This is a genomic window from Mesorhizobium sp. M0410 (genome assembly GCF_040321435.1).
Lineage (GTDB): Bacteria > Pseudomonadota > Alphaproteobacteria > Rhizobiales > Rhizobiaceae > Mesorhizobium.
In genome coordinates this window covers 114,324-162,509 of sequence record NZ_JAMYRN010000014.1, presented here as the reverse complement: position 1 = coordinate 162,509, position 48,186 = coordinate 114,324, and the positions used below count along the sequence as shown (strand labels likewise).

General features: G+C 60.9%; 50 protein-coding genes and 8 pseudogenes (1 of these 58 cut by a window edge). 33 read left to right on the top strand and 25 right to left on the bottom strand.

The genetic code is table 11. The features are described 5' to 3' along the window. Positions 1-584: 584 nt before the first annotated feature. The 3 genes from NKI63_RS21380 to NKI63_RS21370 form a co-directional block, all read right to left on the bottom strand. Positions 585-794 (bottom strand): hypothetical protein, encoded by a 210-nt coding sequence (locus tag NKI63_RS21380; RefSeq protein ID WP_352466276.1) that lies wholly within the window; start codon positions 792-794, stop codon positions 585-587. A gap of 25 nt (positions 795-819) precedes the next feature. Further along, on the bottom strand, positions 820-1,092 hold the full coding sequence (locus NKI63_RS21375; protein ID WP_352466277.1) for a PDZ domain-containing protein: 273 nt from the start codon (positions 1,090-1,092) through the stop codon (positions 820-822). Between the two features lie 266 nt (positions 1,093-1,358). Continuing rightward, on the bottom strand, positions 1,359-1,571 hold the full coding sequence (locus NKI63_RS21370) for a DUF982 domain-containing protein (RefSeq protein ID WP_352466278.1): 213 nt from the start codon (positions 1,569-1,571) through the stop codon (positions 1,359-1,361). Positions 1,572-2,562: 991 nt separating this feature from the next. On the opposite strand from NKI63_RS21370, the gene NKI63_RS21365 reads away from it, so the two are divergent. The 4 genes from NKI63_RS21365 (at position 2,563) to NKI63_RS30765 (ending at position 4,454) form a co-directional block, all read left to right on the top strand. Further along, positions 2,563-3,279, top strand: a complete 717-nt coding sequence (locus NKI63_RS21365) for a pentapeptide repeat-containing protein (protein ID WP_352466279.1) — start codon at positions 2,563-2,565, stop codon at positions 3,277-3,279. Positions 3,280-3,831: 552 nt separating this feature from the next. Next, positions 3,832-4,029 carry a hypothetical protein gene (locus NKI63_RS21360; RefSeq protein WP_352453312.1) on the top strand — a complete coding sequence of 66 codons (198 nt, stop codon included), beginning with the start codon at positions 3,832-3,834 and terminating at the stop codon, positions 4,027-4,029. Positions 4,030-4,051: 22 nt separating this feature from the next. After that, entirely contained in the window at positions 4,052-4,255 is a 204-nt protein-coding gene (locus tag NKI63_RS21355; protein ID WP_352453311.1) for a hypothetical protein, read from the top strand. Next, on the top strand, positions 4,209-4,454 hold the full coding sequence (locus NKI63_RS30765) for a Y4oE-related protein (RefSeq protein ID WP_502898602.1): 246 nt from the start codon (positions 4,209-4,211) through the stop codon (positions 4,452-4,454). Before NKI63_RS21355 ends, NKI63_RS30765 begins: the two co-directional genes overlap by 47 nt. Positions 4,455-4,651: 197 nt before the next feature. On the opposite strand, the gene NKI63_RS21350 is transcribed toward NKI63_RS30765, so the two are convergent. Together NKI63_RS21350 and NKI63_RS21345 are read right to left on the bottom strand one after the other, a co-directional pair. Then, the gene (locus NKI63_RS21350) at positions 4,652-4,903 is read right to left on the bottom strand and encodes a toxin-antitoxin system HicB family antitoxin (protein WP_352466280.1); all 252 of its coding nucleotides are present in this window, start codon (positions 4,901-4,903) and stop codon (positions 4,652-4,654) included. Continuing rightward, the gene (locus NKI63_RS21345) at positions 4,900-5,328 is read right to left on the bottom strand and encodes a putative toxin-antitoxin system toxin component, PIN family (protein ID WP_352453315.1); all 429 of its coding nucleotides are present in this window, start codon (positions 5,326-5,328) and stop codon (positions 4,900-4,902) included. Before NKI63_RS21345 ends, NKI63_RS21350 begins: the two co-directional genes overlap by 4 nt. 193 nt (positions 5,329-5,521) lie before the next feature. On the opposite strand from NKI63_RS21345, the gene NKI63_RS21340 reads away from it, so the two are divergent. Both NKI63_RS21340 and NKI63_RS21335 read left to right on the top strand, forming a co-directional pair. Further along, positions 5,522-5,752, top strand: a complete 231-nt coding sequence (locus NKI63_RS21340; RefSeq protein WP_352466281.1) for a hypothetical protein — start codon at positions 5,522-5,524, stop codon at positions 5,750-5,752. A gap of 23 nt (positions 5,753-5,775) precedes the next feature. Further along, positions 5,776-7,449 carry a recombinase family protein gene (locus NKI63_RS21335; protein ID WP_352466282.1) on the top strand — a complete coding sequence of 558 codons (1,674 nt, stop codon included), beginning with the start codon at positions 5,776-5,778 and terminating at the stop codon, positions 7,447-7,449. A 57-nt stretch (positions 7,450-7,506) separates the two neighbouring features. Here the strand turns inward: NKI63_RS21335 and NKI63_RS21330 are convergent, their stop codons facing one another. Continuing rightward, positions 7,507-8,409: a LysR substrate-binding domain-containing protein gene (locus tag NKI63_RS21330; protein ID WP_352466283.1), complete on the bottom strand. Its 903-nt coding sequence runs from the start codon at positions 8,407-8,409 to the stop codon at positions 7,507-7,509. A gap of 100 nt (positions 8,410-8,509) precedes the next feature. Here NKI63_RS21330 and NKI63_RS21325 point away from each other — a divergent pair, with 100 nt between their 5' ends. The 7 genes from NKI63_RS21325 (at position 8,510) to NKI63_RS21295 (ending at position 15,911) form a co-directional block, all read left to right on the top strand. Further along, on the top strand, positions 8,510-9,724 hold the full coding sequence (locus NKI63_RS21325; RefSeq protein WP_352466284.1) for a trans-sulfuration enzyme family protein: 1,215 nt from the start codon (positions 8,510-8,512) through the stop codon (positions 9,722-9,724). 24 nt (positions 9,725-9,748) lie between these two features. Then, positions 9,749-11,347, top strand: a complete 1,599-nt coding sequence (locus NKI63_RS21320) for an ABC transporter substrate-binding protein (protein ID WP_352466285.1) — start codon at positions 9,749-9,751, stop codon at positions 11,345-11,347. Positions 11,348-11,356: 9 nt separating this feature from the next. Then, complete coding sequence (locus NKI63_RS21315) at positions 11,357-12,292, top strand: ABC transporter permease (protein ID WP_352466286.1); 936 nt, start codon at positions 11,357-11,359, stop codon at positions 12,290-12,292. A 2-nt stretch (positions 12,293-12,294) separates the two neighbouring features. Next, entirely contained in the window at positions 12,295-13,188 is an 894-nt protein-coding gene (locus NKI63_RS21310; protein ID WP_023680719.1) for an ABC transporter permease, read from the top strand. After that, positions 13,185-14,183: an ABC transporter ATP-binding protein gene (locus NKI63_RS21305; RefSeq protein ID WP_352453305.1), complete on the top strand. Its 999-nt coding sequence runs from the start codon at positions 13,185-13,187 to the stop codon at positions 14,181-14,183. Before NKI63_RS21310 ends, NKI63_RS21305 begins: the two co-directional genes overlap by 4 nt. Further along, positions 14,183-15,169, top strand: coding sequence for an ABC transporter ATP-binding protein (locus tag NKI63_RS21300; RefSeq protein ID WP_352453304.1), 987 nt, complete (start codon positions 14,183-14,185; stop codon positions 15,167-15,169). The genes NKI63_RS21305 and NKI63_RS21300 overlap by 1 nt, the downstream gene beginning before the upstream one ends. Before the next feature lie 448 nt (positions 15,170-15,617). Beyond that, positions 15,618-15,911 (top strand): oligopeptide/dipeptide ABC transporter ATP-binding protein, encoded by a 294-nt coding sequence (locus tag NKI63_RS21295; protein ID WP_352453303.1) that lies wholly within the window; start codon positions 15,618-15,620, stop codon positions 15,909-15,911. Between the two features lie 209 nt (positions 15,912-16,120). Here NKI63_RS21295 and NKI63_RS21290 read toward each other — a convergent pair whose 3' ends face one another. Continuing rightward, positions 16,121-17,176, bottom strand: a complete 1,056-nt coding sequence (locus NKI63_RS21290) for a methyltransferase domain-containing protein (protein ID WP_352466287.1) — start codon at positions 17,174-17,176, stop codon at positions 16,121-16,123. 16 nt (positions 17,177-17,192) lie between these two features. Here NKI63_RS21290 and NKI63_RS21285 point away from each other — a divergent pair, with 16 nt between their 5' ends. Continuing rightward, positions 17,193-17,783, top strand: coding sequence for a TetR/AcrR family transcriptional regulator (locus NKI63_RS21285; protein ID WP_352453301.1), 591 nt, complete (start codon positions 17,193-17,195; stop codon positions 17,781-17,783). 151 nt (positions 17,784-17,934) lie between these two features. Here the strand turns inward: NKI63_RS21285 and NKI63_RS21280 are convergent, their stop codons facing one another. Beyond that, positions 17,935-19,380, bottom strand: coding sequence for a hypothetical protein (locus NKI63_RS21280; RefSeq protein ID WP_352453300.1), 1,446 nt, complete (start codon positions 19,378-19,380; stop codon positions 17,935-17,937). A 158-nt stretch (positions 19,381-19,538) separates the two neighbouring features. Here NKI63_RS21280 and NKI63_RS21275 point away from each other — a divergent pair, with 158 nt between their 5' ends. Then, entirely contained in the window at positions 19,539-19,877 is a 339-nt protein-coding gene (locus NKI63_RS21275) for a hypothetical protein (protein ID WP_352453299.1), read from the top strand. A 48-nt stretch (positions 19,878-19,925) separates the two neighbouring features. Here the strand turns inward: NKI63_RS21275 and NKI63_RS21270 are convergent, their stop codons facing one another. From NKI63_RS21270 to NKI63_RS21250, 5 genes are all read right to left on the bottom strand, one after another. Then, complete coding sequence (locus tag NKI63_RS21270; RefSeq protein ID WP_352466289.1) at positions 19,926-20,675, bottom strand: amino acid ABC transporter ATP-binding protein; 750 nt, start codon at positions 20,673-20,675, stop codon at positions 19,926-19,928. Positions 20,676-20,719: 44 nt separating this feature from the next. Continuing rightward, positions 20,720-21,775 carry an amino acid ABC transporter permease gene (locus NKI63_RS21265; protein WP_352453297.1) on the bottom strand — a complete coding sequence of 352 codons (1,056 nt, stop codon included), beginning with the start codon at positions 21,773-21,775 and terminating at the stop codon, positions 20,720-20,722. Between the two features lie 39 nt (positions 21,776-21,814). Further along, positions 21,815-22,930: an ABC transporter permease subunit gene (locus NKI63_RS21260; protein ID WP_352466290.1), complete on the bottom strand. Its 1,116-nt coding sequence runs from the start codon at positions 22,928-22,930 to the stop codon at positions 21,815-21,817. A gap of 68 nt (positions 22,931-22,998) precedes the next feature. Next, positions 22,999-24,033 (bottom strand): transporter substrate-binding domain-containing protein, encoded by a 1,035-nt coding sequence (locus NKI63_RS21255; protein ID WP_352466291.1) that lies wholly within the window; start codon positions 24,031-24,033, stop codon positions 22,999-23,001. 29 nt (positions 24,034-24,062) lie between these two features. Continuing rightward, positions 24,063-25,277, bottom strand: a complete 1,215-nt coding sequence (locus NKI63_RS21250; RefSeq protein WP_352453292.1) for a trans-sulfuration enzyme family protein — start codon at positions 25,275-25,277, stop codon at positions 24,063-24,065. Positions 25,278-25,356: 79 nt separating this feature from the next. Between NKI63_RS21250 and NKI63_RS21245 the strand changes: the two genes are divergently transcribed. The 10 genes and pseudogenes from NKI63_RS21245 to NKI63_RS21195 all read left to right on the top strand — a co-directional run bounded on the left by NKI63_RS21245 (position 25,357) and on the right by NKI63_RS21195 (position 34,206). Continuing rightward, positions 25,357-26,253: a LysR family transcriptional regulator gene (locus NKI63_RS21245; protein WP_352453291.1), complete on the top strand. Its 897-nt coding sequence runs from the start codon at positions 25,357-25,359 to the stop codon at positions 26,251-26,253. Between the two features lie 358 nt (positions 26,254-26,611). Beyond that, positions 26,612-27,325 (top strand): annotated as a pseudogene (locus NKI63_RS21240) (IS6 family transposase). A 1,279-nt stretch (positions 27,326-28,604) separates the two neighbouring features. Then, on the top strand, positions 28,605-28,871 hold the full coding sequence (locus NKI63_RS21235) for a hypothetical protein (RefSeq protein WP_023680946.1): 267 nt from the start codon (positions 28,605-28,607) through the stop codon (positions 28,869-28,871). A gap of 349 nt (positions 28,872-29,220) precedes the next feature. After that, positions 29,221-29,648: pseudogene (locus tag NKI63_RS21230) on the top strand (UbiA family prenyltransferase); the annotation flags it as partial. A gap of 184 nt (positions 29,649-29,832) precedes the next feature. Then, complete coding sequence (locus NKI63_RS21225; RefSeq protein ID WP_352453290.1) at positions 29,833-30,861, top strand: sulfate ABC transporter substrate-binding protein; 1,029 nt, start codon at positions 29,833-29,835, stop codon at positions 30,859-30,861. Beyond that, positions 30,858-31,604 (top strand): annotated as a pseudogene (cysT, locus tag NKI63_RS21220) (sulfate ABC transporter permease subunit CysT); the annotation flags it as partial. The gene NKI63_RS21225 and the pseudogene cysT, both read left to right, overlap by 4 nt. A gap of 47 nt (positions 31,605-31,651) precedes the next feature. After that, positions 31,652-31,810: a hypothetical protein gene (locus NKI63_RS21215; RefSeq protein ID WP_352466292.1), complete on the top strand. Its 159-nt coding sequence runs from the start codon at positions 31,652-31,654 to the stop codon at positions 31,808-31,810. Between the two features lie 131 nt (positions 31,811-31,941). Then, positions 31,942-32,982, top strand: coding sequence for a sulfate/molybdate ABC transporter ATP-binding protein (locus tag NKI63_RS21210; RefSeq protein WP_352466293.1), 1,041 nt, complete (start codon positions 31,942-31,944; stop codon positions 32,980-32,982). Positions 32,983-33,279: 297 nt separating this feature from the next. Further along, on the top strand, positions 33,280-33,426 hold the full coding sequence (locus NKI63_RS21200) for a hypothetical protein (RefSeq protein ID WP_352453916.1): 147 nt from the start codon (positions 33,280-33,282) through the stop codon (positions 33,424-33,426). Between the two features lie 177 nt (positions 33,427-33,603). Then, positions 33,604-34,206 (top strand): sulfotransferase family protein, encoded by a 603-nt coding sequence (locus tag NKI63_RS21195; RefSeq protein ID WP_352466294.1) that lies wholly within the window; start codon positions 33,604-33,606, stop codon positions 34,204-34,206. A 166-nt stretch (positions 34,207-34,372) separates the two neighbouring features. On the opposite strand, the gene NKI63_RS21190 is transcribed toward NKI63_RS21195, so the two are convergent. From NKI63_RS21190 to NKI63_RS21175, 4 genes and pseudogenes are all read right to left on the bottom strand, one after another. Further along, positions 34,373-36,199 carry a heavy metal translocating P-type ATPase gene (locus NKI63_RS21190; RefSeq protein ID WP_352466295.1) on the bottom strand — a complete coding sequence of 609 codons (1,827 nt, stop codon included), beginning with the start codon at positions 36,197-36,199 and terminating at the stop codon, positions 34,373-34,375. Between the two features lie 281 nt (positions 36,200-36,480). Further along, a pseudogene (locus NKI63_RS21185) lies at positions 36,481-36,771 on the bottom strand (ABC transporter permease subunit); the annotation flags it as partial. Between the two features lie 58 nt (positions 36,772-36,829). After that, on the bottom strand, positions 36,830-36,976 hold the full coding sequence (locus NKI63_RS21180; RefSeq protein ID WP_280952151.1) for a hypothetical protein: 147 nt from the start codon (positions 36,974-36,976) through the stop codon (positions 36,830-36,832). Next, positions 36,940-37,593: pseudogene (locus tag NKI63_RS21175) on the bottom strand (Tn3 family transposase). Before NKI63_RS21175 ends, NKI63_RS21180 begins: the two are co-directional and overlap by 37 nt. A gap of 138 nt (positions 37,594-37,731) precedes the next feature. On the opposite strand from NKI63_RS21175, the gene tnpA reads away from it, so the two are divergent. From tnpA to NKI63_RS21155, 4 genes are all read left to right on the top strand, one after another. Continuing rightward, positions 37,732-38,199, top strand: a complete 468-nt coding sequence (gene tnpA, locus NKI63_RS21170; protein WP_352466296.1) for an IS66-like element accessory protein TnpA — start codon at positions 37,732-37,734, stop codon at positions 38,197-38,199. After that, positions 38,196-38,549 carry an IS66 family insertion sequence element accessory protein TnpB gene (tnpB, locus tag NKI63_RS21165; RefSeq protein ID WP_352466297.1) on the top strand — a complete coding sequence of 118 codons (354 nt, stop codon included), beginning with the start codon at positions 38,196-38,198 and terminating at the stop codon, positions 38,547-38,549. Before tnpA ends, tnpB begins: the two co-directional genes overlap by 4 nt. A 48-nt stretch (positions 38,550-38,597) precedes the next feature. Then, positions 38,598-40,172: an IS66 family transposase gene (tnpC, locus tag NKI63_RS21160; protein ID WP_352466298.1), complete on the top strand. Its 1,575-nt coding sequence runs from the start codon at positions 38,598-38,600 to the stop codon at positions 40,170-40,172. 71 nt (positions 40,173-40,243) lie between these two features. Continuing rightward, positions 40,244-40,774, top strand: coding sequence for a UPF0149 family protein (locus NKI63_RS21155; protein WP_352466299.1), 531 nt, complete (start codon positions 40,244-40,246; stop codon positions 40,772-40,774). A gap of 11 nt (positions 40,775-40,785) precedes the next feature. Here NKI63_RS21155 and NKI63_RS21150 read toward each other — a convergent pair. From NKI63_RS21150 to NKI63_RS21130, 5 genes and pseudogenes are all read right to left on the bottom strand, one after another. Further along, positions 40,786-41,256, bottom strand: a pseudogene (locus tag NKI63_RS21150) (Tn3 family transposase); the annotation flags it as partial. A 177-nt stretch (positions 41,257-41,433) separates the two neighbouring features. Next, on the bottom strand, positions 41,434-41,592 hold the full coding sequence (locus NKI63_RS21145) for a hypothetical protein (protein ID WP_352451994.1): 159 nt from the start codon (positions 41,590-41,592) through the stop codon (positions 41,434-41,436). 135 nt (positions 41,593-41,727) lie between these two features. Further along, positions 41,728-42,852: a DUF2333 family protein gene (locus tag NKI63_RS21140; RefSeq protein ID WP_352451995.1), complete on the bottom strand. Its 1,125-nt coding sequence runs from the start codon at positions 42,850-42,852 to the stop codon at positions 41,728-41,730. A 340-nt stretch (positions 42,853-43,192) separates the two neighbouring features. Then, positions 43,193-44,143: a DUF1402 family protein gene (locus NKI63_RS21135; RefSeq protein WP_502896191.1), complete on the bottom strand. Its 951-nt coding sequence runs from the start codon at positions 44,141-44,143 to the stop codon at positions 43,193-43,195. Positions 44,144-44,333: 190 nt separating this feature from the next. Then, positions 44,334-44,671, bottom strand: a pseudogene (locus NKI63_RS21130) (transglutaminase-like cysteine peptidase). Between NKI63_RS21130 and NKI63_RS21125 the strand changes: the two are divergent. The 3 genes and pseudogenes from NKI63_RS21125 to NKI63_RS21115 form a co-directional block, all read left to right on the top strand. Then, positions 44,663-44,974, top strand: a complete 312-nt coding sequence (locus NKI63_RS21125) for a transglutaminase-like cysteine peptidase (RefSeq protein WP_352451997.1) — start codon at positions 44,663-44,665, stop codon at positions 44,972-44,974. The pseudogene NKI63_RS21130 and the gene NKI63_RS21125 overlap by 9 nt on opposite strands. Further along, positions 44,958-45,146, top strand: a complete 189-nt coding sequence (locus NKI63_RS21120) for a transglutaminase-like cysteine peptidase (protein WP_352452070.1) — start codon at positions 44,958-44,960, stop codon at positions 45,144-45,146. The genes NKI63_RS21125 and NKI63_RS21120 overlap by 17 nt, the downstream gene beginning before the upstream one ends. After that, positions 45,118-45,204, top strand: a pseudogene (locus NKI63_RS21115) (transglutaminase-like cysteine peptidase); the annotation flags it as partial. The gene NKI63_RS21120 and the pseudogene NKI63_RS21115, both read left to right, overlap by 29 nt. Positions 45,205-45,292: 88 nt before the next feature. On the opposite strand, the gene NKI63_RS21110 reads toward NKI63_RS21115, so the two are convergent. From NKI63_RS21110 to tatB, 3 genes are all read right to left on the bottom strand, one after another. Continuing rightward, entirely contained in the window at positions 45,293-46,120 is an 828-nt protein-coding gene (locus NKI63_RS21110) for an undecaprenyl-diphosphate phosphatase (RefSeq protein ID WP_352452071.1), read from the bottom strand. 265 nt (positions 46,121-46,385) lie between these two features. Then, on the bottom strand, positions 46,386-47,318 hold the full coding sequence (locus NKI63_RS21105) for a CDP-diacylglycerol diphosphatase (RefSeq protein WP_352451999.1): 933 nt from the start codon (positions 47,316-47,318) through the stop codon (positions 46,386-46,388). Then, positions 47,293-47,661 (bottom strand): Sec-independent protein translocase protein TatB, encoded by a 369-nt coding sequence (tatB, locus tag NKI63_RS21100; protein WP_023680209.1) that lies wholly within the window; start codon positions 47,659-47,661, stop codon positions 47,293-47,295. Before tatB ends, NKI63_RS21105 begins: the two co-directional genes overlap by 26 nt. 226 nt (positions 47,662-47,887) lie before the next feature. Between tatB and NKI63_RS21095 the strand changes: the two genes are divergently transcribed. Continuing rightward, positions 47,888-48,186, top strand: partial view of a hypothetical protein gene (locus NKI63_RS21095; RefSeq protein ID WP_352452000.1) — the 5' portion only. It continues 268 nt past the right edge of the window; the window shows 299 of its 567 coding nt (coding positions 1-299); its start codon is at positions 47,888-47,890; its stop codon lies beyond the right edge, outside the window.

Sequence of the window (48,186 nt, the reverse complement as noted above, 5' to 3'; positions counted from 1 at the left end):
CCGACACCGCCAAACTGTCCGCGACTTAATGAAACAGCTGTCCGCGACTTAGCGGAATCACTGTCCGGCTTTTGCGAAATGCGCAGCTGGTGCGATGGAGGACCACTGCTGGCGAAACCTTACGATCACACGCTGCTTGTCAATTGATCAACCGCCTGCTCAGCACGCGGGAGCGTCTTCGAGATAGGGGAGCCGCTTGAGAGCAGTGACTAACGAGCCGGAGGAGTGTGCCCGGCACGAGTAGGGGGTCGGGCGGAGCATCGTGCCGGGCCTGGGCAATCCCCAGCAAGCGTCGGCTCCATGCGCCTATCTCAAAAGGTGACCGTCACAACGACAATATCCGTATAGGTGCCGGACGGCGGCGTCGACCATCCGCACCGCTATTTGAGACTGTAGTGCACCCTGCCAGAGATATGCTCGATATCAAAGGCCCGATGGCCAATGCGTTGCTTGCGAATGATCGCTGAATGCCAACCTGATTCTGTTTCATACCCGTCACCTCAACTGACAATAGTGCAGGCTAGATGGGGATACGGCGCGAAACAAGGGAGCGCCTCTTCTTTGGTTCGGCCGATCGCTTCTAGTCAGCAGCCGCGGGCCAGCCGCATCGCCTGCAAAGCCAAATCGTACGTGATAGGCTGATCGCGCAGCCATGGTCCGAACTCGCCATGAGGCACTGACGCCTTGACCGCGAGCATCCTCTTGCCGAGTGCGATCAGTTCCTCGCGGCTGCGCTGGCGCTTGGTGAAGCCCTGCCGGCCCTTTTCAGCCTCGCTGGCGTCCGCCTTGGCCATCCGGGACCGAATAGTCTCCTTTGCGTTAGCGAGCTCTCCCGGAGGCGCCGGTAAGGATCCCAGCTAGCGCATGCCCCTGTTGAACGCGGCCGCGCAGCTCATTGACGATCGCCATGTATGCGCCGAGCGGGATCGCGTCGAAAACCTCGAGCACGGCGGCCATGCCCTGCTCCACTAGGTCCGGACCGGCCAGCAGCAAGTCAGAGACGGCCGTCAGGCTGCTTTCTTCGGTGAGCGCGTGGTTCGCCGCGGCCCTCAGCCAGGACACACAGGACCAACCGTGCATGCTCAGCGCCATGATTGTCGATCAGCCGGCGCATGGAGCCGACGGCGCGCGTCTGGCCTTCCTTTCGGATAGCGGCCCTTGGGGACGATCTCTACGTGGAATTCGCCACAGAGCGCGTCAACTCGCGGGTCGACGTAGAGTGCAGATCCGCGGCTCCAGCCTTCTCGCGCAAGCATTCGGCGTCTCCGCATGATCGACGCACGATGTTTGCACAAATGTAATGGCCGCTGCAAGAGTGATGCACGATGGACAGTGGTGGGGCACGCGTTGACGAGATGTCAAGCAGTCAGGATTTTCGCTTCCTTGGCGGCGTTGAGAAATGCCACGCGCGCTACCTCCGGTGCGCTGCCGCCGCCGAGCACCTTCATGCACGCCATGCGAGCCTGGATGCGGCGCCCGGTTTCTCCAATGGGCCAGCGGTAAAGCAGCATTTCGGCGGCTTCGCGGGTGCTCGAAACACTGACTTTGCCCGAGGACAGCAAAACGGTCACGGGCTCTTCGAACGTGCCGACGTCTCGTTCGCAGGTCATATGCTGGTCTCCTTTCGCAATCTCCCCAAGACCTTACGGGTGAACCATCCGTTCCGTTGCGTCACGTTTGGCCCGGTGGGCGAACATTCTGTGAGGATGGGACCTCGTCCAGAGCGCGGGCTTGATCGCTCAGACTAGACTCGCCAACCCGTTGCGGTCCTCAAATGGCGAGAACCGTCCTTATCGTTACGAGCCCGCTATGCCTTGGTCAGTTGCCGGCGCTGATATCGGAAACGAAGCGCGGAAGGGCACTCTGCCGCCCAGAGTAACCGGCCTGCACGGTGAAGACGAGAAGGACGCTCTTCCAAGCGCGGAGTTCGAATCCTCCCTCACCGCCATAAGTCATTGTTTACATCAATAAAAATACAAGAATAGGTTGGGCGTCCGCCATAAAGCCCGGCTACCGAAAACGGGTATTCGCGGCACGTCAGCTTACGACACAAATATGCGGGGTTGATGGTTCGACCTGGGGGATGGCAGAGATCAACTTCGGCCTCGCTAAGCGAAGTCGTGGGGTTCATGCGACAGCGGAATCAGGATACGCGACGAGCACCCCGTGCCGGGTCAACCTCGCCGTCGGGAAGTACCGATCGGTGCGGAACCAAGCGGATTCACGCTTGTCGGCAGCGGACGCCGGCGGTGGCGGTCAGCACCCGAGCAGGCTCCTCATTAGCGAGACAAACGTCCAGAGCGGAGGCCAATCTTGGCACGCGACCGCGCCATCCTGAACGACCGCTCTCCTCGGCTTAGTCAAGCATACCTGCGGAATGAAGCGCCTGGCCTGTGACAAATGAATCTCTGCTGGACCGCCGATGATATGGGGAGCCGCTCGCAAATCGCGCCCTACGCGCGGGTTGATCGGCGCTAACTGTGACGGCGGTGGTCACCGTGGCTCGAGTGTCAGCAGATGTGGTAAGGTTGAGTGTCGGCGAGTAGCAGAGGTCCAGCAACAATGACTTTGAGGCGAACCAGAGCTTACGGCGCATCCGGCTTGGTTCTAGCGGTTTGCACTGTGTTTGCTTGGCAGAACGCCACTGCCGCTCAAAATTGCGACGCAGCCGCGACGCCTGGCGTCAATTGGCACGAGTGTGACAAGAAGCTTCTCATCCTAGAAGGACAGGACCTGAGCGGGGCGAACCTGTTCGGTGTTGATTTCACTTCGACCGACCTCAGGAACAGCAATCTCGTTGCCGCAAATCTTGAGAAGGCAACGCTTGTGCGTGCTTCCCTGGCCGACTCGACCGCCAAAGGCGCCCGGTTCGACAGAATCGAGGCCTACAGGACCGACTTCAGCCGTATGGACGCGCAGGGCGCTGTGTTTGCGAGCGCGGAAATACAGCGCTCGAATTTCCAGGACGCCAATCTGACCAATGTTGATTTCACAAAGGCAGAATTGGGGCGTGCGCAGTTCCATGACGCCGATATCAGCGGCAGCCGCTTCTCGTTTGCCAATCTCGCACGGGCGGACTTCCGGGGAGCGACGTTCACCGCGCCGATAGACTTTGACCGCGCCTTTTTCTTTCTGACCCGTATCGAGGGCGTCGACCTTTCCAATTCGGTGGGTCTGTCCCAGTGGCAGCTCAACATGGCTTGCGGAGACGCCCGGACCGAGTTGCCTTCTGGCTTGACGAGGCCTGAAGATTGGCCCTGTCAATTCCAGCAGGAATAGTTGTCGGCAAGCGAACTGCGGCAATGCTGCGCCCGACAGGATGAAACTGAGAACCCCTATGTCATCGTTTGCGCTATATAACTTTTGCGACAGCCGGGAGCGGATGAATGGAATCGGGCCGTATTTCTCCCACTACCCACGCGGTCCGAGGCGGCAGAAATGGGGCCGAGCAGACCGTCCGCTGCTAGGGTACCCAGCACGCGAGCGGACATGCGAGAGCTCGGTGCGAAGGTCCGGGATCAGGCCCATTGCGGACGTACGTGTTGGTTCGCCTGTTGGCGCTGAAGCGCCCATTTGGGCCGCTAGCCGCAAATGTGCGGCGGCTCAAAAAAGCCGATTGTCATGCGCCAGCGGAACGCTGTGACAAGCGAACACCAGCGCCGCCACCGTTCTCTGGAATGAATTCGATCCCGGCCGCTTCAGGCTCGCTGGGATGCAGCTGCCGAGGAGGCTGGTTACACCGCCGCGCTCAAGGCCGAGTGCGAGGCTGGCGACCGGGCACAGGATCTGCTGGAAGCGTTCTCAACGACCCCCGCTACGACTCTCGCCGGTGTGGCGGGCAAGCTCGATGCCGTGTTGCGCGAGGGCGAAGCCTGGGAGGAATGCTCCGTGTTCCCTTGGCCGCAAATCCGCTCGGCGCTCAGCGATCTGGTGCTCATCGCCGAGCAGACGATGCCGGAACAGTTCATTCGCGGCGAGCAGCGTCGCAAGCTCGGCAAGCGGCGGGCTGGCTGCTGTTTCCGCGCCTGAAAGACGAAGAAGGAGGCGAGCTATGAAGCCCATCCAACCCAACTTCCGGCTTCAGCCGAGAACCCCTCAACTTGCGCGAAGCGTCTGCCTCACGTCACCCTTCAACCGCCAGGAATTGCCAGCACAGAGCACTCTTGCGGCATCTCACCATCCGGCGGTGAGCGATCCCGATCTGCTGGATGCCTTCAACCGCGATGCCGCCGTGCACAAATGGACCGTGGCCTGAAGCTGCAGAGGCAGCGACAGCCCTGTGGGGAAAGACAGCCGCAACCGCAATCGCCTGGGGCGCCGTGTCGGCGCGTTGCGACGGGCGGACACAGGAGTATCGATTCTGGTTTCGGGTATTCGCCCATCTTCAAGCGGGTTCGCCCAATGCCGTGGCGGAAGCAGCGTCCGGCAAGGCTCGTCCAGACTCTTCCCGATAGATGGGGAGATTATGTCCGGCAAGAGAACTGCCCGCTAGTCGAGACGAAGCCGGACCGAAGCCAGCCCGTCAAGGCCAGAGCCGCTTCGCGGTGGCGCGTGCCGCGCCAGCCTTGACCGGCAGTTTTCGGCCCGGCGGACGCTTTGGACGCAGGCAAGCCTCCGGCACGAGCGATGCCGCTCCAACCCTCAGGGTGCACTACTCCGGCAGTTCGTCGCCCTTGATCGGCACCTTCCCTTTGCCGGCCCGCTTCAGGATGTCCAGCGCCTTGGGGATGTCGGCACGGGCAGCGCGTTCCTGAAAGTAGCTTTCCGTGCGCAGCGCCGAAAGCTTCTCGGCGACTGCCACATTGATGAACTGATTGAGCGGCACGCCTTCGCTCTCCGCCACCTTGCGCGCTTCATCGAGAAGCGAGAGCTGAAGCCGCAGTGCGAAATTGCTTCTCCTCATGTCTTTCTCTCCAATCGTCTCAGCGCCTCACCAGGCGACAGGACCATGATACCGAAGCGCTCGGCCACCTTGCCGAAGTCGCGTAGGTTGAACGTCACTATAGCATCCGCCCGTCCGTTGACCGCCGCTTCCAGCACCATGTCGTCGTCCGGGTCGCGAACGGCGGGTCGCCAGAGGAAGACAAGGCGAACGGGCTCGGCGACGGCCGCCACGGCATCTAGCAACGCGTTCACATCCTCAGCCGACAGGCCGGAAGCCTCAAGGTGCTCGGGCCTTGTCATGACCGCCTGGTACTCGATCATCAACGTCACCGAAGCGATGAGCGTCAGCCGGCGTTCCAAAGCCGCCACCAACAGTTGGCGCGAGGCTCCAGCGTCACTTCGGATCGCCGCCACCATGGTCGCCGTATCGAGAAGCAGTCTCATGCAAGCATATTGGATATCGCGTGCGATATTGCAATAGGCTCAAGCTTTGACAATTTGGCTTGGTTTCGGAATTCCCAAATCGCAGCGCGCAAGTATTTGCACGCCACCGTACGGACCGCGCTGCAACTGAACTTGTCTTGCCGATCATCACGCCGCTCAATGCCCTTGATCTACACAGAAGAGCGAGCATGCCATGGTGGACGAGGCCAAACCTGGGAACGACAGCGCAAGCCATGATTACAGTGCTGACACGTCGGCACCAGACATGGCTGAACGAGCCGTCCTGTCGATCGCCCGTTTGTTGGGTCGGCGGGTTGCTCGGGAGCATTTCGAGGAATTGCCGGCGGCCAACGACAACAAAGTTCATCCTCCTGAGAAAGCACCGTCAGAAGGGGAGGGTGGGGATGGCGGCGGCGGACATTAGCAACAGAGGCATAGGAGCGGTCCATGACCCGTGTCGCGCTGTATGCTCGTTACTCATCCGACAACCAGCGCGAAGCCTCTATCGAGGATCAGCTGCGGCTTTGCCGAGAGCTCGCGGCCAGGGAGAAGTGGACTGTCGTTGGAACCTATGCCGATGCCGCCCTATCCGGCTCAAGCATCATCCGTCGACCAGACATCCAGCGGCTTCCCGCCGATGCTCAAAGCGGGCAATTTGAGATCGTTCTAACCGAGGCACTCGATCGCTTGTCACGCGACCAGGAAGACGTAGCCGGCCTCTTCAAGCGGCTGCGCTTTGCCGGTGTCAAGATCGTCACTCTCTCTGAGGGCGCCGTGGACGAACTGCACGTGGGCCTGAAAGGAACGATGAACGCGTTGTTCCTACGCGACCTAGCCGCCAAGATCAGGCGGGGCCAAAGCGGCCGCATATTGAACGGCTACAACGCCGGCGGCCTCTCCTACGGCTATCGCGTGGTCAAAAAACTCGATGAACGCGGCGAACCGATCCGCGGTCTGCGCGAGATCGATGAGGATCAAGCCGAGGTCGTGCGTCGGATTTTTCGGGAATTCGCGGCTGGTCAATCGGCGGGTACGATAGCTGCAGGCCTCAACAGGGAAGGTATCCCATCACCCTTTGGGGGTGCGTGGGGCGCCTCGACCATCAATGGCAATCTCAAGCGGAGAAGCGGCTTTCTCTACAACGAAGCCTATATCGGGCTGCTCGTCTTCAATCGTCTTCAAATGCGCAAGGATCCCGAGACTAGGAAGCGCATCTCGCGGCCGAATCTGCCGGAAACCTGGCAGGTCGTTGAAGTGCCGCATCTGCGTATCATCGACGATGAGCTATGGGATGCAGTGCAAGCCCGCAAGAAGCTTTATGGAGGCATGAAACTCCATCACCGCCGACGGCCGAAGCACATGTTCTCGGGGCTCGTGCGGTGCGGCTGCTGTGGCGCTTCCTATACGGTGAAGAACAGGAACCAGCTTGCTTGTGCCGCGCACCGTGAGAAAGGCACTTGTACCAATAACAGAACGATCCGTGTTGGCGAGCTTGAGAAGCGTGTGCTGGAAGGCATCCAGCGGCGCTTGCTGGCGCCAGATGCCATTGCGGGCTTCCTTGCTGAATATCATGCTGAGCATAAGCGACTGAACGCCATGAACCGCGAGCGGCAAAGGGAAGTCGAAAGGCGGCATGCCGGCATCGACAGGCAGATCGCTAACATCGTCGATGCCATCGCTGAAGGTGTCGCGACGACCAGCATGAAATCGAAGCTACTGGACCTCGAGCGCGAAAAGGAGACTCTAGCCCGAGAGCTTCAGGCGATGGCGGCCGCGGAAAGCATTGTGGAGTTTCATCCGGCTGCGGTAACGGTTTACCGTCGGCAAGTATCCGAGCTCCAGGACGCGTTGCAATCCGACGAGTGTGAGCGGCACGAGGCGGCGAGGATCATCCGCTCACTGGTCACGGGGATCGAGATCATTCCGACGGAGGGTAGGGGACAGGTTGAGCTGAAAGTTCGCGGTGCGCTGGCGGAGCTTCTCAACCTGCCAAATCGTAAACCAGGAACAGCGCCTAGCGCTGCAGTGATGGTACCGGGAGAGCGCTGCCGCCTTCCCCACACTCATCGAACTCCCAGTTCCAATTTCGCTGCTGCGGCTGAGCGAGGCGCGCTATCCTAATTGCGGCCTGGCGGGTGACGGCATGGGGCCCAGAAGCCGACGTTCACGAAAGTGAAGTCAAGTTTGGACAGCCCCATCAATTTCCAATGCGATACGCATCAGCTGCTCGATAAAGTCGCTAACTACTCTCGATGGACGTCGGTTGGGTGGCAACAACAGAAGGGTTCGGAAGGAGATTCCCGGGAGAAATGGACGGAGGCTGAGGTTTCCGTTGAGATAGGGAAGGGCAGTTAAAGGATTGACCATTCCGCATCCAAGCCCCGCATTGACCATCGAGCAGATGGTGGTGGAATAGGGGGTTTCTAGAACCACTTTGGGCTTGATGCCGTGATCAGCGAAGATGGCCTCTGCTTCCCGTCTCGTAGTGTCCTCCGGAGCCAACGCGATGAAGGCCTGCCCATGGAGATCGGCGGGACGGATCACTTCCCTCTCCTCTAGCGGATGGCCCTTGGGCATGGCGATCGCGACCCGGTAGTTCCGGAATGGGTGGGCTTCGACGCCCGCAAGATCGATCTCGTCCGCCGCCAGGCCGACGTCGAACTGGCCGGAGGCGACGAGTTCTTTGACTTCCGAGGATAGCCTTGCCTGAAAGGTGATCGCAACGTCAGGGTGACGGTGTTGAAATGCCTTTAATGCCTTTGGCATTACATTCGTACTTAATGCGGAGAGACTTGCGATCCGGATTTCCCCCGAACCGAAGTCGCGAATCCGCGCCGCGGCCCCTTTCAAATGGATGAGGCCGGAGAATGAGGTCTCCACTTCCCTGAAAAACAGGTTGCCTTCTGCCGTCGGCGACATCCGTCCTTTGATGCGGTGGAAGAGCGCGAAACCGATGTCGCGCTCCAGTTCTTGGACGGCCTTGCTCACCGCAGGTTGTGAGATGCGTAGTATCTCCGCGGCGCGTGAGGCGGTTCCAATCGTCATCACGGCGTGGAAGACCTCGATCTGGCGAAGATTCATGGCGCACCTATAACCTGAGAGAATAGCACATCCCGATCTTGATATTGGACGGAATAGGTTTTGTCATGCTGTAACTGTCTCCAACACATGAGGAGCAAGCATGAACGATCTCACCCAATGCGTTGTGACCCCCAAAGTCAAAACAGACGGCTTCGAGGCTCTGGGTGCAGCCGTCCATCGGGCTTCGACGATCGTATTCGCGGATGCCGCAGCCTACGCCACTCGCGGCCAGCGAGGGCCTGACGGCTATTCCTACGGCCTCTACGGCACCCCGACGACGCGTACACTGGAGCAAAAGATCACTCAGCTCGAGCAGGGTCACCGGACGCTTCTCGCGCCATCGGGCCAGGCCGCAAACGCAATCGCAATGCTCGCCGTCCTCAATGCCGGAGACAAGGTACTGGTGGCGGACACGGCCTATCCCCCGGTCCGTGATTTTGTGAACACCGATCTGGCAAAGTTTGGCGTCCGAGCGGAGTACTACGATCCCACTTCGCCCGAGGGGCTCGAACGTCGGATCAACGGGAACACGAAACTGGTGTGGTGCGAGTCCCCCGGTTCGACGACCATGGAAGTCCAGGATCTGCCGCGGATTGCCGAGATCGCGCATCGGCACGGCGCGCTCGTCGGATTCGACAACACCTGGGCGACCCCTCTTAACTTCAAGCCCCTCGTACATGGGGCCGACATCGTGACCGAAGCGCTCACCAAATATATCTCGGGCCATTCCGACGTGCTGATGGGATCGATCACGGTGGCTTCCGAGCAGCTTTTCAACGCGCTCAAGGCGACTATGGGGCGCGCCGGGATCGGCGTTTCCCCCGACGACGCCTCTTTGGTGTTGCGGGGCATGGAGACTCTTGGCGTGCGAATGAAACACGCGCACGACGGCGCGACGGCGATGATCAACTGGTTCCGCGGCCACCCAGCCGTCGAGCGTGTGCTCTACCCCGCCCTGCCGTCTTGTCCCGGGCACGAATTCTGGAAGCGCGACTTCCTCGGCGCGAGCGGAGTGTTCAGCGTGGAATTGGTTCCCGAAGCACTGCTGCACGTGCCGGAGGCCCTCAATACGCTAGAGACGTTCGCCATCGGCGCCTCGTGGGGTGGGACACGCAGCCTCGTTGCCCCCATGCCCGTGAAGAGCAACCGCTCCGCGACGACCTGGAGTGGGCAGGACCTCCTTCTGCGGTTCAGCGTGGGGTTGGAATCGCACGACGATCTCATGGCCGATCTCGAGAAAATGTTGGCCCAAATCCAAGCACGGATCGACGACGAGCGGTTCGGCAAAGAAAACATCCGGCAATCAATGCTGTGAGTGAACACAAAAAGGGGAATGACAATGAACAACAACAACGAATTCATGCGAATAGACAGGCGCTCCTTCCTGGCGGGCGTCTCAAAACTGCTGGGAGTTTCGGCGCTATCCTCCATCCTGCCGTCAATCGTTGCGGCATCAGAGGTTAAGGACACGCTTCGCATCGCGATCGCCAAGCCCGCCGGGGATATCAATCCTCACAAATACACCGGCCTGTGGGGCGTTCAGGACCTCGTTTTCGAGCCGCTGGTTAAATACGGCCATGACGGTAAGATCGAGCCAGGGCTGGCGACCGAATGGTCGGTCGAAGACGGGGGCAGGCTGCTTAAGCTCACGTTGCGCAAGGGCGTGACTTTCCACGACGGCACTCCGTTCGACGCCGCGGCGGTGGAATGGAACCTGAAGAGGTGGATCGGACTCGAAGCGAACAACTGGATGAATTCGTCCCGGCTTTACGCCGGAACGGACATCGTCGACGACGATCACGTCAACGTCCGGTTCAAGGAACCGGTCCTCGGCCTGCTCCAGGAGTTCGCTTACGTCCGGCCAGTCAGGCTCCTCAGCCCCAAGTCGGTCTCTGGGGACGGTAGCTATAAGGCACCCGTCGGCACGGGACCGTGGCATCAAGCGACTGCCGGGAATGAGGGCAGTGCCTTCGAGCGCTTCGACGCCTACTGGGGTGACAAACCCTCTTTCAAATATCTTGAGGTAAAAGTCCTTCCGGACTCGCGCGGCCGCATGGCAGCGTTGCGCGCGGGCGACGTGGATCTGATCGGCGGAGCGTTTGTGTCGCCTTTGACCGCAACGGAAGCAGAGACGCTGAAGGGAGCGGGCATCGACGTCGTCATCGATCCCGGCACCACCACAATGATTATGGCCTTCAACACTTCCCGCGTCGAAGCGCTGAGGGACCCGAAAGTCCGCAAGGCGATCAACCTCGGCATCGACCGGGCTGCGATCTCGCAAGTGCTTTACCGCGGTCTGGCGACCTCCACTGGCAACCTGTTCTCCGAAACCGTTCCGTATTCGGGGAAGCGCTTCGATGTGCCTAGGCGGGATACCGAGACCGCAAAGTCGCTGCTCGAGGAGGCAGGCTGGGTCGGGGGGCCTGTCAGGCAGAAGGACGGCAAGGACCTTGCCATTGAACTGGTCGTTAGCGAGGAGCAAGTACCGGGGTCCCGATCCGTCGCGGTAGTGATCCAGTCCGAGCTCCAGGAGATTGGCGTCACGCTCACGATCCGCTCGGTGGATCATGCGTCGCGGCACAGCGACATTCCGGAGCGCAAGTTCGATCTCGCTTTCTTCCAGACGTTCGGCGCGCCATACGAACCTTTCGGGACTGTGGTGGGCCTGTTCCTATCCACCTATGACAACGGCGTGGACGGCAAGCTCTTCATCGACCCCGAGCACCTCGATCCGTTGGTGCTCGCCGCGATGTCCGCGCCCGAAGGCGAGATGGAAGCAGCTCTACAGAAGGTCTATGACTGGCTGCACGACAACGACGCCATCGCGCCGCTGCTCTTCGTTCCGGGCATATGGGCGCATGCCGCTCGGGTGAAGGGCTTCCAGAGCCCCGCGACCGAGTACGACATGCCCTACGAGAATATCACACTGGCGGAGTAGGATACGGCCGTGTTCGCCTTCATCGCTAAAAGGGCCCGCAACGCAGTCTTGTTGCTGTTTCTGGCGTCCGTTCTATGCTTCGCGCTCGTGGTATCCGCTCCGGGCAACGTGGCGATACTCATCGCCGAGCTGCGGACGCCGACGGCCACCAAAGCCGATATCGCCAAGGTCGAGGAGGAATTGGGGCTCAACAAGCCGCTTCTCGAACGCTACGGCTTCTGGCTGAACGGAGCGATCCACGGCGACTTCGGCATTTCCTACAAGACGGGCGAGGCGGTCGGCGCGTCCCTCAAGAGCCGCCTTGCCGCGACCGCCACCCTCGTTGCGGGCGGAGCGGTCGTGGCTTTCTTGCTGAGCCTGTTCGTCGGCTTCGTAGGCGCGCTCTGGGCACATAGGGCGCCAGACGTGGTCACCCGAGGGAGCGCTCTTCTGGGCGCTTCGACTCCGTCCTTCTTCGTCGGAGCACTGCTGGTCTACGCCTTTTCGGTCACGTGGCACGTCTTTCCGACCTTCGGGTTTGCCGGACCCGTCAGTTGGGTGCTTCCATGGCTCACTCTGGGATTTCTTCCCGCAGCAGTTCTGAGCCGCGTCGTCCGAGTTGGCTTCGAGGAGGCGATGGCCAAACCCTATGTCCTAACGGCCATGAGCAAAGGACTGTCAAGGACGAGTATTCTGGTTCGCGACGCGATCCCGAACATCGCGCCGACGTACTTGAACGCCTTGGGAACGCAGATCGGGACGATGGTCGTGGGCGCGGTCGTTGTCGAACCTCTGTTCGCTTGGCAGGGCATCGGCGACCTCTTCCTGACCGGGGTGAGATTCCGCGACTTCATGGTCGTGCAGGCCTGCCTTCTGGTCTTCATCACGTTCTTCATCATCCTGAACGTCGTGGTCGACATCTGCATTACGCTGACCGATCCGCGCCTTAGACTTCAAAGGAGCTGAACATGCAGCCAGTCAGACCACTCCTGAAGGCCATTGGCGCCTTCCCGCGCTCGGCGGTATTTACTATCGGCGCGTTCGTTCTGTTGGGACTGCTCGCACCCTACATCGCGCCACATGATCCCAATGCGCAAGACCTGCTGATCGCTGGCCAGGGCCCGACGCTCGCCCATCCCTTCGGAGTCGACCATCTCGGGCGCGATACATTGAGCAGGTTGATTGTGGCGGCTCGGACGTCGCTGGTCGGAGTCTGTCTCGTCCTTGTGTGCGCGCACGCCATCGGCATCGCCATCGGCACGATTGCCGGATACCGGCGGGGCTGGACGGACGAACTGCTGATGCGCATCGTTGACGTCGGCCAGGCAATCCCCAGCCTCATCGTCTCACTTGCGGTGATCGGCATTGCCGGAGTCAGCTACTGGAACATGATCCTCGCGCTCGCGCTCGCCTGGTGGCCGGGTAGCGCCCGCATTAGCCGGGCCGTGGCTGTCAACACCATGAACAAGCCCCACATGGAGGCCCTAAGAGTATTGGGCGCAAGTCCCGTTCGCATTTACTTTGTCCATCTTCTTCCCACGACGATCGGGGCGGTGCTCGTATATGCCACGGCCGACGCCGGAGCAGTCGCGCTCGCAATCGCAACGTTGAGCTTCCTCGGGCTGGGCATCCAGCCGCCGACGCCTGAATGGGGACAGATGTTGGTCGACGCGCTTCCATATCTCGAGTCCGATCCGCGCCAGGTCATCCTGCCGGGACTGACCCTGACTTTAGCTGTCATCGGATTCAACATCCTCGGTGAAGCGGTCGCCCTCAACAGAGTTCCGAAGCCGCTGACCTCCCGGATGCTCGCGGCCCGCCGCCGGGTAACCGCATTCTGGGCCAAGGAGGCACGGCCATGAGTTCTGAACCGATACTCCGCGTCAAAGATCTGACCATAGACCTGCTGACGGCGCATACCGTGGTCCGCCCAGTCGACGGAGTAGCCTATGAACTGAGCCGCCGAGAGACCCTCGCGATTGTGGGAGAAAGCGGTAGCGGCAAAACGGTCACCTGCTTTGCGCCTCTCGGCCTGATGCCCGTGGGCGTCCAGGCGGATATATCGGGCACCATTTTGTTCGACAGCCGCCAGCTCGTCGGATCGGACAATGAAACGCTTCGCAGCCTGCGCGGAAAATCCATTGGCTTCATTTTCCAGGACCCGATGAGCGCGCTCAATCCCGCCCGCCGGGTCGGACGGCAGATAGCCGAAGTAGCCGAGCTTCACCTCGGCATGACCGCAAGAGCTGCGGAAACCCGGGCGCTTGAACTTATCAAGATGGTCGGGATGTCCGACCCCGAAATACGCCTCAAGCAGTATCCCCATGAGCTTTCGGGCGGTCTCCGACAGCGTGTCATGATCGCAATCGCCATTGCCGCCGAGCCGACACTTCTCGTAGCCGACGAGCCGACCACCGCGCTCGACGTGACGGTCCAGGCGCAAATCCTCCGACTGCTGAAGGAAATCCAGTCCAGAATGGACATGGCCATGATCTTGATCACGCATGACATGGGTGTCGTGGCGGGCTCGGCCGACCGCGTAATGGTGATGTACGCGGGGCGCCACGTCGAAACCGGACCGACCGAGCGTGTACTCTCCCAGCCGCAGCATCCCTATACGATGGGCCTCATCGACGCAATTCCGAGGAAACAGGACGCAATCGGATCGCGTTTCCGTGGATTGCCGGGCGTTCCGCCCATCCTTGGCGCGCCGATCACAGGGTGCGCTTTCATGCCCCGCTGCGGATACGCTGTGGATGCCTGCGGCGAGCGGCGACCGCCGTTCTTGCCGACGGCAGTTCCGGGTGTGTCAGCCGCCTGTCCCGTTCTGAATATTCGGGCGAAGGAGTGCGCATAATGAGCGCGGTACTCGAAGTCGAGCATCTGGTCACCAGCTTTCCAAGCGCCAAACGTGGCCAAACGATCAAAGCGGTAAACGACGTCTCAATCCACCTCAATCAAGGCGAGATCGTCGGCTTGGTGGGGGAGTCTGGCTGCGGCAAGTCCACGCTCGGCCGTTCGATCGTCGGCTTGGAAAAACCCCAATCCGGACGTGTCGTTTTTGATGGCATCGACCTCGGCTCCTTGAGTGGACGCCGTCTGCGGGAAGCGCGTCGGGCAGTTCAGTACGTGTTCCAGGACCCCTATGCATCGCTGAATGATCGCCAAACTGTGGGCGAAGCCATAAACGAAGCCCTCATAATTGCAGGTTTGCGTTCGCAAACGGAACGCGAGGGGAGGATCGCTGAGCTCCTCAACCAAGTCGGTCTGGCGACGACGGTCCGGGACAGATTCACCCGTGAACTCTCAGGCGGCCAGAGGCAACGCATCGCGATCGCGCGCTCGCTGGCCGTAGAGCCGCGGGTTTTAATCTGCGACGAACCGGTCAGCGCGCTAGACTTGTCTATACGGGCGCAGGTCATGAACCTATTCCTCGACCTCAGAGAGAAGCTCGGCGTGTCCTGCCTCTTCATCGCGCATGACCTCGCGCTTGTCCGGCAGGCGGCGAGCCGGGTCTACGTGATGTATCTCGGCAAGGTGGTGGAAAGCGGTAGCTCGGAAGAGGTCTACCGGAATCCGAGCCATCCCTACACCCAACTCCTTCTCGCGTCTGTCCCCGAGGCTGATCCTGCCACCGAACGTCGGCGCAACCCTCCGTTGATCACGGGCGAAATCCCAAGTCCGACGAATCCGCCCTCCGGCTGTTTCTTCAGGACGCGGTGTCCCCTTTCAGTGGAAGCTTGTGCGGAGGCTGAGCCTGTGTCGCAAGAAGTAAGCTCAATGCACAAGGCGGCGTGCAGGTTCGCCGGCGACCTATTCGCGAAGCGGGTCTCGGCCGCATGATTAAACGTCAGATCTAGCTGAGCGTGCGGGACCTGATGCGTTGCGCATTCTGGTGGCGAAGCAGAGATTTGCGCTCCTTCCTTCCGGTACCGGGCCGGCAGTGAGTGGGAAAGCGCTCTGTCGGCAGCCCTGGTTACTCAGGCGGGCCGAGAGGAACCTCTTGCCGGTTATTATTCCGCTTCTTGTAGCGTTGGCTTAAGTGCCTGCCATTGCTCGTGAGACATGGTTGGCAGGTCAAACTGGTGACCGCGCTCAGACAGATATGAGATTCTTGCAGTTGAGGAGGGGTTCTCCGTAACTCGGGTTGCGAAGCTCGAATCATAGGAGAACCCCATGCAGGTTTTTGGCCTGCCCGGTATATTATACGCAACGCCGGCCGGGCGTCGCGGCTTCTCGGCGCGAAGACCCCAACTATCGAAGCAGAGAGAAGACGCGACGCGGTGGCGCGATGGCGGCGCGCGATGCGGGACGGACTGGATGCCGGGCAGGCAGCGCGGGCCGTCGGAGTGCCGCGTTCGACCCTCTATCGCTGGGAAAGCGCATTGAGGCCGACCGCCGCCGCATCATCCTCGCAGGCGACCCGCCGAGCCCGAGCAATCCACCGCCGGGCTGCCGGTTCAACACGCGCTGTCCGGTGGCGATGGATATCTGCCGGTTGGACGAGCCCCAACTGCGTCCCGTTCCTCATGGCGGCGTCGCCGCCTGCCATCTGGCTGAGAGTGATCACCGCCCGGTGATCTGACAACGAATGGCAGTTGGTCTTCCGAGAATAACGTTAAGCGCCGTCTGCCAGCGTCTGATCTCGCTGCGACGGGATTAGATTGGCCTACCACCACCCTCGCAAGGCGGGGAGACCGGAGCGGACGCGCGATTCGCGTCCGGGTGTGAAAGGTGAACTCCTGCGTGTCCAACAAGCCGTAGCGAGACGCGATGTCGTAATAGCAAGCGGCCTCAACGCTGGCGGCGGCCTCTGCTCCACCGATGCAGGCCACCGAGCAATCCGATCTTGAAGATTACGAAAAGGGCCACGAGTGCAATCACTGTGTAAGAGATCGGATTTGAGGCGTCGCTTAGACCGCGCCACGATAGCCACCAGGGCGCGCCTGCGTGCATGGCGATCAGCGCGACGATGCCTAGCACCAGGCCTATGGTGTGCAGGTGGCTCATGGCTGCAGGCCGTGCCGGGCCTGAGGGTTCTTCCGTGCCGAGAGCGACAAACCTATCGCGAATACGGGCAACGTCGGCGGCCGCCGTGGCTAGCACGAACTGCAGGTTCTTCGTGCCAACCGCGCCGCTAGCGACGATGTTGAGACCCGAGTCCCGGAATTCCGTTATGATGTCGTCGACTGTGCTGACGCCGTGATGGTGGAAGCGATCGATGAAGCCTCCATCCTGTGGCGCTTGCACGAAGTCGACGGCGAGTACGCGACCGGATGGCTTCAGGACTCTGTGTATCTCATGAGCCATCTGATTACGTCCATCGGCAGAAAGATGATGGAGCATCAGCGTCGTCGTTACGACATCGAATTCGGCATCCCGGAACGGTAATGCCTGGGCGGCGGCCTTTTCAAAGGTGACCTTCAGACCGACTCTTCGAGCCTTCGCACCCGCCCTGGTGATCATTTCCGGTGACGCATCGATCCCGTGCACGGTGCCCGTCGGCCCGACCTGCTGCTTGGCAAGTATAGCGAGCGTTCCCGTCCCGCACCCTATATCGAGGACGGACTCTCCAGGTTCGAGCTGCGTCAACCGGAGGATCTTTTCGCGAAAGGCGCGTTCGCGGCCTAAGGTGAACAGCCAAGTCATCAGATCGTAGCGTGCTGCCCAATGTATGATGCGGCCGGGCGCGCCGGCTCCGCTGTTGTTATGCCCATGTTTTCTCATCAGAGACTCCTTGGCCACTCTCGCCGGTTGATGGACATCATGTTCGGAAACTGACATGATATCCGGGAACGCGTCAACGACCATTCGCGGCAGAATGTCCGGTACCGCACGGTCCTCTGCCATCTGACCGGAAAAGCTCATGGTAACGGAAAAGACGATAGACCGCCGTGTCGCCCGGACCCGGTCGACTCTTCACCATGCGCTGATCACTTTGATCCTGAGAAAGGGATATGAAGCAATTACCGTCGAGGACATCTGCAATGAGGCAAACATCGGCCGATCGACCTTTTACGCGCACTTCACCAGCAAGGACGACCTCAAGCGCAGCGGCCTGGACGATCATCTGCGCGCCATGCTGGTCGAACGCCAGCGGCATGCGCTTGCAGCGCCAGGCGAGCTGAAAGATCGCAGCTTGGGGTTCGTGCTCGGTATGTTCGAGCACGCGCGTGAACATATAGATCTCTACCGAGCTCTGGCCGGGGGCCGCGGTGGGACTATTGTGCTCGGCAGCATCCGCGAGATTCTATGCGATCTCGTGCGCGCGGAGCTTGCCGCAAAGAAGGACAGGAAGCTCCCCGATGTCGTGCCGAACGAACTGATCGTCCAGTTCGTCGTGGGTGCCTTTCTGTCGGTGCTGATCTGGTGGCTCGACGGCGGCGCCAAATTGCCGCCGCAACAAGTCGACCAGATCTTCCGGCGTCTGGCCACCGAGGGCGTCCCGTCGGCTTAGATATCAGGCCGAAGAACTGTGAAGCAGTCAGTTGCAGTGCCGGCGTTGCCAATTCACCAACCACCGGCTTTGTTCGACGCATGTCCTTGAGGTCGCGATACACCGCCGTGAGGTCTGTCGACCAACGCCTCCGATACGTGGCTTGCGGCCGTCAGACGGCCGTCGGCGTGGACAGCAGCCACAGCCCGAAAACCGTATATCCGACCATAAAAACGGTCAGCGGAAATTGGCTGAGCGCCGCGCGGCTGCGCGCCGGATGCAAACGGAACGCCAGCCCATGCGCGACCAGAACGGCAAGTATATGGCCGCCGATGATCGCCGCCGCCTGAAAGTTCCAGATGATCCACGCTGCATCGGAGCCCATGATCACTCCCGCCCCGACATTCATGTGCGCCGTGCCGAATAGGTTCCATCCCCGATCAAACGGATCCGAAATAGCGACGAGCGCATTCTGGCCGTTCACCAGGAGGGCCGTCAGATAGTGGGAAAAATGATAGGCGAGCGCGATCGGGACGATCGACCAGACAAGGAGCCCGACCGCTTTTCCGAAAGAGATGCTCCCGGCCAACCGCTCACCGACAAACACTGCGGCGAAGAACACGGCGACAAGTGCGATAAACATCAGCACAAGACCGGCGCTGTTGATTCCGACTAATGCCGAGCGCCCCGGAAATTCGAGCGGATTGACACCATTCGCGCCCAGCCAAGAGAAGGTCTTCGACAGACCGTCGAAGGACACCGAGCTCAACGTCAGCAACAGAAAGAGCATACCGCTCGCCGGCAAGGCTTGCGCGCTCCACAATTTCGCTCCAGGCCAGCAGAGTGAGAGGGCGCGCCCCCCGCTTGGGTGGTCCGGCGTCGTTTCGACGATGGCGAAGCGTGACACCATGCGGAAGAACGCGGACAGAAACTCGCCGCGCCGGCTCCAGCCTTCGTAGCCGAAGATGATCATGCAGACGAAGGTCGAGAGCCAGTAGGCCATGAGAGCGAACGCAAGCCGCGCCGGATCTTCGGGCGCCGGATAGATCAGCTCGAACCAGGCGAAGCTTGCAAACAAAATCAACGCCGGCCAGTAAGCCAGTCCTTGTGGCATTGTGCGATCGCGGAATGCCGGGAAGACGCTGGAGAAAATGCGCCACGGCCCGTACCACGGGTTTGTCCACGACCAAACATTGCCGAATACGCCCTGAAGCAATGTCAGTCCGACCCAGACCAGCGTCCACACCGTTAGCGGAAGTGGATTCGACAGCGGATCTCGGCTGCCGAGAATTCCCGCCGCCACGAGTATGGCGAGAACCGCGAAGGCGAGCGTGCTGATCCAAATGCGCGCGGCGTCGCCGAATTGACCAATTGGCAGGCGGGATGCCGAAATGCGTTCGAGCAGCCTGGGCGGGAGGACAGCCAGAACCAGAAAACTCGCGGCTACGGCCACCGCCCCGCCCACGACATAATATCCGGTCGGCAGGAGCATGACATAGCCGCGCTCGGAAGCATGGGCAAAGGCTGGGGTTGTGAAATGCGGCACGAGGGCAGCAGCTGATAATGCGATGCCCAACGCTCTCGCAGAGATGCTTTTATGTTCGCTGTCCGCCGCCATCCATCCGTCTTGCCACATGGCATTTGCGAAGGAAAGCGGACTACTGCTCGCGCAAGTGGAGGTGCCAAAGTGGGTGCCCGACTTCGTGCTAGCCCCCAAAGCCCGCTTGGTGAACAGGCCATATGATGCAGCTACGACTTCGAGTCGAGAGTTGCGTTGTGGACGACGTTCTCGTCCTCTGCCGTCTGCTGCAATACGTGGCAGCTGTGCCTGCGCCGGCCGGCGGCGCATTATCGTCGAAACAGGACCGGAGCGCCCACCGCCAGGCGCCCGGATCGTCGACGTGCAGAAGTTGTGGGCCGAACATCTACCAATGGCCGGAACTCGCGGCGCTGTCGATCCTGTTTCGCGAACGCCTGGTGTATTCCTTCGAGAGTCGGCCGCGCTTGTTCGACATTATCTCGCGCAGCATCGAAGGCGTCGCCGGCCTGATCCTGGGCCGGCGTCGCGGTCTGGCAGGTCGCTGCGCGCTGACCAGGCCCCGGATGGATTTCTGATTTGCGTCTGCCCATCCGGCCGGCGCATGGGCTGGCGGGAGAGGTTCGCTAGTTCAGGATCTGGGCAAGAAACAGTTTGCTGCGCTGGTGACGCGGATGCGAGAAGAATTCGGAGGGCGTGTTCATCTCGACGATCTCGCCCTGGTCCATGAAGACGACGCGGTCGGCGACCTGGCGGGCAAATCCCATCTCGTGCGTGACGCACAGCATCGTCATGCCATCGTCGGCCAGCGCGACCATGGTGTCGAGCACTTCCTTGACCATTTCAGGATCGAGGGCGGAGGTCGGTTCGTCAAAGAGCATGATCTTCGGGCTCATACAGAGCGCACGGGCGATGGCGACGCGCTGCTGCTGGCCGCCGGACAACTGGCCGGGATATTTATGCGCCTGGTCCGGGATCTTCACCCGCTCCAGATAGTGCATGGCGGTCTGCTCGGCTTGCCCGCGCCGCATCCTGCGCACCCAGATCGGCGCCAGTGTCAGGTTTTCCAGAATGGTCAAATGCGGGAACAGGTTGAAGTGCTGGAACACCATGCCGATGTCACTGCGGATTACGTCGATCTGCTTCAAATCGTTGCTGAGTTCGACGCCTTCGACGACGATCTGCCCCTGCTGATGCTCCTCCAGCCGGTTGATGCAGCGGATCATCGTCGACTTGCCCGAGCCGGACGGACCGCAGATCACCAGCTTCTCGCCGCGATGGACGGTCAGGTTGATATTCTTCAGCACATGGAAGTTTCCGTACCACTTATTCATGCCGGTCATTTGGATAGCGGGCGGAGCGCTGGGATCGGTCATGGACGGAGCGCGCGTTGGGGCGGACGATAACATCAAGGCATTTCCTAGTGAGCGGTCGGGCCGCGCCGCTCCAGGAAGTCGGCGAAGCGGGCGAACGAGAAGGAGAGCGCGAAGAAGATCGCGCCGATGAACAGGAATGTCTCGGCCGCCGGCGACGGCCAGTCCGGGTCAGCCAGCGCCGCTTTACCGGAGCTGATCAGGTCGAACAGGCCGACCACCAGGACAAGGCTGGTGTTCTTGATCATGACGATGATGGTGTTGGCCAGCGCCGGGATCGCCACCCGGATCGCCTGCGGCAGGATGACGAGATATTGCGTGCGCCAGAAGGGCAGGCCGAGCGCTGCCGCAGCCTCGTACTGGCCATTCGGGATGGCCTGCAGGCCGCCGCGGATCACCTCGGCGAGATAAGCCGCGGCGAAGATGGTGAGCGCGACCAGCGCGCGCACGAATTTGTCGGGCAACAGGGCCTCGGGCAGGAACAGCGGCATCATGATCGACGCCACGAACAGGATGGACAGCAGCGGTAGTCCGCGCACCGATTCTATCAGGACCACGGCGCCGATGCGTATCGCTGGCATGGTCGAGCGCCTGGCCAGCGCCAAGAGAATGCCGACCGGGAAGGCGACGCCGATGGCAACGACGGTGAGGATGAGCGTCACCGGCAGGCCGCCCCAGGACGAGGTCGGAACCTCGGTCAGGCCGATGCCGCCGCCCATCAGCCAGAAGATCAGCACGAACGCTGCCACCCAGAGCGCCAGCAGCCGCAGGGCCCAACTGGCGGGCCGCACCGACCAGGCAAGCAGCGCCAGGATGAGCAGGCAGACGATCGCCGGGCGCCAGCGTTCGTCGAGCGGATAGATGCCGAACAGCAACTGCCCGGACTTGGCGTAGATGAAGCTCCAGCAGGCTCCGGTGGCAACCCGGCAGGCGCCTGGATTGGGGTCGAACAGCACGGCGTCGATTATTAGCCAGCGCAGCATCGGCGGTACCGTGGCGACGAGCAGAACGCCGAACAACAGCGTCAGGGCGGCATTGAGCGGCGTGCCGAACAGGAGCTTGGCTGACCGCCGCAAGGCGCCGAAGCGGATCTGTCCTGGCATTGGCTCGGCCGGAAGGGAAAGAGACACGGCCTTCATAGTTCAGCGCTCCACGATGGCGATGCGACGGTTGTACCAATTGGCCGCGCTTGACAGGCTCAGGTTGAGGGCGAGATAGACGCCGAGGATGATGAAGACGCCCTCGATCGAATGGCTGGACTTGCTGATGATGGTGTTCATCACCGCAAGGAAGTCCGGATAGCCGACCGCGATCGCCAGCGTCGAATTCTTGACGACGTTGATGTATTGGCTGTTGAGCGGCGGGACGATCACCCGCAGCATCTGCGGGATGATGATCAGGCGCAATATTTTGCCGCGCGGCAGGCCGAGCGAATGACCTGCGTCCCACTGACCGCGGCCGACCGAAAGCACGCCGCCGCGCACGATCTCGGCGACGAAGCCGGTGGTGTAGATGGTCAGCCCGATGAGGATGGTACTGAGTTCGGGCGTCAGTTCCCGGCCACCCTTGAAATTCGACCCGGTGAAGGTCGGCCAGTCGACGGAGAACTTCGCGTCGGCAAGCCATAGTCCGGCAACGCCCACCGTGAGGATCGCCGGCGCGGCCAGCGGCGGCAACCATCCTCGTCGCGCCGCCGCCCAGCCGGCGGCCGCCAGTGCCAGGGCGAGAGCAATGACGAGCAATCCCTGGGTGGCGACGTCCATGCTGACGGCCGGCACCACAAAGCCGCGCATGGAGGCGTAAACACCGGGCAGGGGATTGAGCGCTTCGCCGACCGGCGGCAGCACCTTCCACCACAGCGAGTAGAGAAAGATCAGAAGCACGATCGGCGGTGAATTGCGTGCAACCTCCACCCATACGCGGCAGGTGCCCGCCGCCAGGGGATTGCTGCTCAGCCGGGTGATGCCGACGACGAGGCCGAGCGCGGATGAAAAGACGATGACGACCGCGGAGATGAAGACCGTATTGGCGAGCCCGGTCGCGATCGCCCAGTAATAGGGGTCCCGCGACTTGTAAGTGAGGATTGCTTCGGAGATGACGATCCTTGACGGCATCGTCAGGAAATCGAAGCCGATCGGGATGCCGCGTGCCCTGAGATTGGCGAAAGTCGTGCTGACGAGCAGGGCAGCGAAGGCGGCAGCCACGGCCACCAGGGCACACTGGATGATGATCGATCTGGTCTTGGCATCGCTCAGCATTTCGACCTCGACGGTTCGCGGCGTTGGCAGGGAAAGGGAACGGCGGGCGCGTCCCCTTCATGTGCAGCTCAATCCCAAGGGAAAGGATAGTTGAGGCCGCCGTCCTTCCACAACGCGTTCAGGCCGCGCTCGACCTTCAGCGGGCTGTCCTTGCCGAGATTGCGATCCCAGATCTCGGCGTAGTTGCCCATTTGTTTGATGACGTTGTAGGCCCACTTGTCGTCCAATCCGAGCGGCTTGCCGAAACCGGGCTCCTCACCCAGCACGCCTTTGACTTCCGGACTGCCCGAGGCAAGCTTTTCATCGACGTTTTGCGAGGTGATGCCGTTGGCCTCGGCCCAGAACAGGGCATTCAATGTCCAACGCACGACGTCGAAGAGTTGATCGTCGCCGCGGGCGACCGCGACGCCATTGGGTTCGGCGGCTTTGCCGACCTTGATGATGTCGTAGTCGTCCGGGTTCTTGGCCACCGCGGCACGCTGTCCTGCTGCCGCGGTGCCGTCGGTGACGTAGGAATCGCAGCGGCCGCCAAAGAAGGCGTCGCGCGCCTGAATGGTCGAGTCGTAATAGACTTTCTCCATCGCGATCCCGAACTCTTCCTCGGTTTCCTCGATCGCTTTCTCGGTCAGGCTACCACCGCCTTGCAGGCAGACGGTCTTTCCGTCCAGCAGTTTGGGCTCGGTAATATTGTCGGCCTTGCGCACGAGCATGCCGTCCGTGTCGTAGAGATTGATCCAGACGAAGCGGACAACCGTATCGCGACTGTAGGTGATGGTGGATGTGCGCGACAGAACGTCGATCTCTCCGGTCTGCAGCGCAGGAAAACGTTGGCCTGCGTTAAGCGGCACGTAACGGATCTTCTCCTTGTCGCCGAGGATGGCGACCGCGAAAGTGCGGCAGATATCGGAATCGAAGCCGCGATAATACCCCTTCTCGTCGGGCCGGGAGAGACCAGGCACGCCCTGGCTGGCGCCGCAGCTGACATAGCCGCGTTCCTTGATCTTGTTGATAACCGCCTGCGCGCTGGCGTCCACGGCGCCCGAAGTCAGGCTGGCCAATCCTATCGCCAGACCCGTGAGCCATTTCAGAACTTGATGTTTCATAGTCATTCCCCTTCTCGTTGAGGTTCTAATCATTCGGCGGCCTTGGCGTCGGCTGCTGCGGTTCCGTTGCGCCGGGCTTCATCAAAGAGTTCGAAGGCCTGGGAAAGGTCGGCCAGAAGATCTTCGAGCGCCTCAAGGCCGATCGACAGGCGCCAGACCGGGCCGGGCTTCAGCCAATCGAGGCTGGCGCGCCCTTTGCGCGGATCGCTGACGGCAATCAGCGAATGCACGCCGCCCCAGCTTGCGCCGAGCCTGAACAGCCGCAGGCTGCGCAGGACATCGGATTGCAGTGGCGCCAGTTCCGGCCGCAGCACGAAGGAGAACACGCCCGCCGATCCGGCGAAGTCACGCTTCCAGACCGCGTGGCCGGGATGGCCAGGCTCCGCGGGATGCAAGATCTGCGCGACTTCCGGGCGTTCCGATAGCCAGGCGAGGATCTTGCGCGCGGTGGCGTCGGCATGACGCACGCGCACCGGCATGGTCATCAGGCCACGCTCGCACAGCGCGCAATCCTCCGGCGAGACCCCGTAGCCGAGGAAGCGCGCCGTGTCCTTCAGGCGTCGGAACAGCGCCTCGTCGCGCACTGAGACTGAACCCATCAGGAGATCGCCATGGCCGCCGGCGTGCTTGGAAAGCGCCTGCATGGAGATGTCGACGCCATGAGCGAGCGGCTTGAACAGCAGATGCGAGGCCCAGGTGTTGTCGGCCGCGACGAGCACGCCGGCCTTGTGGGCCGCGGCTGTGATGGCGGGCACATCCTGGACTTCGAAGGTGGCCGAGCCAGGCGATTCTACCCAAACCAGCCGCGTTCTGCCGTCGATCATGGCCGCGATGCTTGCGTCCAGCCTTGCATTGTAGGAAACCGCCTCGATCCCGAGGGGGCCAAGAAAACGCTCTGCCATGTCGCGCGCCGGGCCATAGAGCGTCTCCGGGATCAGAACCCTTTCGCCGCCACGGCAGACAGCCATGGTCGCCAGCGTCATGGCCGCCATGCCCGACGGGACGACGAGGGCCCGCAATCCGCCTTCCAGCACGGCGATATGATCCTCGAGCTGCCGGCTGGTCGGTGTGCCGTAAAGTCCGTAGCTGAACCCGTCGTACAGACGCTCGACGCGACGCTCGAACGATTCCAGATCGTCAAAGACCACGGTCGAGGCTCGCTCGACCGGCATCGCCACCGCCTGAAACGGTTCCTCGGAGCGCTTGGGAGGATGGACATGTGAAGTGTCGTCGCGTCGGTTCATGGGCGAAACTTAGCGGGCTCATCCATTGCCATCTATGACCGCAGCGATAAAGTTAATTCGCTTTTGATATGGGCTGACTATGAACCTGCGCGACATCGATGTCTTCAACGCGATCATGATCACGCGCGGCGCCGGCGCGGCGGCCGCGCTGCTGGATACCTCGCAGCCGGCCATCAGCCGTTCGCTAGCCAAGCTAGAGGCCGAACTCGGCTTCAGGCTTTTCGACCGCATTCGTGGCAGGCTGGTGCCGACACGCGAAGGGGAGTTGTTCCATGCCGAGGTGAAAGCCAACCTGGTCGGGCTCGACCGGCTCAAGCTGCGGGCGGCCCAGATCAAGGAGGTCGGCACCGGTACCATCCGCGTCGCCTCCCTGTCGGCACTCGGGCATGGGCTGGTGCCGCGCGCCATCGTAGCGTTCTCGCACCGGCATCCGCAGGTGCGAATCAGCTATCAGGTCCGCACCTCCAATATCGTGCGCGACCTGGTCGCCTCTGGCAGTTTCGATATCGGGCTCGCGGCCGACGAGGTCGATACCAGCGGCGTGCTGCACAGCATCTTCACCACGCCGCGCGCCGTCTGTGTAATGCCGAAGAACCACCGGCTGGCGCGGAAGCAGATAATCACGCCGGCCGATCTCGCCGACGAGGCCTTCCTGGCATTGTCGCCGGAAGATACGGCTCGGCTCGCGATGGACAAGATCCTGGCCGCGCATGGGGTACGGCCGCGCATCCTGATCGAAACGCCCTACGGCCTGACCATCGCTATCCTTGCAGCGAAGGGCATGGGAATCGGCTTGGTCAATCCCTCCGTCATTGCGGACGGCATGATCGGCGGTATTTTGGCCAGGCCATTCGAGCCGGCCGTCAATTTCCGCGCGCTACTCCTGCGCCCGCCGGACGGCATCAATTCGACCTTGATCACCGACTTCATTGGCGAACTCTATGCCGCCCGCAATATGCTATCGAGCGAGGCATAGGCAATGTGGCTCGCCGCCTAAACATAGACGCGACCGGTCTTGCCTCAGTAAGGCGCGGACGTCCATGGCCTCACGCAGCCTCGCACGGCGCAAATTCGTGTTCGCCCTTTAGCCGGCTTCCTCGTTTGAAACCGGACGATCTCGGCGAACGCGGAGCTATCCTGCCAGAGAAATAGATGGCCACCTTCGAACATGCGCAAGGTCGCCCTCGGGAGTCTTCCCACCATGCATTCCTGAGATGACGGTAGAGCGATCCCGTCGTACCACCCGCCACCTATTAGAACTGGGCACCCGATTTGGTCCAGGCGCTCCCAGGGGCGTTGTCACGGTAACCGCGTGTCAGGGATCGCTGCGATAGATGCTGGGGACGAACACTTCGCAGATCAGCTACAAACGGCATCGGTTCCCACCCGAGATCATCGCCCACGCGGTGTGGCTGGATTATCGATTTCCGCTGAGCCTGCGTCGTGTCGAAGAAATGCTGCTGGAGCGCGGCATTGTCGTTTCCTACGAGACGATCCGTCGGTGGGGAAAGAAGTTCGGGCTGGACTACGCCCGGCGCCTGCGCCGCAAGCAGCCCAGTCGAAATGATATCTGGCACCTCGACGAAGTCGCCATCATGATCGCCGGCAAGAAGCATTGGTTATGGCGGGCCGTCAACCAGGACGGCTATGTGCTCGACGAGATCGGCTAGACCCGGCGCAACACTAAGGCCGCCAAGCGCGTGCTGACACGGCTGTTGAAGAAGCAGGGCCAGGTGCCGAAGCGCATGATCACCGACAAGCTCGGCTCCTATGGAGCAGCGCGGCGTCTAGTCATGACGGACATCGAGCACCGGTCGCACAAGGGCTTGAACAACAGAGCGGAGAATTCGCATGTGCCACTGCGAAAACGAGAGCGGATGATACAAGATTTTCGATCACCGGGGAGCCTCCAGCGTTTCGTCTCGACGTTCTCTGCAGTCCGCAATCTCTTCGTCCCGCCCCGTTCAAAACGCTCCGCCTTTCAAATCCATCTTCACCGCTTGAATGCCATGGCGCAATGGAAAGCTGCTGCCGGCGTGATCGCCTGAAATCATTCCCAAAAGTCACAACGACAGCCCATCTCCGTTTATGTGACATCACCTCTTGGGGTTGATGATGCTCCCGCGGGTCGAATAGAGGTCGCCAAAGAGGTAGCGGCGCCGTCTTTCCCGGCACAAACCAGCTCCTGCGCTCGTCGTTCCACCTCGCTCGCGGAAACGCCCCCGAAATCGCTCGACGGTCATTCGGTCATAAGGAAAGTTCGCCAAGGCACCGGGCGTGTCTTGTTTCTGAGGCGTAGAATGATGCTTGGATTCCTCCACGGTCGTGCCGTCAGCTGTTGGATCCGCAGAGCAACGTCCCGCCGGCCTAATGGTTCACACGCGAGCCAGAACTCTGGGCGCGCTGGGATTGGGCAGGCTAGTACTCCGTAATCATTCGGCGCGGCGGAGCGCAATTAGGAGTCTCACGAGTGCACCGTGGACTTGCGAAGCCCGTGAGCAAATCGCCGATGGCGGTAACGAATCCGGAAACTCGTCCCGGCTGCGTTGTTCAGCGCTGGCGCCTGATTCCTGGCCGAGGAACGCTTGCCGCGCCAACCCTGCAACCTAGATCACCTCGTGCTGCGCGACTTTATAGGCAGCACAGATTGCGCGAGCGATGGCCGAAAGATTTAAGGCAGAGATCTTGAAAACTTCCGCAGCTGAAATGGTACACGCTTACATTGCTAGACGGCACGCCTCCGTTCCGGCAAAGCTGCGAATCGCGGGGCCAATGGCAATCCGCAGGTCGGCGGGTTCGGGCAACGCTCATTGAAAAATGGGCCGCCGACTTTCCTTTTGGCTGTAAGCTCGCTTCATGGCGCTTGGACACGCTAGACTAACTCTAGCAATCAACTGTAGCGGCCACCTGAACGAGTAAGTAGCGCCATTACCGGACCCTCACCGCCGCTCTCAACAGCGGACCTTCGCTCTACGGCCGGAGTCGACCCGAAGACGACCTTGGCCCGCCGGGTCATGAATGGCAGCCCTACTCCCGCAACTGCCCTTTCCGACCCCCGCGCTGGATCCCCATATCTGCCACGCGGGCCCTTGCAGTTGTTGTCCGGCTGTTTGCGCATGTCACATGTCAATAGCCACAGCCGCGTGACCGCGATCCTGGTTCATTGAGGTCGAACCGTCCGGAAGAAACGCCCTCTCCGAATCGTTCTTCCGCGTCCTTAACGAAATAATTGACAGTCCAACCAAAACGGCGCTCCGTGGTTCGACGGGGATGGATCTTGGCACTCTTGGCGATGCCGGACTTCGCCGTCACGATAGGTAGGATGCAATGCCGACAGTCATTGGCCACCATAACATCACAAAAGGAGCGAAGCACTGGCTCGACTCGCCGAAGCGCAAAGAGCTTTTTGGTCCGCTCGGCGTGACCAACATACGAACATTTGTAGATCCACAAAATCCGACCCGGGTGGCCGTTCTTATGGACGTTCCGGACATGGACGCCATGATGAAAGCTATGCAGAGCAAGGAAGCCGCGGATGCGATGGCCTTCGATGGAGTGGTGCCAGAGTCCTTGGTGATCCTGGTCGAATCGTAAAGGTGATTGCTCCGCTGGCCAAGGTTAGAAGGGTTTGCTCAGCGATTGCCGTGCGGTTCCGGTCATTCTGGAAAGCGCCCATTATTGGCGTAGAGCCCGCTGGGCACTGGCTTCAAGAGCCGGTCCTGCGCGTGAGCGCCGCCGTTGGTCTCGGTCGTGCCAAGATCAGCCGCTACAGCTTGCGCAACCTAATGCCGGCTCAGGTCCGCAAAGCAACTATTCCGCGCGTTCACGCTGGACTTCCGCTTGCCACCCCGAGGCTGCCATTGCGCGCATACGCAACGCTGCGAATTTGGCACTTCAACCGAACAGGAAAATGCCTTTCTCTGCGCGGGATTAAGATTACTTCATGGCGACTTCGAGCCGACCGGACCTGAGTGATATTCATAGAGGTGACTGGGTGGATCGCCGGCTGCCGCGTGCATGGCGGCCCTACACGCGGCTCGCGCGGCTGGATCGGCCAGTGGGCATATGGCTGACGTTGTTCCCTGTTGGGCCGCATTGATCCAAGCGGCACATGGTATCCCCGCCGTTCAGCAATTGGCGCTATTCACCCTTGGCGCGTTTCTGATGAGAAGCGCCGGGTCCACGATCAATGACATTGCCGATCGCAGGTTCGACGGCCACGTTGAGCGGACCCGCTTTCGCCCTCTGGCAAGCGGCCAGATCGGCATGGTCCCAGCAATCGCCTTTCTGGCAATTCCGCTTGCGCTTGCGGCGTCGCTCCTGCTCTTCCTGACGCCCTACACGCGCCTGATCGCCACTTGCGTATTGCCGAAGGGCTGGCGGTTTCTAGTTATCGCGTCCGGGAGCCCAGGATCCCGAGTCACGTTATGTGAGGAAAAACATTCCTCATTTAGGGTGAAATAGGCGAGAAATTGCTTCACTAGGCCAAAAAAGGCAACATTGATCTAAATTCTATCAATTCGGTAGATTTGACGCGAGTTCAACGGAGGCGGAAATGACCAAACCTCATTTCATGAAACTGCTCGGCGCACTGGTCGCCACATCTGTCCAGTTCGGCACGCTCGGTTTCGCGTTTGCCGATACCACCATTCTCAACGTGTCCTATGACCCGACGCGTGAGCTCTACAAGCAATTCGATGAGGCTTTCACCGCCCACTGGAAGTCCGAGACCGGCGAGACCGTCGCCGTCCAGCAGTCGCATGGGGGATCGGGCGCTCAGGCTCGCGCGGTAATCGACGGCCTCGACGCCGACGTGGTGACGCTGGGGCTGCAAGGCGACATCGACGCGATCGTCTCGAAAACGAAGAAGATCAATCCCGACTGGCGGACGAAGTTCGAGAACAATTCGGCGCCTTATACCTCGACCATTGTCCTCCTCGTCCGCAAAGGCAACCCCAAGGGCATTCACGATTTTGGCGATCTCACAAAGGACAGCGTCCAGGTGATCACGTCCAATCCCAAGACCTCCGGTGGTGGCCGGTGGGCCTACCTCGCGGCCTGGGCCTGGGCCAACACCAACGATGGCGGCGATGAAGCCAAGACCAAGGAATTCGTCGGCAACCTCTATTCCCATGTTCCGGTGCTTGACACCGGCGCGCGTGGCTCGACCGTGACCTTCGCGCAAAAGGGCCTGGGCGACGTGCTGATCGCCTGGGAAAACGAGGCCTATCTGGCGCTGGACGAGTTCGGCGCCGATCAGTTCGAAATCGTCATCCCGCCGACCTCGATCCTGGCCGAGCCGCCGGTCGCCGTTGTCGACGCCAATGTCGATGCCAAGGGCACGCGGAAAGTTGCCGAAGCCTATCTGGGCTATCTCTATTCCAAGGAAGGCCAGACGATCATCGCCAAGAACCACTACCGTCCGGCGAAGCCCGACCTGGTGCCTGCGGAGGATCTCGCCAAACTGCCGGAAATCAAGCGGATCAGCATCGACGATCCAATTTTCGGCGGATGGATGAAGGCGCAGCCTTACCATTTCGGCGACGGTGGTATATTTGACCAGATCTATAAGCCGGCCCAATAGCATTTAGATCAGGACGACATGACCACAGCACGCCCGCCAAGGCGGGGTGGCGGTTCAGACAGCCGAGCGTCATTCCGGGTTTCGGATTGACGCTCGGCTTCTCGCTTGCCTTCCTCACCCTCCTCATTCCGCTGTCCGGGCTGATCTGGCGCTCGGCGGCGCTCGGCTGGACCGACTTCTGGGCGATCGTCACCGATCGCCGCACCATCAACGCGCTTGAAATCAGCTTCGGCACCGCCTTCATTGCCGCCGCTGTCAACGTCGTCTTCGGCACGATCGTCGCGTGGGTGCTGGTGCGCTACAGCTTTCCAGGCCGCCGCATCGCCGATGCCATGGTCGACCTGCCCTTCGCGCTGCCGACAGCGGTGGCCGGCATCGCACTGACCACGCTTTACGCACCGAACGGCTGGATCGGAAGCCTGCTGATGCCGCTCGGCATCAAGGTCGCGTATACGCCGCTTGGCATCGTCATCGCGTTGATCTTTATCGGCCTGCCTTTCGTCGTTCGTACCGTGCAGCCGATCATGGAGGAGATCGACAAGGAGGTGGAGGAAGTGGCCGCAACGCTCGGCGCCAATCGCTTCCAGATCATCAGCCGCGTCCTGCTTCCCGGACTGGCGCCGGCCATCGTCACCGGTTTCGCGCTGGCCTTCGCGCGCGGCGTCGGCGAGTACGGTTCCGTCATCTTCATCGCCGGCAACCTGCCGTTCAAATCCGAGATCGCGCCGCTTCTGATCGTCATCGCGCCATCTCGGTCGTGTCGGGCCACATACGCGGGCTAACCAACACCATGCCGCTGCATGTTGAAATCCTTTATAACGAGTACAATGCCGCCGCCGCCTTTGCCGTCGCTTCGCTGCTTGCCGGCCTGGCGCTCGTCACGCTGGTCTTGAAAACACTTCTCGAGATGCGCTACGGCGCCGAGATCGCCGCGACGCGCGGACACTGACAAATGCATGTCGCCCAAAAGTGTGTAGCGGTTTTTGGACAACGACATGCATAAAACAAAGATTTGATGTCGCCCAAAAGTGGGAACCGGTTTTGGGATAACGGCATGCATCAACTACAAAAGGGATTTGCATGGAAGTTCGCGTTGCCAACGTGCGCAAGGAGTTTGAGCGGTTTCCGGCCCTCCGCGACGTTTCGCTCGACATCAAGTCGGGAGAACTGATCGCCCTGCTGGGACCTTCCGGTTCCGGCAAGACGACGCTGCTCAGGCTGATTGCCGGCTTGGAGCGGCCGACCCGCGGAAAGATCTTCTTCGGCGAAGAGGATGCCTCTCAAAAGTCGATTCAGGAGCGCAATGTCGGCTTCGTCTTCCAGCACTACGCGCTGTTTCGCCATATGACGGTCGCCGACAATATCGGCTTCGGACTCAAGGTCCGGCACGGGCCGTCACGCCCGTCGGCGAAGGAAATCCGCCGCCGCGCCTTGGAACTTCTCAACCTCGTCCAGCTTTCCGGTCTGGAAAAACGCTATCCGGCGCAGCTTTCGGGCGGCCAGCGCCAGCGCGTGGCGCTGGCCCGCGCCATGGCGATCGAACCGGCCGTGCTTTTGCTCGACGAGCCGTTCGGCGCGCTCGATGCCCAGGTGCGCCGCGAACTGCGCCGCTGGCTGCGCGACATCCACGACGCCACCGGCCATACCACGGTCTTTGTCACCCATGACCAGGAAGAGGCGCTGGAGCTTGCCGACCGCGTCGTGGTGATAAGCCAGGGCCGCATCGAGCAGGTCGGCACCGCCGACGAGATCTACGATACCCCGAACTCGCCCTTCGTTTATGGCTTTATCGGCGAATCGAGCTCGATCCCGGTCAAGGTCGAGGACGGCCAGGTCTGGATCGCCGACCGCCCGATCGGGCTCTCCGCGCCGCACGCACCGCAAGGCGAAGCGACATTGTTCTTTCGCCCGCACGATGTCGAACTGGTGGACGAATGCAACGGCTGCATCGCCGGCACGGTCGCCGCCAGCCGCCGCGTCGCCGGCACCAGGCGGGTCGAGCTCGAAATCGGCGGCGAACGCCAGCGGGTCGAGATCGAATTGCCCGTCGACCATCCGGCGGCGCAGAAAACTCGAGTGGCTTTTAGGCCGCGGCGCTGGAAGCTTTTTCCGGCTGGTTGATTACGAGGCGATTACCAACTTGTGCACAACAAGACGTTTCGGCCCCGCTCTTTCAACGCGCCTTAGCGAGAGCGCAAGGGTCATCGGATTTTTCGGGGAAGCCGCAAAGCCGTAGTGCTCGTAGAAGGCTTTCGCTTCGTCCGATATGGCATGAACAAGAAGGCCGCGAATCCCGAGGTCGTCGCGGCGTAACGCGTGCGCAGAACGGTGTCTTGCAACAGCGCGGCGCCTAACCCGTGCCTTGCCAGCTTGTGTCCACGCTGCTCGAATGTCGCGCGGTATACGTCGAGCAGCCTGATGGAGCAGGTCTGCACGGCCTTGCCGTTCAAGATGGCTTTGGTGGACCGCGATCACGTTCCCGGCGGAAACTCGCTGTCGGTTGTCTCCCATCCTTTGATGGGCATCCACGTCATCGACCGGAGCAAGCGCTGCGTCAGCGGATAGTGGTGTCGATCCACGCGTCTTCGCCACAGCGGCGCCAGGAGCCACCATTCCCGGCGCTTCTCCAATACTGACCTTCGCGCGCTACGGCTTGACGCGATTCGGAGCTGACCTTCAAAGATATAGCGAATTAAAGAAAACAGCGGTATTTTGACCGATTGAAATCTCCTTGGGGTGCTCATGGCTCTAGATGTCATTGGTGCAGGCATGGGTCGCACTGGCACATATTCGCTGAAGCTCGCGTTGGAGCATCTTGGGTTCGGGCCGTGTCATCACATGGCAGATGTCCACGCCAATCCCGAGCAGAAGGCGCTGTGGCGCGCCGCCGGCCAGGGACAACTCCCGACCTGGGATGCGGCATATGCCGGCTATCTTTCCGCGGTCGATTGGCCAACGGCGCATTTTTGGCGCCAAGTGAGTGACCACTACCCTCATGCAAAGGTTATCCTGACAGTTCGTGACCCGGAAGCCTGGTATGACAGCATGGCGCAAACAATAGGGCTCACGATGGATGCTGCTACCAATGATCCACAGTCCTTTGGTGTGGCGGTGGTTGGAAACGCTGTCTTTGGCGGTCGATTTGATAACCGTGATCACGCAATCGCTGTCTATGAAGCACATAACGCTTCCGTGAAATCAACGCTGCCGCCTGAACGCCTTCTCACGTATCAAGTCTCCGAAGGATGGGAGCCGCTTTGTGCCTTTCTCGATGTACAGTTGCCTTCCGAACCGTTTCCACGCACCAATTCGACTGCCGAATTTCGTGCTCGCATAGGGCGCTGAACGGCGGTTTTCCACCCCCGGCCGGACCTTCCCGAGCCTCATCAGGCAATCTGATCTATGAACGCGCCAACCGACCACATGCGCCAGTAGCAGTCATCCGATCGGACGAATCGAATGACCGCTTTGGCTAGTTCGGTTCGAAGCCTTAGGCTTCAAAGAGATGCGCTTAAACATCTTGGATTCGAACGCGCAGCAGTTTTGCCGAATTCAGGAACACCAGGACATCTGGCCCCAAGTGCAAAATCGCTGCCTGGATAGGACCGATCCAGCCCATCAGCGCTGCGGTAATGCCCAAAACATGCACAACACCAACGCCGACGAAGATATTCTCCTGAATTGTCCGGTAAGCGCGTCGCGCAATCGCGCGGGCGCTGACAATTCTTGCCAGGTCATCCTTCATCAATGCGATATCGGCGGCTTCCAGCGCTGCCTGCGTGCCGCCGCCCCCCATCGCAATGCCGACATCGGCGCGTGCCAGCGCCGGCGCGTCGTTGATCCCGTCGCCGACCATCGCCACGCGATGGCCCTGCTTTTGCAATTCGGCGATGGCGGCGACCTTGTCCTGCGGCATCAGATTGGCACGCACTTCATCCATGCCGAGCTCGTTGGCGATGGTCCGCGCTGTGGCCTCATTGTCACCCGTCACCATCACCATGCGCTTGACCCCGGTTGCACGGAGCTTTGCCAGCGCTTCGCGCGCACCTGGTCGCAATGTGTCGGCAATAAAAATCACGCCAGCGAATTTCCCATCGACCGCGACGTGAACCGGCGTCTGTCCGCCCTTTTCGATCGCATCGGAAAGCGGCACGCCGGCCTCGCGCAACAACAATGCATTCCCGACCAGCACGGTGCGTCCGGAGACCGTCGCCTTCACACCGCGCGCCTGCAACTGCTCGTACTGCTCCGGTTCCGGGACATCGATTTTCATCCGGGCGGCATAGTTGACGACCGCTTTCGCCAAGGGGTGAGCGGAGCGCCGATCGGCGGCGGCGGCAAGGCTGATCAGATCAGCTTCCGAAAGCGTGCCGTCCTGCATCTCCACGCCGACAACCTCGGGCTTGTTCGCCGTCAGGGTGCCTGTCTTGTCGAACACCAGGACGTCGACCTTGGCCAAAGACTCCAGATAGACGCCCCCCTTGACCAGAATTCCACTGCGTGCGGCTCGCGCAATGGCTGCGATAATCACCAGAGGAGTCGCCAATCCGAGTTCGGCAGGTGATGTGAAAATCAGCAGAGTGACGATCATCCGAACGTCGCGGGTATAAAGATAAACCGCAACGAGGAAGATCAGCACGACCGGGATCAGCCATGACGCGACCTTATCCGCCAGTTTCTGGACGGGTGCCTTTTCCGCTTCGGCATTCTCGACCAGACTGATGATGCGGGCAAAGGTGGTGTCGGCACCAACCTTCTCGGTCTCGATGTCGAGGGCGCCGGATTCGACGATGGTTCCGGCAAAGACATCGGCGCCATCGCTCTTGTCCTTGGGAATGCTCTCTCCTGTGATCGATGCTTCGTTGACCGAAGCCGCTCCACCGACGACGGTGCCGTCGACCGGGATCTTCTCGCCGGCCCGCACCAAGACAACGTCGCCCGCGCGCAAATTCTCGATCGGGACCATGCGTTCGCCACCTGCGTCCCGCACAAGCGCCACCTGCGGCACTGAGCCGATCAGGTCTTTGATCGAGGCTCGCGCTCGTTCCATATTCAGATCGGCGATGAACTCCGCGATCAAAATGATCACCATGAGGACCGCGCCGGCGACGGTCTCGCCTCCGCTCAGCGCCACCACCGTGGCAATGGTGACGAATATTTCGGTACCGATCTTGCGCTCTTTTACGAGATCAACGGCGCCGGTTTTGACAAGCGGATACAAGCCGATGGCAACCGCCACCCACAAGGCTTGTATTGGAATGAGCTGCTGCCAATACAGCAACGCCATCAAGCCGGTAAAAATGATGCGCGCGACTTCGGTCCAGCGTTCGCGCGTCATCAACACTCGCCAACCCGATGGAACCGTCTTAGGCGCCGGCTCAACGCTTTCGGTGGCTGCTGTCTCGGATTTCATGATTGGCTCGCTATCTCGGATTGCGGTCTTGAGTTGAAGCATGAGCGCATCAGGCCCCCGCGGCGGATAGTCCTGTCCAGCCATGGTATCCGACATAGAGGCCAACGGCGATGAGAAATAGCGCGCCCAGCGCGCGCGACGGTCGGCGGCCCCTACCGTGACGAGAGTAATCCCGAAGCTTGGCGATCCTGTCCCACATGCATGCCTCACGTCCACACCCGGAGGGATTGCTCCAGCCTGTCGGCGATCTGTATGACGACATAGGCGATCACCATGTAGATCACGACGGCAATCACAAAGGCTTCGAGGTAGTAGAAGTTCAGCGCGGCGATCAGTTGGGACTGCGCGAAGATATCGACGACCTCGATGGCGAATCCGAGTGAAAGCGCCTTCATGATGACCATCATCGAGGTGGTCAGCTCGGGAATTGCCGTGAGGGCCACCTGGGGAAATAGGACCCGTCGGAACAGTTGGCTGCTTGTGTAACCCAGCGAGTAGGGGGTCGGAACAAGAACCGTTCCCAGCGACACGCTAACGTCGAACGGAGCATGAACGTCATGCGGCGTGGCGTAACCGAGCCGGAAGTCTGAGCGAACGGAATCCTTCAGGCATCTGATGTTCTGCATCCCAGGTGTAGATGCCGGTCAGGTTGATGTGCTCCCAACTCAGCCGCGATACGTGCTTGAGCAGATGATCCGGAATCTCGCGATGCGTTTTGCGTAAGTAGGTAAGGGCCCGTTCGATATAGACCGCATTCCTACGATCGCACTGACGACGAGGTTGAGGCCGGAGGCGCGGAACGCCTGGCTTTCGAAGGACCGGTCACGGATTTCACCACGCTCGTGGAAGAAAACGGCGCGCTTCAGCTTATGCGCAGCCTCACCCTTGTTGAGGCCGGCCTGGCAACGCCGCCGAACTTGAGTACCATTCGATCATGAACAGCGATCGCTCGACCCGGCCGAGTCCCGTAGCGCTCGTGCGAGTTGGCTTTCCTTCGGAGATGCGGATAGTTTCTTCAGGATCGTGGCCGGCACTACGGATCGCGTGGTGATCGACGCCGCCAGATGGAGGAGATCATCCCAGTGCTCGAGGATCAGGGTGGTGTTGATCGGCGCCCCGATGTGGTTCGACAGCGCCGGGTATGCATCGCCTTTCTCGAACGTGTGGAACTTCCGGTCCTTGAGGTTGCGCAGTCGCGGCGCGAAGCGTTTGCCTATGAGGGCGAACAGACCGAAGATGTGATCACTCGCGCCACCCCTATCGGTAAAGTGTTCCTGGATGTCGAGGACCGTGTCCTGATCGAATAGCCCATCGAGCACATAAGCAGCCTCACTTTCGGTCGGACTGATGGGCAGAATGCTAAAGTAGCGTGAGCGTGACGAGCACCCCATCTTGCCTGAGGGCTATGCACTGGGGAGATTTGCCGCCTGATTTGCGGCAGCGAGGAGCGCAGGCGCATGGAGTGGGAGGACCCTGATGCCAGTCATCAAGACAGTCATCAAGGCAGGCATGAAGAGGGTCACTATCGCCGGGTCGAGGTGATCACAGGCCGGCGGAAACGGCGCAGCTGGACGCCGGCGGAGAAGGCGCGGATTGTTGCGGAAAGCGCGGAGCCGGGCGCCAACATCTCGGCTGTCGCGCGGCGTTGGGGGATCAATCGAGGTCTTCTTTCGGTCTGGCGACGGCACGTGGGGCTGGTGCAGGCGAAAGCGGCTGCGGAGACGACGCCAGCCCTGCAGTTTGTGCCAATTACGATCGCGGGCGAGGAGCGACAGCTCGAGCATAGTGACGCACGGAATAAGGAGGCGCCCAGGTCGACCGGTCGGATCGAGCTCGAGATCGGTGAAAGCCGCCTCGTCCTGACGGGTTCGGTCGATCCGGCCCTGGCGGCCGCCATCGTGGGTGCCTTGCGTGTGCCGCAGTGATTGCGCTAGCCGGCGACGTGAAGGTGGTGGTGGCGACGCAGCCGGTCGACTTCCGCCGCGGCATCAATGGCCTTGTTGCCCTGGTCGCCTCGGCTCTTGCAGCCGATCCCTATTGCGGTGACGTCTTTGTCTTCCGCCCCAAGCGCGGCGACAGATTGCGCCTTCTTTTTTGGGACGGAAGCGGCATGGTTCTGGCCTCGAAATGGCTCGAATCGGGGCGCTTCACCTGGCCGCCGATCCGCGACGGCCAGGTCCGGCTGACGCGCGAGGAGTTCGCCCTTCTGGTGGCTGGCCTCGACTGGACGAGGGTGGCGAAGAAACACGTCAAAAGACCGGTCAGAGCGGCGTGAAGTGACTGGATTTGCTTGAAGATTCGGGGTCGCCTGGTAGGGTTGATCATGTCGCCCCGCCCTGATTCGTTGCCATCGGATCCTGCCGAATTGCAGAGAATGGTTCTGGCTCTTAAAGCCGAGAACGCGGAGCTGCGCGTCTATGCCGATCTGCTTCGGCAGATGATCTTCGGGGTAAAATCGGAGAAGCTGGCCGTGCTCGATCCGGTGCAGATCGCGCTCGATCTCGGTGACCTCTGCGAGGTGCCGGCCGCGGCCAACGACGATGCCGTCGAAGACAAGGATCGGCCGCGACGCAAGCACCGGTCGGCGTCGCGCAACATGGGTGCCCTGCCGAAGCATCTGCCGCGCTGCGAGGAAGTGATCGAGCCGCAGAGCGCGGTCTGCTCGTGTTGCGAACTTCCCCTCCATCGCATCGGCGAGGATGTCAGTGAGGCCCTCGATATCGTTCCGGCACTGCTACGCGTGATCCGCACGATCCGGCCCAAATACGCCTGCCGGGCCTGTGAGGCCCATGTCGTCCAGGCGCCGGCGCGAGCGCGAGTAATGGACGGGGGCATGGCGACGACGGCCCTGATGGCGCATGTGGTCGTCTCCAAGTTCGCCTGGCATCTTCCTCTCTATCGCCAGTCGCAGATCTTCTCGGGTTACGGCATCAATCTCGACCGTGGCACGCTCGGCGGCTGGGTCGGACGGGCCGCCTGGTGGCTGAGGCCGCTTTACGATCGCCTGCTTGCCTTCATCCGCTCGCAGCCGCGGGTGTTTTGTGACGAAACGCCTCTGCCGCGACTTGATCCGGGACGCAAGCGGACGAAAGTCTGCCAGTTGTGGGCGCAGGCCGTCGATGATCGTCCCTGGCAGGGACCGGCACCGCCGGCAGTCGGCTATGTGTTTGCAGAAAGCCGGGGAACCGGAGAGATCGAGGCACAGCTTTCAACATTCGACGGCATTCTGCAGGTCGATGGCTATGCGGCCTACAAGAGCCTGGCGAAGCGGCGGCGCAAGAGCAATATCGCACCCTTGCAGCTTGCCTTTTGTCTGGCCCATGCTCGGCGCAAGTTCGTCGAGGTGGTCAAGACGACGGGCTCGAGCGAGGCGCTGGCGGTGGTCGCCGCTATTGCCGAGATCTACCGGATCGAGGAATGCATCCGCGGCATGAGCGCCGAGCAGCGCCTGTCGGTGCGCAAGGCCGAGAGCGCTCCGCTCATGGCGGCACTGAAGGAGCAGTTGGAGATGCTGATCGATGAGGTCTCGGCCAAGTCGTCGCTCGGCAAGGCCATTGCCTACACGCTGGCGCATTGGCATGGGCTGATCGCCTTCCTCGAGGACGGCCGGATCGAAGTCGACAGCAACGTTGTCGAGCGTTCGCTCAAACCAGTTTGCCTGACGAGGAAGAATAGCCTCTTTGCCGGATCCGCTCGCGGTGGCGAGACATGGGCGGTGCTGGCATCACTGGTCAACTCGGCACGGCTCAATGGTCTCGATCCCGAAACCTGGCTCGCCGACGTGCTCGAGCAGATCGTCTCGGGTTTCATTCCGGTCAATCGGCTCGACGAGCTCTTGCCGTGGAATTGGAAGGCGGACCGGGAAGCACGGGGCCAACTGGAGCGTGTGGCGGCATGATCGCTCGTCGGTCAAGGGGGCCCGTCGCCGCTCGGCCCGCTGCGGCGTCCTCGATTGCGCCTTCGCGCCCGATGCTGGACGATGCGGCCTTCGAGACGTTCCTGCACAAGCAGCGGCCGCATCCGCCGGTCTTCGGCATGGATGGGCTCGACGGCTATCTGACTGCGCTCATCATCGGTCCGCGCTTTATCGACCCGCGCCAATGGATTCCTTTGTTTGCAGGCGAGCAAGCGTTGATGGCGCTCGAAGGTACAACCGAGGCGCTCGCCGTTCAGACGCTGGTTGCCAACTATAACCGGATCTCGGTCGGGCTCGGCGAAACGCCGGAGACCTGGCGTCCGCGCCTTGCGCGACAGCAGGACGGCACATTCGACGCCTTCGAATGGTCGACCGCCTTCCTGCTTGCCACCGGCTACGCCACAAGGCTCTGGCGCCCCGTTCTCCACGGCCATGCCAAGACCGGCGACATCATCGCCCCGATCCGGGATACAACGGGGCTGAACTCCCGTCTCGACGACGCGGGCGTCGCAGCCGTTGCAAAGGCGGTCGTCGCCATCCGCTCGTACTTCATGCCCAAGCGGGTCAAAGCGGCCCGCATCTGAATCCTGCCTCTGTCAAGCAAGGACAGTCGTGCGGTGCTCGTGACGCTTACAAAGTAGCCGTACTGATCGGAAAGGTGGCTGTAGAACTTTGAGCCGGGTTCGCTGCCGTAATGCAGATTGATGTCGCCGCGCTTTGCGGCTCGGTCGCTCGCGCGGAAGAATTGGCCGTCAGATGATGACGTCGTGCCATTGCCCCAAAGGCGAGAATGCGGATGGCGGGTGTGGGCGTCCGTCACGCAGGCCTGCGCCGCGCGGTAGGTCTCCGACCGTGCATGGAAGGTTCTCATCCAACTGATCTGGTGAGCGCTGATGCCTTTGGACGCGCTGGCCATCCGTTTCGGACCAAGGTTGGTCGCATCCGCCAGTACGCCGGCCAGCATGGCCGAGACATCTCTTGGGACGTCGCCGGTGCGAACATGCGTGAAGCTATCCGCAAAGCCGGTCCATTCATGCACTTCCCTCAACAGGTCGGGAACCTCGATACCATTGGATGCGGCGTCCATCCCTGGATGGCAATCCCGGCACAACACCCAGCGGGGATTGCGAACCTCCACTGTGCCGAACACCGTTTGAATTCGACGCGTCGTATAGTCCTTGACCGGCCGAAAATTGTGGCAATCCGGACAGACCCGTCGAAACAGGGTGTAGGTTTTCGCCTCCTAGGTCGCGACCACTGTTTGCAGGGCGGCCATGATCTTCTTGCCATCTTTGATCGACAGGTCAAGGTCTCCGCCACGCGGACGCTCATCGCTTTTGTCGATCCGGACCTCGTTTCGACATCGCCGAATTCGTTCCTGCTCTCGATCGTGATCGTCCATTCCACCGCCATCGCCGCCGCCTTAAACAAAGTAACGGTGATGGCCCAGTCGGCGCTAACAAATCGTGGCCGCGCTCACCCCAGAGAAGTTACCGGTCCCAATGCCTCGATGCCCTCGAGCGCTTCATCCACCGAGTTACTGCGCAAGAACGTTGCTGATCTCGACCAGGTTCGAGCGCACGCGCAACATGTAGAAGCCAATTGTCGTTAGGTGATTCGGCAACAGCCAGCCATCCTCGCGGCCATTGGCGATGATGAAGGGCTGGATGCGCAGCGCCGAGACGAACTGCGAGTCCATCGTGTCCCACAGGCTCTGCAGGTGCTTTTCGTTGATCACGTCCTCGAAATCGGCCTCGGCGCCTTTCATCAGCCCGTAATAGGCATAGAGCTGGCCATAGGCGAACCAGAAGCGATCGTCGGCGCGGAAATCGAACCAGCCATTGTTGTAGTGCTCAGCGCGCTCCTTGAGGATCGCCGAGGTCGAACCGATGTCGGACGAGATGCGGTCGATATACTGCTTGAGATTGTCAGCGCGGGCATCGAACACCGTCTGGCAGGTTTCCAGCCGGGCGTTGAAGGCGCGCAGCTTGCGCACCGCGTCGCGATAGTAGCTCGGCGTCGGCGTCTTCGGCCCGAACGGGTTCAAGCCGAAATACCAGGTTTCCTCATCGAACTGCAGATTGCCGCGCGCGTCCTGCAGGTCGGCGTCGATCTGCGAGGTGGTGCGCACGCGGCCGAGATTGTCGGCAAGCTCGGTCGCCGTGCGCCGCACCGCCTGGTTGATGCCGCGCTGGAACGACGCCTTGTTGTCCATGAACGGCGTGTGGTCCCAGTCGATGCCGAACAGGCCGAGCTTGTAGAGGATCATCGACGACACCCAGGCATTCTGGTTGACGTTGAAGTCGGTCAGGTCGGCCGCCAACTGGGCGATCGCCGAATTGCCACAGGTCCTGGCGGCGTCGGTGCTGGCACCGGCGGCGACCTGCTCGCCGGCCGACAGGTTGCGCTTCTCGAATATATAGGTGTCGGGATAGTTCGGGTTGAAATTGTTCCACCACTGGGTGGCGTAGAAGAAATTGGCGTAGAGGCCGATCAGCATCAGCAGCGCCAGGCCGACCACTGCCTTCAGGATCCAGCCGCGCTGCGTATACCAACGCCCGGCCCACACGAACGGCCACAGGATGACGCCGATGGCTAAGCCGATGCCGCGGCCGATCCACTGGAAAATCCGGGTGAAGAAATTCACGATCGGATCAAGCATGGCGATGTCACCCCCTCAGTCAGTCAAGCCGTAGAGGCGCATGCCAAACGCCACCTTGTCTTTCAAATATGTGATTTTCAGAACGTCGCGCTGGGTAAGCCATTCTCAGTTTGGAGCCGCATGGTAATCGACACACGATACCTCGCTTGGCCATCTTGCACGCGACCGGCAATTCCGGCGCGCTTTATGAGTTCGCTTGAGTGCACTGTTTGCTTCCATCTGATGTCGATAGATGTTCGCCAAATGCAAGCGGAATTGGTCTCATGACAGCCAGCTTTTCCGGCATAAATCTGTCCTGCCATCCGACGCAGGTTCGCGAGTGTCCGGCCACCAACCACGATCATTTCGTGCCATCGGTGAGAAGCGCCTTGAGTTCTTCGAGCCTGTCGTTGATGAGCCAGCCGTAATAGTTCTCGACGGGCAGGGTGCGGCCGGTCTTGTCGGTCACGGCTTGCCTCAACTCACGTGCACGTCTGCGCGGCTGGCCAACATTGTAGAGCGTGGCGGTGATTCCGGGATTACCGGATATATCGAACCCCTGTTCCCGATAGGCATCGATCGAATCCCGGATGATCGCGGCGATGTAAACAAGACTGCGATCAGGATCCATGACGTCGCGATAGATCGCCTGCGGGCGATCGGGCGACAATCGGGGAAGCTTGCTGACCCGGCTGACCATGTCTGTGACCTGCAGGGCTGCAAGCGGGCTTATCTGTCCCAGGCCGAAGGTCTGCCCCGCATAGAAGGGTTGGAAGAAGGCCCGCTGGAACGTGATGGGTTCGTAGTCGACGCCATCGACCTTGCGACCCCGGAATGTCTCTTCCCAGACCTGGTCACGGCAGCTCCAAATCAGCGCGCTGCTTTCGAGAGAAGCGCAGGATGCGAATTCGGGCCGCTGGACGAATGACTGGACCGGAGTGCCCCTGTAGCTGAAGGAGAACTTCAGATCGGCATAGGCGAGCGCCTTGACGTAATAGGTCTGAACCGAGTCGACCACGCTGATATTGTAGGTGTGCTCTCCGACGAGAGCCGCGACGATGTGGATCGGATCGATGCCATAGGCGAGCGCCGCCTTCCTGATCTTGCCGACGAGCTTGCGGTCGTCCCGTATCAAGGCGGTTATGGCCCGATACTTCTCCTCGTACGTCGTGTTGAATGCCTTGGAACGAAGCGCGGACGCTCTTGGGATCACCGGTTGCTCGGCAAGACGATTGCCCGTCGGGACGACTGTGACAGTCTGCGCCACGGCTGGGGCCGTTCCGACACAAGGTGCAACGATCGTCACCGTCATCAAAAAGGGCTGCAGCTTGGCTGTTGGCATGAGGCTCCGTTGGCAGCCTCCGGCTCCGTGAAGGGATGCAGGGTGTGCCGTCATATGGTCATGGCAGTGTGCTTTCGAGCCTATAACAGAGAGGCGGAGGTTTTGCGAGCCGGCAAGGTGTTCGGATGCAAGGACGCTGGAAAAAATGTTCGGCATCGCGTTACCTAAGCGCGCCGACGAGAAGATTGTCTTCGCTTAAGATGGAAACCCACCGTCTCGTGTTGTATTCCGCTTGGCGCTTCAGGTAGTGATAGTTCGTCTCGTACCAGGGACGAACCCTATTGGTCAGATTATCGAGAATGAAATCGCCCTTGTCGGTTCGAACCGCCAATACAGCGTGCCCTTCGCCATCGGACTTGCGCACTGCCGTCAAGAGCAGACTGGAGACGCGAAGGCCTTTCGCATCAGCGTTCGCCGATTTTCCAGTGCATAATCCTCGCAATCACCCAGATTATCGTCAGGATAGGACCAATATTCTGGAACTCCATTGTGTTCCATGTCGCTCACTGGCTTGACGCGGTGGTTTACGGATACGTTGACGCCTACGAGCGATCGCAAAAGTCATCGGTCATGCTCGGCGAATGCAGGGCAGCTCACATTCATGCGAACAAACGGACGGACAACGCAGCGATCGGTCATTACGAATACTGTCGGAACTATCGCGATGATTGCTCGATCGTCACGCGCGACCCGAAGCCCGTCGAACTGACCCGCTCCTTGTGTGAGACGCTGATCGAAATCAACAACAGGGCCAACACGACGATCATGGCCATGACGGACATAGATACCCGGTGTCGATGAGAAATGGGAGTATCCCTATAAGGGATTTGGCGACTGCGACGACATCGTGCTGGAAAAACGTCGCGAACTGATGAGACAGGGCGTGCCCCCGCAAAACCTTTTGGATAACGGTGGTCAGGCAGTCGAGCGGCGAGGGGCACGCGATGCTGAGCGTCAACACGACCGCCGGTGACTTCATTCTCGACAATCTGGAGCCGAAGGTCCTGCTGTGGTCGGACACCGGATATACCTACCTGAAGCGCCAGTCGCGATCCAACTCCGGCCATTGGGAAGCGATCGAATCCCAACAGACATTCTCGTCAGCGGCACGAAATAATCTCAGGACGCTGACAGGAGACCGGCGCCAAGAAGCAGAAATATCGAGGCGCCGAGCCCGATCCGATAATAGACGAAGGGTATGTAGCTGCGCGTCGAGACTAGCTTCAGAAAACCCACGATCGCGACATAGCCGACCGCGAAGGACAGCAGGGTGGCCAGCGCGGTCGGACCGGCGCCGACCGGACTGTCTGCCCCCCAACTCGCATAGAGCTGGAAGAAGCCTGAGGCGAGCACGGCAAGTATCGCCAGCAGGAACGAATACCTGGCGGCGGCCTCTCGCGTGTAAGCCATCAGCAGTCCGGCGCTTATAGTGTCTCCCGATCGCGAAACGCCCGGGATGAGGGCCATCGCCTGGGCGGCGCCGAACAGAAGGCCGTCCCGCCAGCCCAGATCGCGCAAAGCCTTGCGCTTGGCGCCCAGCCGGTCGGCGGCCGCGAGAACCAGCGCGAAGACGATCAACATGGTTGCCGTGAGATAGAGGTTGCGGGCCGGACCTTCGATCAGGTTCTTCAGCAATAGTCCTAGGATGCCGATCGGCAGGGTCCCTATGATCACCAGCCATCCCATGCGGGCATCCGGGTCCAGCCGTTCACGGCGGCCGGCCAGGGAACGCAGCCATGTGGCGATGATGCAGATGATGTCATGGCGGAAATAGATCAGGGCCGCGATCTCGGTCCCGATCTGCGTAATGGCGGTAAATGCGGCGCCGGGATCGCCGGCCGGTGGCAGGAATTCACCAACGATCCGCAAATGCGCGCTTGAGGAGATCGGAAGAAATTCCGTCAGTCCTTGAACCACTCCTAGGATCGCCGCCTCGCTCCACCCGATTTCAGCCAATTGCACTTCCTTTGCGTGGTGCGCAGCTCGTCTCGGGCTGTCGCTTCATCGGATCGTCGAAGAGCCGACGTTAGCCGGTGCGGGCCTGCAGATAGGAGAGCATGAGGAACTGTGGGGCGGTCACGCAGCTTTGCTGCGCTGATCGGGTCTTGGATTGTCGTTTGCCATGCCCGGATACCATTCCGCGAAGACTGCTTTGAGACTTCCGTCGAGTGTCCGGGTGCGGCCATTGCTTCGCCCGTTGCCTCGTGGGCGCTCAACGCGAGGTGCAGTCGTGATCCAAAAGGCGCTCGGCCGCTGAGCTTTCCCAATTGGTCAGGATGTAAAATCCCGGTCTTGCGCCGGCGAGTTCGGCGCCAACGACGACGACATTTACGTGATGCATGGCGCCCCGGGCCTGCGGCAGGCCGGAAGCGATGATGCCGACTACGTTGGTCGTTTCCAAATCCGGCTTGTCGACTGCCTTGATCCAATAGCGTTTCCCCATCAGAGCCAAAGGGAGAAGCTGCCACGGACCTTCCACCTTCGGCCCCTTCAGGACAAGTTTCTTTTCCACCGACACCGCAACGCAATCGATATGGATGTGGAACTGATCCTGGGATCGCTCAGTCCTGGAATTCACAGCCATGGCGATGGCCGTTCGTGGAAGGTGACGTCCGAGGCTCGCCGAGACCTTGCTTCGTGCTTTCCATGCCCGATTCCAGAGTTGGGAACTGCCCTGCCAACGGACAGACGGGCTTTCAAGGCCGGCAACAGCCGTAAGTGGCGTCAACAGAAACTCGGTCCGGTATCGGGGTGATTTAATGAGAGCTGATCCAGGCACGCCCTGCCTGGGCAGGATCACTTCCTCGCAGGGGAAAGCGCTGCCAAGATGCGCTGCGGCAAGAGCGCAGGTCTGCACAACCTGCCAGAGCGCGTTGCGATGCGCTGAAGCGGAGCCGACGTCGGTGACCGCCGCAGTCAGCAACGCGATTGTCAAACAGAGCACGGCTGCAGCACGGCAGTGGTGGAACAATGGTAACCTGTGAAGGGATTTTACAGCGAGGGGAATGCCCGAGATGAGGTTTTGAGTCCCGGCGCGCAGTCGGCGAAACCGAAACGGTGAAGGTGGAGCGGCTGGGAGCCTCGCGATGGTTCCGATGGGCGACTGCTCTTCTGCCCGATCACTGGTTTGATGACGTTTCGGCATTAAACCTCGCATCCTTGGCCGTGACCGATGTCAGTTCAGATTCTGCGCCCCGCTCAGCGGCCGGATCGAGATTGCTGTCCTTCCCTACTATGGCCTTGTCAGCGCTTCGCGGCACGTCCTCCATCGCATTCTGAAGCATCGAGCGGGTTTCCTGCAGGTCGAGTTCCTTCTCGGCTTGACGTACGGCGTCGTCAAACTGCTTTCGAAAATCGCCCGCAATCCGATTGAATGTCTTCATCATTGCCCCCGCCGATCGCATGACTTTTGGAAGCTCCTCCGGGCCGAAAACAACCAGCGCCACCACGAAGATAACCAACAGGTGGGTCATGCCAAGTCCGAACATCGGTACGTCCTCTCGCGCAATCGCCGGCAGCGACAACCTCTCCGCTGGTTTGTGGCGACCGATCCGGTTGAATGCCTCGACCTACGGCGCCAAATCCAACCATCATAGCCTCTCGCCTGAGCCATTCCAGTATGCGGCCGCGGGAATGTCGTTCATACTTCGAGCCATGTGGCACCACTCGTCAACCCGAATATCAGGCGCACGTCTGGTAGGGATATTCGCAACCGTGCTCGCAGCAAGCGGACTCCTCGCTGGAGCCGATGGCACAAGGCCCAGAATATTTGAAGCAGGCGCCTACTCCTTTTCCGACGAACTCGGCGGATTCCGGATCATTGCCGCTTCGGGAGCCGGAACAAGGGCCGATCCCGTCGTGATCACCGAGGAACTCGAGTCGGCAAGCCCGGTAACCCTCACCATACGCGCCATCCGGCCGGTTCAGCCATTCGGTGCCTCCGGCAACTATGCCACCGGGTTCATTTCCCTAAGGATCGTTGCCCTCAACAACAGCGGTCACGCCTGGGTCGA

Excerpts from the sequence above, each read along its gene's own strand:
- NKI63_RS21380 (WP_352466276.1), bottom strand. The coding sequence starts at position 794 with ATGGCCAAGGCGGACGCCAGCGAGGCTGAAAAGGGCCGGCAGGGCTTC.
- NKI63_RS21375 (WP_352466277.1), bottom strand. The coding sequence starts at position 1,092 with ATGGCGCTGAGCATGCACGGTTGGTCCTGTGTGTCCTGGCTGAGGGCC.
- NKI63_RS21365 (WP_352466279.1), top strand. The coding sequence starts at position 2,563 with ATGACTTTGAGGCGAACCAGAGCTTACGGCGCATCCGGCTTGGTTCTA.
- NKI63_RS21355 (WP_352453311.1), top strand. The coding sequence starts at position 4,052 with ATGAAGCCCATCCAACCCAACTTCCGGCTTCAGCCGAGAACCCCTCAA.
- NKI63_RS30765 (WP_502898602.1), top strand. The coding sequence starts at position 4,209 with ATGCCTTCAACCGCGATGCCGCCGTGCACAAATGGACCGTGGCCTGAA.
- NKI63_RS21350 (WP_352466280.1), bottom strand. The coding sequence starts at position 4,903 with ATGAGGAGAAGCAATTTCGCACTGCGGCTTCAGCTCTCGCTTCTCGAT.
- NKI63_RS21345 (WP_352453315.1), bottom strand. The coding sequence starts at position 5,328 with ATGAGACTGCTTCTCGATACGGCGACCATGGTGGCGGCGATCCGAAGT.
- NKI63_RS21340 (WP_352466281.1), top strand. The coding sequence starts at position 5,522 with ATGGTGGACGAGGCCAAACCTGGGAACGACAGCGCAAGCCATGATTAC.
- NKI63_RS21335 (WP_352466282.1), top strand. The coding sequence starts at position 5,776 with ATGACCCGTGTCGCGCTGTATGCTCGTTACTCATCCGACAACCAGCGC.
- NKI63_RS21330 (WP_352466283.1), bottom strand. The coding sequence starts at position 8,409 with ATGAATCTTCGCCAGATCGAGGTCTTCCACGCCGTGATGACGATTGGA.
- NKI63_RS21325 (WP_352466284.1), top strand. The coding sequence starts at position 8,510 with ATGAACGATCTCACCCAATGCGTTGTGACCCCCAAAGTCAAAACAGAC.
- NKI63_RS21320 (WP_352466285.1), top strand. The coding sequence starts at position 9,749 with ATGAACAACAACAACGAATTCATGCGAATAGACAGGCGCTCCTTCCTG.
- NKI63_RS21310 (WP_023680719.1), top strand. The coding sequence starts at position 12,295 with ATGCAGCCAGTCAGACCACTCCTGAAGGCCATTGGCGCCTTCCCGCGC.
- NKI63_RS21305 (WP_352453305.1), top strand. The coding sequence starts at position 13,185 with ATGAGTTCTGAACCGATACTCCGCGTCAAAGATCTGACCATAGACCTG.
- NKI63_RS21300 (WP_352453304.1), top strand. The coding sequence starts at position 14,183 with ATGAGCGCGGTACTCGAAGTCGAGCATCTGGTCACCAGCTTTCCAAGC.
- NKI63_RS21295 (WP_352453303.1), top strand. The coding sequence starts at position 15,618 with ATGGCGGCGCGCGATGCGGGACGGACTGGATGCCGGGCAGGCAGCGCG.
- NKI63_RS21290 (WP_352466287.1), bottom strand. The coding sequence starts at position 17,176 with ATGGCAGAGGACCGTGCGGTACCGGACATTCTGCCGCGAATGGTCGTT.
- NKI63_RS21285 (WP_352453301.1), top strand. The coding sequence starts at position 17,193 with ATGGTAACGGAAAAGACGATAGACCGCCGTGTCGCCCGGACCCGGTCG.
- NKI63_RS21280 (WP_352453300.1), bottom strand. The coding sequence starts at position 19,380 with ATGGCGGCGGACAGCGAACATAAAAGCATCTCTGCGAGAGCGTTGGGC.
- NKI63_RS21270 (WP_352466289.1), bottom strand. The coding sequence starts at position 20,675 with ATGACCGATCCCAGCGCTCCGCCCGCTATCCAAATGACCGGCATGAAT.
- NKI63_RS21265 (WP_352453297.1), bottom strand. The coding sequence starts at position 21,775 with ATGCCAGGACAGATCCGCTTCGGCGCCTTGCGGCGGTCAGCCAAGCTC.
- NKI63_RS21260 (WP_352466290.1), bottom strand. The coding sequence starts at position 22,930 with ATGCTGAGCGATGCCAAGACCAGATCGATCATCATCCAGTGTGCCCTG.
- NKI63_RS21255 (WP_352466291.1), bottom strand. The coding sequence starts at position 24,033 with ATGAAACATCAAGTTCTGAAATGGCTCACGGGTCTGGCGATAGGATTG.
- NKI63_RS21250 (WP_352453292.1), bottom strand. The coding sequence starts at position 25,277 with ATGAACCGACGCGACGACACTTCACATGTCCATCCTCCCAAGCGCTCC.
- NKI63_RS21245 (WP_352453291.1), top strand. The coding sequence starts at position 25,357 with ATGAACCTGCGCGACATCGATGTCTTCAACGCGATCATGATCACGCGC.
- NKI63_RS21235 (WP_023680946.1), top strand. The coding sequence starts at position 28,605 with ATGCCGACAGTCATTGGCCACCATAACATCACAAAAGGAGCGAAGCAC.
- NKI63_RS21225 (WP_352453290.1), top strand. The coding sequence starts at position 29,833 with ATGACCAAACCTCATTTCATGAAACTGCTCGGCGCACTGGTCGCCACA.
- NKI63_RS21215 (WP_352466292.1), top strand. The coding sequence starts at position 31,652 with ATGCCGCTGCATGTTGAAATCCTTTATAACGAGTACAATGCCGCCGCC.
- NKI63_RS21210 (WP_352466293.1), top strand. The coding sequence starts at position 31,942 with ATGGAAGTTCGCGTTGCCAACGTGCGCAAGGAGTTTGAGCGGTTTCCG.
- NKI63_RS21200 (WP_352453916.1), top strand. The coding sequence starts at position 33,280 with ATGGAGCAGGTCTGCACGGCCTTGCCGTTCAAGATGGCTTTGGTGGAC.
- NKI63_RS21195 (WP_352466294.1), top strand. The coding sequence starts at position 33,604 with ATGGCTCTAGATGTCATTGGTGCAGGCATGGGTCGCACTGGCACATAT.
- NKI63_RS21190 (WP_352466295.1), bottom strand. The coding sequence starts at position 36,199 with ATGACGCGCGAACGCTGGACCGAAGTCGCGCGCATCATTTTTACCGGC.
- tnpA (WP_352466296.1), top strand. The coding sequence starts at position 37,732 with ATGGAGTGGGAGGACCCTGATGCCAGTCATCAAGACAGTCATCAAGGC.
- tnpC (WP_352466298.1), top strand. The coding sequence starts at position 38,598 with ATGTCGCCCCGCCCTGATTCGTTGCCATCGGATCCTGCCGAATTGCAG.
- NKI63_RS21155 (WP_352466299.1), top strand. The coding sequence starts at position 40,244 with ATGCTGGACGATGCGGCCTTCGAGACGTTCCTGCACAAGCAGCGGCCG.
- NKI63_RS21145 (WP_352451994.1), bottom strand. The coding sequence starts at position 41,592 with ATGGACGATCACGATCGAGAGCAGGAACGAATTCGGCGATGTCGAAAC.
- NKI63_RS21140 (WP_352451995.1), bottom strand. The coding sequence starts at position 42,852 with ATGCTTGATCCGATCGTGAATTTCTTCACCCGGATTTTCCAGTGGATC.
- NKI63_RS21135 (WP_502896191.1), bottom strand. The coding sequence starts at position 44,143 with ATGACGGTGACGATCGTTGCACCTTGTGTCGGAACGGCCCCAGCCGTG.
- NKI63_RS21105 (WP_352451999.1), bottom strand. The coding sequence starts at position 47,318 with ATGCCGAAACGTCATCAAACCAGTGATCGGGCAGAAGAGCAGTCGCCC.
- tatB (WP_023680209.1), bottom strand. The coding sequence starts at position 47,661 with ATGTTCGGACTTGGCATGACCCACCTGTTGGTTATCTTCGTGGTGGCG.